The organism is Clostridium sp. DSM 17811 (genome assembly GCF_018861905.1).
In the GTDB taxonomy this organism is placed as follows: Bacteria; Bacillota; Clostridia; order Clostridiales; family Clostridiaceae; genus Clostridium_AD; species Clostridium_AD frigoriphilum.
In genome coordinates this window covers 1-48,147 of record NZ_JAHLDU010000026.1, presented here as the reverse complement: position 1 = coordinate 48,147, position 48,147 = coordinate 1, and the positions used below count along the sequence as shown (strand labels likewise).

At 31.6% G+C, this 48,147-nt stretch carries 41 protein-coding genes and 2 tRNA genes; 5 read left to right on the top strand and 38 right to left on the bottom strand.

Going from position 1 to position 48,147, the window contains the following annotated elements:
* The 14 genes from KPL44_RS20745 to KPL44_RS20680 form a co-directional block, all read right to left on the bottom strand.
* A partial coding sequence (locus KPL44_RS20745) for a DegT/DnrJ/EryC1/StrS family aminotransferase (RefSeq protein WP_216253513.1) occupies window positions 1–180 on the bottom strand: 180 nt, incomplete at its 3' end.
* Between the two features lie 38 nt (window positions 181–218).
* Entirely contained in the window at window positions 219–1,211 is a 993-nt protein-coding gene (locus KPL44_RS20740; protein WP_216254198.1) for an NAD-dependent 4,6-dehydratase LegB, read from the bottom strand.
* 16 nt (window positions 1,212–1,227) lie between these two features.
* Window positions 1,228–2,283, bottom strand: a complete 1,056-nt coding sequence (locus KPL44_RS20735) for a nucleotidyltransferase family protein (RefSeq protein WP_216254190.1) — start codon at window positions 2,281–2,283, stop codon at window positions 1,228–1,230.
* A 4-nt stretch (window positions 2,284–2,287) separates the two neighbouring features.
* Window positions 2,288–2,929, bottom strand: coding sequence for an acetyltransferase (locus KPL44_RS20730; protein ID WP_216254187.1), 642 nt, complete (start codon window positions 2,927–2,929; stop codon window positions 2,288–2,290).
* A 27-nt stretch (window positions 2,930–2,956) separates the two neighbouring features.
* On the bottom strand, window positions 2,957–4,105 hold the full coding sequence (neuC, locus tag KPL44_RS20725) for a UDP-N-acetylglucosamine 2-epimerase (protein WP_216254185.1): 1,149 nt from the start codon (window positions 4,103–4,105) through the stop codon (window positions 2,957–2,959).
* 82 nt (window positions 4,106–4,187) lie between these two features.
* Window positions 4,188–5,231 carry an N-acetylneuraminate synthase gene (gene neuB / locus KPL44_RS20720; RefSeq protein ID WP_216254183.1) on the bottom strand — a complete coding sequence of 348 codons (1,044 nt, stop codon included), beginning with the start codon at window positions 5,229–5,231 and terminating at the stop codon, window positions 4,188–4,190.
* Window positions 5,224–5,928 carry an acylneuraminate cytidylyltransferase family protein gene (locus KPL44_RS20715; RefSeq protein WP_216254181.1) on the bottom strand — a complete coding sequence of 235 codons (705 nt, stop codon included), beginning with the start codon at window positions 5,926–5,928 and terminating at the stop codon, window positions 5,224–5,226. Before KPL44_RS20715 ends, neuB begins: the two co-directional genes overlap by 8 nt.
* 2 nt (window positions 5,929–5,930) lie before the next feature.
* Window positions 5,931–6,923 carry a GNAT family N-acetyltransferase gene (locus tag KPL44_RS20710; RefSeq protein WP_216254178.1) on the bottom strand — a complete coding sequence of 331 codons (993 nt, stop codon included), beginning with the start codon at window positions 6,921–6,923 and terminating at the stop codon, window positions 5,931–5,933.
* An 11-nt stretch (window positions 6,924–6,934) separates the two neighbouring features.
* Window positions 6,935–7,681, bottom strand: a complete 747-nt coding sequence (locus tag KPL44_RS20705) for an acyltransferase (protein ID WP_372451231.1) — start codon at window positions 7,679–7,681, stop codon at window positions 6,935–6,937.
* Between the two features lie 28 nt (window positions 7,682–7,709).
* Window positions 7,710–8,798 carry a Gfo/Idh/MocA family protein gene (locus KPL44_RS20700; protein WP_216254175.1) on the bottom strand — a complete coding sequence of 363 codons (1,089 nt, stop codon included), beginning with the start codon at window positions 8,796–8,798 and terminating at the stop codon, window positions 7,710–7,712.
* A 192-nt stretch (window positions 8,799–8,990) separates the two neighbouring features.
* Window positions 8,991–10,307: a nucleotide sugar dehydrogenase gene (locus KPL44_RS20695; RefSeq protein ID WP_216254173.1), complete on the bottom strand. Its 1,317-nt coding sequence runs from the start codon at window positions 10,305–10,307 to the stop codon at window positions 8,991–8,993.
* Between the two features lie 393 nt (window positions 10,308–10,700).
* Window positions 10,701–11,615 carry a UTP--glucose-1-phosphate uridylyltransferase GalU gene (gene galU / locus KPL44_RS20690; RefSeq protein WP_216254164.1) on the bottom strand — a complete coding sequence of 305 codons (915 nt, stop codon included), beginning with the start codon at window positions 11,613–11,615 and terminating at the stop codon, window positions 10,701–10,703.
* A 107-nt stretch (window positions 11,616–11,722) separates the two neighbouring features.
* A complete protein-coding gene (locus KPL44_RS20685; RefSeq protein ID WP_216254161.1) occupies window positions 11,723–12,793 on the bottom strand; it encodes a tetratricopeptide repeat protein in 1,071 nt (356 codons plus the stop codon).
* A 22-nt stretch (window positions 12,794–12,815) separates the two neighbouring features.
* On the bottom strand, window positions 12,816–14,549 hold the full coding sequence (locus tag KPL44_RS20680; protein WP_216254158.1) for a phospho-sugar mutase: 1,734 nt from the start codon (window positions 14,547–14,549) through the stop codon (window positions 12,816–12,818).
* 318 nt (window positions 14,550–14,867) lie between these two features.
* Here KPL44_RS20680 and KPL44_RS20675 point away from each other — a divergent pair, with 318 nt between their 5' ends.
* Window positions 14,868–16,358 carry an aminotransferase class I/II-fold pyridoxal phosphate-dependent enzyme gene (locus KPL44_RS20675; RefSeq protein ID WP_216254155.1) on the top strand — a complete coding sequence of 497 codons (1,491 nt, stop codon included), beginning with the start codon at window positions 14,868–14,870 and terminating at the stop codon, window positions 16,356–16,358.
* Window positions 16,359–16,400: 42 nt separating this feature from the next.
* Here the strand turns inward: KPL44_RS20675 and KPL44_RS20670 are convergent, their stop codons facing one another.
* Genes KPL44_RS20670 through KPL44_RS20660 form a run of 3 tightly spaced genes read right to left on the bottom strand, consistent with a single transcriptional unit; the run spans window position 16,401 to window position 21,689 of the window.
* Window positions 16,401–16,859, bottom strand: a complete 459-nt coding sequence (locus tag KPL44_RS20670) for a DUF523 domain-containing protein (protein ID WP_216254152.1) — start codon at window positions 16,857–16,859, stop codon at window positions 16,401–16,403.
* Window positions 16,860–16,883: 24 nt separating this feature from the next.
* Complete coding sequence (locus KPL44_RS20665; protein ID WP_216254149.1) at window positions 16,884–19,250, bottom strand: endonuclease MutS2; 2,367 nt, start codon at window positions 19,248–19,250, stop codon at window positions 16,884–16,886.
* Window positions 19,251–19,307: 57 nt separating this feature from the next.
* Entirely contained in the window at window positions 19,308–21,689 is a 2,382-nt protein-coding gene (locus tag KPL44_RS20660; RefSeq protein ID WP_216254146.1) for a DUF3656 domain-containing U32 family peptidase, read from the bottom strand.
* A 220-nt stretch (window positions 21,690–21,909) separates the two neighbouring features.
* On the opposite strand from KPL44_RS20660, the gene KPL44_RS20655 reads away from it, so the two are divergent.
* Window positions 21,910–23,904, top strand: coding sequence for an elongation factor G (locus KPL44_RS20655; RefSeq protein WP_216254144.1), 1,995 nt, complete (start codon window positions 21,910–21,912; stop codon window positions 23,902–23,904).
* 383 nt (window positions 23,905–24,287) lie between these two features.
* Here KPL44_RS20655 and KPL44_RS20650 read toward each other — a convergent pair whose 3' ends face one another.
* From KPL44_RS20650 to KPL44_RS20590, 13 genes are all read right to left on the bottom strand, one after another.
* A complete protein-coding gene (locus KPL44_RS20650) occupies window positions 24,288–25,277 on the bottom strand; it encodes a glycosyltransferase family 4 protein (protein ID WP_216254139.1) in 990 nt (329 codons plus the stop codon).
* A 323-nt stretch (window positions 25,278–25,600) separates the two neighbouring features.
* The gene (locus tag KPL44_RS20645; RefSeq protein WP_216254137.1) at window positions 25,601–27,031 is read right to left on the bottom strand and encodes an anion permease; all 1,431 of its coding nucleotides are present in this window, start codon (window positions 27,029–27,031) and stop codon (window positions 25,601–25,603) included.
* 123 nt (window positions 27,032–27,154) lie between these two features.
* On the bottom strand, window positions 27,155–27,706 hold the full coding sequence (locus KPL44_RS20640) for a Fe-S-containing hydro-lyase (RefSeq protein ID WP_071613079.1): 552 nt from the start codon (window positions 27,704–27,706) through the stop codon (window positions 27,155–27,157).
* 12 nt (window positions 27,707–27,718) lie between these two features.
* A complete protein-coding gene (locus KPL44_RS20635) occupies window positions 27,719–28,561 on the bottom strand; it encodes a fumarate hydratase (RefSeq protein ID WP_171298510.1) in 843 nt (280 codons plus the stop codon).
* Between the two features lie 92 nt (window positions 28,562–28,653).
* Complete coding sequence (locus KPL44_RS20630; RefSeq protein WP_216254134.1) at window positions 28,654–30,264, bottom strand: FAD-dependent oxidoreductase; 1,611 nt, start codon at window positions 30,262–30,264, stop codon at window positions 28,654–28,656.
* A 50-nt stretch (window positions 30,265–30,314) separates the two neighbouring features.
* Entirely contained in the window at window positions 30,315–30,995 is a 681-nt protein-coding gene (locus tag KPL44_RS20625; protein ID WP_216108006.1) for a 4Fe-4S dicluster domain-containing protein, read from the bottom strand.
* Window positions 30,996–31,051: 56 nt separating this feature from the next.
* The gene (locus KPL44_RS20620; protein ID WP_216254131.1) at window positions 31,052–31,903 is read right to left on the bottom strand and encodes an FAD/NAD(P)-binding protein; all 852 of its coding nucleotides are present in this window, start codon (window positions 31,901–31,903) and stop codon (window positions 31,052–31,054) included.
* Window position 31,904: 1 nt separating this feature from the next.
* A complete protein-coding gene (locus tag KPL44_RS20615) occupies window positions 31,905–32,939 on the bottom strand; it encodes a 4Fe-4S dicluster domain-containing protein (RefSeq protein WP_253201877.1) in 1,035 nt (344 codons plus the stop codon).
* Window positions 32,936–33,919 carry a 4Fe-4S dicluster domain-containing protein gene (locus KPL44_RS20610; RefSeq protein ID WP_216254129.1) on the bottom strand — a complete coding sequence of 328 codons (984 nt, stop codon included), beginning with the start codon at window positions 33,917–33,919 and terminating at the stop codon, window positions 32,936–32,938. Before KPL44_RS20610 ends, KPL44_RS20615 begins: the two co-directional genes overlap by 4 nt.
* A complete protein-coding gene (locus KPL44_RS20605; protein WP_071613085.1) occupies window positions 33,907–34,371 on the bottom strand; it encodes a hydrogenase iron-sulfur subunit in 465 nt (154 codons plus the stop codon). The genes KPL44_RS20610 and KPL44_RS20605 overlap by 13 nt, the downstream gene beginning before the upstream one ends.
* Window positions 34,362–36,347 (bottom strand): CoB--CoM heterodisulfide reductase iron-sulfur subunit A family protein, encoded by a 1,986-nt coding sequence (locus KPL44_RS20600; RefSeq protein WP_216254126.1) that lies wholly within the window; start codon window positions 36,345–36,347, stop codon window positions 34,362–34,364. The genes KPL44_RS20605 and KPL44_RS20600 overlap by 10 nt, the downstream gene beginning before the upstream one ends.
* Window positions 36,348–36,395: 48 nt before the next feature.
* A complete protein-coding gene (locus KPL44_RS20595; protein WP_216254123.1) occupies window positions 36,396–36,806 on the bottom strand; it encodes a 4Fe-4S dicluster domain-containing protein in 411 nt (136 codons plus the stop codon).
* A 19-nt stretch (window positions 36,807–36,825) separates the two neighbouring features.
* Window positions 36,826–37,623: a CoB--CoM heterodisulfide reductase iron-sulfur subunit B family protein gene (locus KPL44_RS20590; protein WP_367302962.1), complete on the bottom strand. Its 798-nt coding sequence runs from the start codon at window positions 37,621–37,623 to the stop codon at window positions 36,826–36,828.
* 431 nt (window positions 37,624–38,054) lie between these two features.
* Between KPL44_RS20590 and KPL44_RS20585 the strand changes: the two genes are divergently transcribed.
* On the top strand, window positions 38,055–38,948 hold the full coding sequence (locus KPL44_RS20585) for a LysR family transcriptional regulator (protein WP_216254120.1): 894 nt from the start codon (window positions 38,055–38,057) through the stop codon (window positions 38,946–38,948).
* 126 nt (window positions 38,949–39,074) lie between these two features.
* Here the strand turns inward: KPL44_RS20585 and KPL44_RS20580 are convergent, their stop codons facing one another.
* Both KPL44_RS20580 and KPL44_RS20575 read right to left on the bottom strand, forming a co-directional pair.
* Window positions 39,075–40,088 (bottom strand): WG repeat-containing protein, encoded by a 1,014-nt coding sequence (locus KPL44_RS20580; protein WP_216254118.1) that lies wholly within the window; start codon window positions 40,086–40,088, stop codon window positions 39,075–39,077.
* Between the two features lie 108 nt (window positions 40,089–40,196).
* The gene (locus KPL44_RS20575) at window positions 40,197–40,955 is read right to left on the bottom strand and encodes an exodeoxyribonuclease III (protein ID WP_216254116.1); all 759 of its coding nucleotides are present in this window, start codon (window positions 40,953–40,955) and stop codon (window positions 40,197–40,199) included.
* A 214-nt stretch (window positions 40,956–41,169) separates the two neighbouring features.
* Here KPL44_RS20575 and KPL44_RS20570 point away from each other — a divergent pair, with 214 nt between their 5' ends.
* Complete coding sequence (locus KPL44_RS20570) at window positions 41,170–41,541, top strand: hypothetical protein (RefSeq protein ID WP_216254112.1); 372 nt, start codon at window positions 41,170–41,172, stop codon at window positions 41,539–41,541.
* Here the strand turns inward: KPL44_RS20570 and KPL44_RS20565 are convergent.
* A complete protein-coding gene (locus tag KPL44_RS20565) occupies window positions 41,517–41,672 on the bottom strand; it encodes a hypothetical protein (RefSeq protein WP_216254107.1) in 156 nt (51 codons plus the stop codon). The two genes, KPL44_RS20570 and KPL44_RS20565, sit on opposite strands and share 25 nt — an antisense overlap.
* Window positions 41,673–41,867: 195 nt before the next feature.
* Here KPL44_RS20565 and KPL44_RS20560 point away from each other — a divergent pair, with 195 nt between their 5' ends.
* Window positions 41,868–42,692 carry an MBL fold metallo-hydrolase gene (locus KPL44_RS20560; protein ID WP_216254104.1) on the top strand — a complete coding sequence of 275 codons (825 nt, stop codon included), beginning with the start codon at window positions 41,868–41,870 and terminating at the stop codon, window positions 42,690–42,692.
* Between the two features lie 50 nt (window positions 42,693–42,742).
* Here KPL44_RS20560 and KPL44_RS20555 read toward each other — a convergent pair whose 3' ends face one another.
* From KPL44_RS20555 to KPL44_RS20535, 5 genes are all read right to left on the bottom strand, one after another.
* Window positions 42,743–46,033, bottom strand: coding sequence for an SNF2 helicase associated domain-containing protein (locus tag KPL44_RS20555; RefSeq protein ID WP_253201876.1), 3,291 nt, complete (start codon window positions 46,031–46,033; stop codon window positions 42,743–42,745).
* Window positions 46,034–46,209: 176 nt separating this feature from the next.
* A tRNA-Gln gene (locus KPL44_RS20550) sits at window positions 46,210–46,284 on the bottom strand.
* Window positions 46,285–46,296: 12 nt separating this feature from the next.
* A tRNA-Glu gene (locus KPL44_RS20545) sits at window positions 46,297–46,371 on the bottom strand.
* Between the two features lie 156 nt (window positions 46,372–46,527).
* On the bottom strand, window positions 46,528–47,562 hold the full coding sequence (locus KPL44_RS20540) for a CdaR family transcriptional regulator (RefSeq protein ID WP_216254201.1): 1,035 nt from the start codon (window positions 47,560–47,562) through the stop codon (window positions 46,528–46,530).
* A gap of 182 nt (window positions 47,563–47,744) precedes the next feature.
* Window positions 47,745–48,147 (bottom strand): glycerate kinase (locus KPL44_RS20535; RefSeq protein ID WP_216254101.1); only part of this gene is annotated, 403 nt, incomplete at its 5' end.

The window sequence follows — 48,147 nt, the reverse complement described above, 5'->3', positions numbered from 1 at the left end:
TTGAAGCGCAGCTGTACCATTCATTGTAACTACAGCACTTTTGCTGCCTACGTATTCACTAAATTTTTTCTCAAATAAATTAACATAACTTCCTACTGAAGATACCCAATTAGTATCTATACAGTCTTTAACGTATTTTAATTCATTGCCTCTAATTTCTGGTATACATAAAGGTATCATTATAAAAACCTCCTACTTTTTTAAAAGCTATTCTTTTGTTAAACATTGTATATGTCTGTTTTAAAATACTGCATATTGTTTTTTATCCACTCTATTGTTGCGCAAAGACCCTCGTCTATATTGTAATTAGGCTTCCAGCCTGTTAATTCCTTTATTTTAGTATTATCAGCCCATAGTCTATTAACTTCACTGTTTGTAGGTCTTAATCGTTCATCATCACAAATAATTTTTACGTCCTTACCTATTATTTTTATTATTTTTTTAACTGTCTCTCCTATAGTTATCTCATAGTTTGAACCAGCATTTATAACTTCACCAATAGTCTTTTCACTTTCTGCTATTTTTATGAATGCCTCAGCAGTATCTTTAACAAAGTTAAAGTCTCTAGTTGGAGTTAAACTTCCAAGTTTGATTTCTGTTTTTCCTGCGAGTATCTGTGATATTATTGTTGGAATTACAGCCCTTGCAGATTGTCTTGGTCCATAAGTATTAAATGGCCTTATAGTTGCTATAGGCATATTAAAACTTTTATAGTAACTTTCTGCCATTTTGTCTGCTCCTATTTTTGATGCTGAATATGGAGATTGACCTTGCATTGGATGCTTCTCATCAATTGGTACATAAAGGGCTGTACCATAAGTTTCACTGGTAGATGTATGTACAATTTTTTCTACATCGTATTCCCTGCATGCTTCTAAGACATTAGTAGTACCTTCAACATTTGTTCTTACATAAGCCATAGGTGATAAATAAGAATACGGAATTGCAATAAGTGCCGCAAGATGTAGTACTACTTCTTGACCTTTTATAATTCTTTTCATTCCATCATATTCTCTTATGTCACCAGTAACAACTTTTATGCTGTCTTTAACCTTCTTATCAAAAGTATCAATCCATCCCCAGTTATTGAATGAGTTATATTGAGCGAGTGCCGTAACATCTGCTCCAAGTTCCACTAATCTTTCTGTTAAATGACTTCCTATAAAACCTTCTGCGCCAGTAATTAAAACTTTTTTCCCTTGCCAATTCATTTAATCTACCCCTTTTTTATAGTTTAAAAAATTTGTGAATATCCGTGTTGGCTTTTCTATAGTCTTCTATTTGTCCTATATCCTTCCAATACTCAGTTATTTCATATATACCTGACTTATATTTATTATTAATTGCATCTTCTATTAAGTCTGTCATATTGTAAACTTCATTCTCATGTATATATTTTATAATTTCTGGATTTACTACATATACACCACCATTAATATTAAATTTGTATGTGGGCTTTTCTTCCAAAGACTCTATAAGCATATTATCAGTAACAAGTACTCCATAAGGAATATTAACCTCATAATTTCTAACACCTACAGTTATATTAAACTCGTTTTTAATATGATGATTTAAAAACTTTTCGAAATCTATACCTGTTAGTATATCCCCATTTATAACTATAAATGGTTTTATAAATTTTTCTTTAACTAACGCTATTGATCCTGCTGTACCCAGTTTTTTAGTTTCTCTTATATATTCTATGTTTACTCCAAACTTTTTCCCATCTTCGAAGTAGTCCTCTATTATTTCTCCTTTATAATTAAGAGATATCATAAAGTTATTAAACCCATATTCTTTGAATTGTTCTATTATAAGTTCTAGTATTGGTTTGTCACCAATTAATAGCATAGGTTTTGGTACTGTCTCAGTTAATGGTCTTAACCTAGTTCCCAAACCTCCAGCTAGAATAAAAACATAATTGTCCTTTTTATCATAAGATAATATATCATCAAGAAAATATAAATCAATTAATTTTTTATCTTTATCAATTACAGGAACCTGTCTTATATTATTGCTTAACATATACTCTTTTGCTTTCTTTTTACTATGCTCTTCTGTAACAAATTTAAAATTTTTGAAATATGTATTCTCTATACTATCATTTATACTTAAACCCTTAATCATAGCACGTCTTATATCGCCATCTGTAATAGTTCCCACTAATTCATTATTTTCATTTACAACTAGCGCTCCACCAGTTAAATTTTTATCTATAACTTTCATAGTTTCTTTTATTGTAGAACTAGCTCCTATACAATAATTTTCAATTGGAAATTTCACAATATCACCTGCGCTTTATAATTTTTGATGGAACTCCTACAGCAACTACATTATCTTCTACATTATTAATAACCACAGCTCCTGCTCCTATAATTACATTATTCCCTATATGTAGAGCTTGAATTATACAACTTCCCATCCCTACATGTGTATCATGCCCAACTTTCACCGCACCAGCTATACATGCTTTAGGAGAAATATGGGTGTTCCTTTGTATTTTACACTCATGTTCAATTACTACACCAGTGTTTATTATACAATTTTCTTCTATGGAAACACCTGGATTAATTATAGCCCCTGGCATTACACAAGTTCCAGCAGCAATGCTCGCATAAGATGAAACTATTGCATCTTTATGTATAAGTACTGGTATATTAAATCCTATATCTTTTAATTTATTATATATTTTATCACGAAGCTTAATATTTTGAAGTGCACCAATACATACAAAAGCATTTTTTACACCATCATTATACAATTTTTTCAAAATACTATCATCACCTATTATAGGTATATCTAATACTAATTTTTGACCTCTAAAAGTAGTATCTGTTACACCTATAATATCATATTCACCAACACTTTTTATAATATCTATAATTACCTTGCAGTGTCCACCTGCACCTACAAGTACGATTTTCTCCATAATTCCACCTCAACTTTAATTTCTAAGTTAATAAGTAATTCTCTTTTGTATAAGTTCCCTATCTAATTTTACCTCACTTATAATTTGTGCTATTTTTCCGCTAGCATTGCCATCACCATATGGATTTGTACAATTTTCTAATTGTTTCTTAAAACTTTCATCATATATCGCTTCTTTAATACCTCTTATAACAGATTCTTTTCCATAGGAAACATCTATTATATTACTAGCTCTTAATCTTCCATCTTGCCTTGAACCTATATTTACTACAGGTAACTTGAAACTAGGTGCTTCAATTATACCTGAAGATGAATTTCCTATCATTACCTCTGCTATCTCTAAAAAGCTAAGGTATTCTACTTGACTTAAGTTTCTAAATACCTTTAAGAATGGGTATTTAGCTCTGTATTCTTCAATTACCTTTATAATTTCACGTCCTCCATTATCACTGTTAGGGTATGAAACTATAGTTTGATACCCTAGCTCTACAACTGCATCAAGCGTTTGTCGTATTTGACATTCTACCATGTCACGCTCTGTAGTTACTGGATGCTGTGTTAATAAAAATATCTTATCATCTTTTAATTCAAACTTCTTTAGCATTTCACTTCTTGAAATATATTGTGTTTTTTTAATATAATCAAGGCCTGGTGCCCCCACTACATAAATATTCTTTTCTTTCTCACCTAATTTAATTATTCTTTGCTTACTATCCTCATTAGCAGGAAAATGTATATGTGAAAGTTTAGTTATAGCGTGTCTTACAGACTCATCTACTGTTCCAGTTACTTCTCCCCCATGAATATGAGCCACAGGTATATTCATATGGATAGCTGCCGTTGCTGCAGCAAGCATTTCTCCCCTATCCCCAAGTATTAATAAAAGATCTGGTTTTATGCGATCAAAGCTTTGAGCCATGCTTATAATTGAAAGTCCTATTGATTTAGCCATAGAAGCACCAGTATCCGACGCTAATATAGTTTCAAACTTATCCGCTATATCAAAACCATCTTTTTCTATTTCATTTACAGTCATCCCATATTCAGGACATAAATGCATTCCACATACAATAAGCTTAAGGTCTAAATCTTCATGTTTTTCAATTTCCTTAAGAACATAATAAAATATTCCATAATCGGCTCTCGTACCTGTTATAACTGCTATTTTTCTTTTCATGTTTTTCCTCCTTGCAGGGCTCTTATAGAATAACAATTATTAATTGTTATTCTATATAAAAGTAAACCTAATTAGCTACTTTTCATTCTATAATGTTTAAAGTTATTTGTTCATCCATTTCTATATCTCTATTAGTTTTTTTTCCAACAAGATCTATATAAAATTTAGGTGAAAGTCCCGTGCCTGGCCTTTTGTAATCTAAATCCATTAGCGTTATAATCTGCCCTTTTTTTATATATCTAGATGCAACGATACTTTTTCTTGCAGCCTTAATTGTATCTACTTCACTTAGATTATACCTTTTAATTCCATTTCCAAGTGCCGTTTCCACATCCCTAATTGCTTGAACCATATCTTTTAGTTCCGTAGGATTTAATGAAGCTTTGTGGTCTGGTCCCTGCATATTTTTATCTAGTGTAAAATGCTTCTCGACTATATTAGCTCCAATAGCTGTTGCAGCTATTGGTACTGTTATCCCTTTCGTATGATCAGAATACCCGCCTACAACTTTAAAAGCATTCTTTATAGTATTCATAGCATTCAAGTTAACACTTTGTAATTTAGCTGGATAATTTGAAGTACAATGGAGTACAGCAACCTCACTATTTCCTAAACAATAAATTGCATTTAATGCTTCTTCAATTTCTGAAAGATTTGCCATTCCAGAAGATAATATTATAGGTTTATTAAATTTTGCTATATGTTCTAAAAGAGGAATATTAGTTAAATCTCCTGAACTAATTTTAAAGGCCGACATTCCTATAGATTCTAAAAAATCTGCACTTTCAAAATCAAAAGGAGTAGATAAAAACATAATCCCCTTATATTTACAATATTCTTGAATTTTTATAAAACTTTCTTGTGATAGTTCTAGTTTCTTTAACATACTAAACTGTGAGGAAGTATGCCCAATATTACTTTTTTGATAATCAGCCATATCCGCATATCCAGTAACTAACTTTTCTGTTTTAAATGTCTGAAATTTTATTGCATCAACACCTGAAATTACAGCTTTATCTACCAGTTGTTTTGCTATATCTATGTCTCCATTATGATTAACCCCAGCCTCTGCTATAATAAAAGTTCTGTTTCCATCACCTATAATTTTATTTTCTATCTTAAACATCTATGCTCTCCTTTATTATAAGTTCTACAAGTCTTGCATCGAGCATTGTATCAATATCTATAGAGCTTTCCTTGTCCATTACATAAGGAACTGTATTTTCATCAACAAACTTTCTTTTATTTATTAACATATCATTCGAATTTATATATAATGCACCATTAAATTTATAAAAAGTAGGTAAATCCTGACGCCTTAGATTTGTTCCCTCAAAACTAATAACTTCTTTTAATTTTTCATTTTCTATTCTTCTCATAAGTACAGGATTTTCATCTGCTTCACATACGCTTACAAGTGATGTGCTATTTGATTCAATAAGCTTCTCTATAGCATTATCCAGATGCTCAAATGTCCTTAGAGGTGACGTAGGTTGTAATAATATCACATAATCATAACTAACATCATTTTTTTTATAAAAATTTATAGCATGTATTACTACATCTATAGATTTTGAAGTGTCATTTGATAATTCCTCTGGTCTTAAGAAAGGCACCTTAGCTCCATACTGCTCTGCTATCACCTTAATTACATCACTATCTGTTGATACTATTATTTCATCTATATATTTAGATTTTTTCCCTGCATCAATTGTATAAGCTATAAGTGGTTTACCACATATAGACATAATATTTTTATTGGGTATACTCTTAGAACCACCTCTTGCTGGAATAATGGCTAGAAATTTTTTGTTCTTATACATAATTATCCCCTTCTAAGTATGATTTTTCCGTACTTTCTTATATCTTCTTTCAAATTTAGAATAATTGAATTATTTTTACTTATCCTAAAATATTGCTTTTGAAGCGCTCCGAAGGAGCGAAACATACTCTCTATTTGAGGAGCTACTGAACCTTCAAAATCAAATTTATCAGTAAATTCTGCTGAATATTTTATAGCTTCAAAAATATTTAAATACATAGCTCCACTGCTTCTGAATTTGGGATCAGCACCACCTAATAAGTAATATGCAGAGTTTCTATCATATACAAGATATAATGCTGCATGAAGATTGTTTTGTTCATCCACTGTAAAAAGCATCTTTCTTGATTTATTTTTATTTATTATTTTATCAAAGCTACTAAACCAATTAAAATCGAAAGGTACAGGCATATTCTGCCTTTCATAAGTCTTTTTCAGCATACTATACATATCTGTAAGGGTCAAACTATCAATAACCTTTAAATTAAGACCCATAGATTTCGTAATAACAGACTTCGTGCTATCTGCAAACGCCCCCCGAACTTTTTCAATGTCTTGAATACCTTCTATTACATAGGTATATCTAGTTTGCTCTTTATACCCTTTCCACATAAAAGGCATCCAATTAGTAAAATTATAGTGAAATGCACAATCAAAAAACTTTAATTTAGGAATATTATTTACAAATTCCATAGTTATATCTTTTTCTTTTGTAATTTTTTTCACATATTTCATTTGAGAGAAGTCATTAAAAAGTATACCAAGTGTTTGCGTAAGCTTTGGCATTGATACATGACCCTTATTAGTTTCAGTTATAGGCATACCTGCTACTAGCCTATTCCCCTTATCAAAACACCCTAATATTTTATAATATGATCCTACTGCATCAAGCCAAAATGTTTTAGCAAATATGCTACCTTGCGGAGAGTTATCTACAAACTCATTCCACAGTTCATATTCATTTTTTTCTAGATTTCTAAAATTATAATTTCCCATTTTTACTTCCTTTATTGATTCTTGAGCAATTGATTTTCTGGTACGTCACGCATTACCTTAGCAGGATTACCCACTACAATAACACCTTCTTCAACATCTTTTGTAACTACACTACCTGCTGCTACAAAACCATCTTCATGTATAGTAATACCTGGTAAAATAACAGCTCCTGCTCCTATTCTTCCACCATTTTTAATAGTTACACCTTTAAATTTACCAAATCTTTCTTTAGAACGTGCTGCATAATTATCATTAGATGTTGTAACGCAAGGTGCAATAAATACATAATCTCCAACTAATGAGTATGCTGTTATATATACATTAGTTTGTATTTTGCAATTAGATCCAATCTTGCAGAAATTTTCAATAGTAGTTCCACGACCAATAATAGTCTTTGAACCCACTGTTACATTTTCTCTTATTACAGCAGTATCGGCAATTAGTGTTTTAGTTCCAATTTCGCATCCACAATAAATGATTACACCTGCCCCTATAAGGCATCCTTCATTAATTTTAGCTGGCAGCAATTTTTCTTCACTTTTAAATATGCTGTTTACAGATCTCATAGGTTGCTTGCCTATTACTGTATTATCATCTATTCTAACATTATCTCCTACAATAGTTCCCTCATGGATCACTACATTACTTCCTATAACACAATTGTCACCTATTACTACCTCATTATCTATTACTACAAAATGTCCCATTGTTATATTTTTGCCCAATTTACTTTTATCTGAAACATACTTCATGAAAATAACCCCTTTTCATATAATATCTTTAAAACTATTTTTTCATTTGCATTGTTGAGAATTCTCCCATTGGAAATTTAACTGGAAGTCCTGTTAGTCTTGATTTATAAGCTGCAAGTATTATAGACATACCTTTTTTTCCTTCTACTCCATTTATGAGCGGTTGTCTATTTGTATTTATAGCATCTATCATATCTTTAAACAACGGTGTATGTCCAAAACCATATACTGAATCCGGGTCTCCCTTTTGTTGTTTTAATATTTCTTCCTCAGTATCCTTATTATCAGCAAATCTCCAAGTTTCTATTGCGTTAACTGCAATACCGCCAATAGCTACTGTACCATTTTCACCAAATATACTTAATGTTTCTTCTAAATTTTTAGGATATACACAAGCTGAACCTTCAACTACACCAATAGCTCCATTTTTAAATCTAATAATTATTGCTCCAAAATCTTCAGCTTCTATGTCTCTTAAAAATGTTCCACACTGTGCATAAACAGTATCTATTTCTCCGCCCATCATCCATTGTAATAAATCAATATTATGAATACATTGGTTCATTAAAGTACCACCATCAAGTTCCCAAGTTCCTCTCCATGGTGCTTGAGTATAATATCCCATATTCCTATTCCAAAGGATTCTTGCTGTTCCATTAACTAATTTACCAAATCTATTTTCCTCAACTGCAGCCCTTAGCTTTTGTATTGGCTCATTAAATCTGTTTTGATGACTAACACAAAGCTTAACATTGTTTTTATTTGCGCATTCAATCATTCTGTCAGCATCTTGAGTAGATAAAGCCATTGGTTTTTCTACAAGTGCATGTTTTCCTTTATTCATACAATATATAGCTATTTCTGGATGATATCCACTTTCAGTAGCAATTGAAACCATATCAATATCCACTTTTTCAAGCATTTCTTTGTAATCCTTATAAACTTTAACATCTGCATTGTTACCTATTTTTTTTATATATTCATCTTTTTTAGCGATAGCATTAGCTTCTACCACGTCACAAACCGCTACAAGTTCAATTTCATCCTTATTTTGAATTATTGCCTCTACATGTTTATATGATATTCTTCCGCATCCTATTATTGCCATACGTATTTTTTTCATTTAAAATCCTCCTTATAATATCCATTAAAACATAACCTCTTTTAATCGTTGTTCTAAGGGATTCCTTACTGCTTATATTTATCGGTTAATAAAATAGTGATTTCTATAATTTTGGCATGCAATATTATAAAATAGTTTACAATGCTTGCATGCCATATTTATTATATTAAATAATCACTTACAGTGCTGTCATTAAAGCTTATTTATCTTTTCTCTGTTATTTACAACATGTTTTGTAGCATTTCTAGTATCGTATAACAAAGTAGCTTCTGCCACAATTCTTTCATAATCATAACTGCTGTGATCTGTTGTTATAATCACTATATCTGCACTTTTTATTTCATCTTCCCAATTTACAGTTACATATTCTTTGCCATTATGTGTGAACGCAGGTATAAACGGATCATTTATAATGATGTCAGCACCATTCTTTTCTAACTGTTCTATAACCTTTAATGTTGGTGATTCGCGCATATCATCTATATCTTTCTTATAAGCTGCACCCATAAGAAGCACTTTTGCTCCGTTTAATGCTTTTTTCTGACCATTTAAAAGTTTCATAACATTTTCTAAAACAAATTCTGGCATATAATCATTAATTATACCTGATGCTTCTATTAATTTTGTATGATAATCAAACTCTTTTGCTTTCCATTCAAGGTAGAACGGATCAAGAGGTATACAATGTCCACCAAGTCCTGGACCTGGGTAGAATGGCATAAAACCATAAGGTTTAGTTTTAGCTGCATCTATTACTTCCCATATATCTATATTCATTCTTTTACATAAAATAGCCATTTCATTAGCTAACGCTATATTTACATTTCTAAAAGTATTTTCAAGTATTTTCTCCATTTCAGCTACTGCTGGTGAAGACACTTCTAGTATATCTCCCTCAAGCACACTTCTGTATAACATCCCAGCTACTTCTGTACAATCTTTCGTACATCCTCCGACTACCTTAGGAGTATTTTTTGTGTTAAATTGTTTATTTCCTGGATCAATTCTCTCTGGAGAAAACGCTAAGAAAAAGTCAACTCCACATTTAAGTCCTGATTCTTCAAGTATTGGTTTAAGCACTTCTTCTGTTGTTCCTGGGTATGTAGTACTTTCGAGTACTACAAGCATTCCCCTATGTAAGTACTTAGCTACACTTTTAGTTGATGCAACTACATATGACAAATCTGGTTGTTTGTATAAATCAAGTGGTGTAGGAACTGCTATACATACTGTATCAACATCCTTAACAAAGCTAAAATCTGTAGTAGCTTTAAGTTTTCCTGTCTTTACCAACATTTTTAAATCTTCATCTACAATATCACCAATATAATTACGTCCCTCATTTACCATTTGAACCTTTTTATCTTGTACATCAAACCCTATTACTTCATATCCTACCTTAGCCTTCTCTACAGCTAGTGGCAAGCCCACATAGCCAAGTCCAACTACACCAAGTTTAGCTGTTTTGTTTTTTAATTTTAATAATAATTCATCTTTTAATTGAAACATTTTGTTACCTCCTGCAACCTTAAAGGTCTTATTTAATGTATAAACTTTCTTATACACTCTTTCTTTTATATTTATAAACTTTTACTTTCATTAAAGCTAATAGATTTTTTATCAGTGTAACTCTCCCTAACCATTTTACATCATTTCTAAAATTATTCAACATATTTTTTGTACTTACATAATGGTATATCTCAGCATGTACCATTATATCCTAAATCATTCTATTTGTATAATTTATAAGAGTATATTAACTATTTATTTATAATTCATTAAATTAATACAAATTATGTTCTGCTAAAATCCCTTGATTTACATTCGTAATTCTTTATCTAACTTATTACAACTTCTGCCTAATATAAATAAAAAGCTAGTTTCACTAGCTTTTTATTTACACTATTTGTTTTGATTATTAAAACATTTACTATAAATCTCTTTAAACATATCATTGTCTTTAATAGTTAAAAGATATTTCATAAAAGTTTCTTTAAGCTCATCTCGTTTAAGTGCATATTCCACAGTTGCTTCTAAAAAACCTTCTTTATCTCCCACATCATATCTTCTACCCTCAAAATTATAAGCATACATATCTTCCTCTGATATTAAAGTTTTTAAAGCATCAGTAAGTTGTATTTCCCCACCCTTACCTGGTTTTGTATTTTCTAAAATATCAAATATTCTAGGTGTTATAATATATCTTCCTAGTATAGCAATATTTGATGGGGCTTCACTTGCCTTAGGCTTTTCTATAACATCTTTAACCTTATAAACTCTGTCTTCTACTGATATTCCATCTACAATACCATATTTTGAAACTTCACTTTCAGGAACCTCTTGAACTCCTATAATTGAAGTTTCATATTTTGAGTAGCAATCTATAAGTTGTTTTAGGCAGGGTACTTCACTATCTACCACATCATCACCGAGCATTACCGCAAAAGGTTCATCTCCAACAAAAGTTTTTGCGCAACTTATCGCATGACCTAAACCTTTAGGTTCTTTCTGACGTATATAATAAATATTTGCCAAGTTGGATATATTTTGAACCATCTTTAGAACTTCATCTTTACCATTTTTTTGTAACTGGTATTCAAGTTCAACTGACTTATCAAAATGATCCTCGATAGCTCTTTTATTTCTTCCCGTTATAATTAATATTTCCTCAATTCCGGCTGCAACTGCCTCCTCTATAATATACTGTATTGTTGGTTTATCAACGATTGGCAGCATTTCTTTAGGTTGCGCTTTTGTAGCTGGTAAAAATCTTGTGCCAAGCCCCGCTGCAGGTATTATAGCTTTCTTAACTCTCATAATTCTTCTCCCCTCTAATAAATGTTCTTAATTTTCCTACTTATAATATTATGTCCATTGCCGCCCAAAATATTTATCATACTATATAATTTTTTCTATCTACTCCATTATTTACTTTCAGTAAAAAGTTTTTCTAAATCGATCACAATTTCATCTTTTGCATCTATTTTTTTAGCTATATCTAAATGTATTCTTGCTTGTTCAACATTTTTTACATTTAGATAACACATAACTAGATTTGTGCATATCTCTATAGATTTTGTAACTTCAAATGCTTTCCTAAAATATTGTATTGCCATCTCGTAATTTTCAAGGCAAGCATAATTAATTCCAAATTCATTAATCACCTCAATTAAATCTTTATCAATTGCTACTGCTTCATTTAAATAATATATTGCCTTCTCATAATTTTGTAAATTTCTATAGGCAACAGCGCAATGATAATATATATCTGGTCTATCTCCTAATTGATTTATTAAAGGTATTAAAATTTTAAGTGCCTCTTTAGGATCCACCTGCACTAGCTCTTTTGCTTTTTCAAAACCCGTTATTGTTTCCAATGAATTTTTAAGTTCAACAACATCTAAAGTTTGTTCACCACCATTAATTGTATAATTTCTTAAGGCCATTAATGCTAAATCATGTTTACTTTCACTATTTAATACTAGCGCCTCATATAAATATGGATTACTATAATTAGTAATAGTTTTAGCTTTTTCTACAAGTTTTAGTTCTTCTTCCTTAAACATAATATTGTTAAGCCTTAATTTGTCAACTAAAAGAAAAATTTTATCATAATTATCGATATTTTCTTCTATAACTAATAATCCTTTCAAAATAATATATGCTTCTTCATAATTTTCATCTTTAATTTCTTTAAATACTACACTCTTAATAAATCCTGTCGAATTCGGTACAGTATTAATAATTTTTTTATACTCTTCATTGTATTTAAAGTGCTCATCTGCTCCCAAAACATAAAACATTCCTTCTATAAATAAGTTGACTGGGATATTTTTAAAATCTTCCTTTTTCTTTACCTTTTGAATTATCTCATTAGTTCTCACAGGGAAATAAATATCATTCAAAATGATAAAATCATTAATTTTACTATTCTTTTTTATTTCTAAAAAAAGAAGTGCTGCTAATTTTTCCGAAAAATATGTTTTGCTATCCATGTTTACACCTTCCTAACAATCTTTAATTTGTGCCTGCCTTGTCAATTATCACCATAACGTTCTCTCTTAGATTTATTATCTTTTTAGATGCATTTTCCAAAGAATCTCCCTTAACTGATAGATAAATCTTCATTTTTGGTTCAGTACCTGATGGTCTAACTACAAACCAAGAACCATCCTCTAATACAAATTTTAATACATTTGATTTCGGTAATTTAATCGACTTTTCAGTATTGCTAATTAAATCCATTTCTAAACCCAATTTATAATCCATTTTTTTTACGATTCTGTTATTGTTTATGGATTCTTGTTTTGAATATCTTAAATTCTCCAATATATTACTTATTTTATTTGCACCATCTTTTCCTTTAAGCTCTATTGAAACTAAGCCTTCTTTATAATATCCATGTTCTTTATAAATACCTATTAAAGCATCATACAAACTTAGACCTTTATTTTTGTAGTAAAGTGTCATTTCACAAATTAGCACTGCTGCTATAACTGCATCTTTATCTCTCACAAAATTTCCTGCTAAATAACCAAAACTTTCTTCAAATCCAAATATAAAGTCTTTCTCACATGTCTTTTCAAATTCTTTAATTTTCTCTCCGATATATTTAAAACCTGTAAGCACATCTAACACTTCTACATTATATTTTTTAGAAATAGCATCTACCATATCTGTGGTAACAATAGTTTTTATTACTACACCATCCTTAGGCAATTGATCCGTTTCACTTAGTGCATTTAGTATATAATTACTTAATAATACTCCTGTCTGATTCCCGGACAGTACCTTGTACTTTCCTTCATCACCCTTAACTACTACTCCAATTCTATCACAATCAGGGTCTGTACCAAAAATAATGTCTGGATTAATGTCATTTGCCATTTCTAACGCTAGTTCAAACACCTTTGGTTCTTCTGGATTAGGATATGGCACTGTAGGAAAATCTCCATTTGGCATCTCTTGCTCTTTCACAACAAATACATTATTATAACCTAATTCTTTTAAAACCCTTCTCACAGGTATATTGCCAGATCCATGAATAGGAGTATAAATTATTTTTAAATCGCTGGCATATTTATTAACCAAGCCTTTTCTTATAGTTAGATTTTTAACCTTATCCAAATATGATAAATAAATGTTCTCTCCAATGATTTTTAATGTTCCATTTTGTTTTGCATTATCAAAGCCCATATTTTTAACTTTAGAAAAGTCTTCTACGCTACCTACACAAGTTATTATGTCTTTTGCAACTTCATCAGTAACTTGTCCCCCATCTTCTCCATAAACCTTATACCCGTTATATTCTTTAGGATTATGCGATGCGGTAATAACAATTCCAGCCTTGCTTTTTAATTGACGAACAGCATAAGATAAAATTGGTGTTGGTGTTAATTTTTCAAATAAGTTCACCGAGATACCATTTCCACAAAGCGTTTCTGCAGCAGCTTTTGCAAACTCTATTGACATATTTCTTGAATCATATGCTATAGTAACTGAAATTTTTTCAGTGTATTTTGATTTTAAATAGTCAGATAACCCCTGAGTTGCTTTACCTATTGTATGTATATTCATTCTGTTCGTACCTGCACCAATTATTCCTCTAAGCCCTCCTGTGCCAAACTCTAAATCTTTATAAAATCTATCCTCAATTTCTTTTTCATCTACTAATTGCTCAAGCTCTTTCTTTAATTCTACATCTATAAAATTTGAACTAATCCAGTTTTCATATTTCTCTTTATATGTCATATATATTGTCCTCCTTAAGTTTTTCTATAAAAAAATAGCAATTGATATCTTCTCTATATGTTTTGTATTAACATGCCTTTAGTCTATCATATTATACTATCAACCTATTACAAATAAAAGGTATTGTTAATGTCTTTATTATGAATTATTATTTTCTTAAGGTTTTAAATACGATTATTTTGTTTTATTTTATAATAATAAAGGATTATAATTGCAATTGCATATCTAATCCTCTATAATTATAAATTGGCTGAATGAATATTTTTTAAATAGCAATTTAAATAGTTAATATAAATTCTTTTGAAAGGGGTGTATAAAATGTATAGATTAAATCAAAATGAAACTCCATTATTCGATGCTCTAATGGAATATGTTGACAGAGATACCTTACCTTTTCATGTACCTGGTCATAAAAAAGGCTTAGGAGCTGATGAACAATTTAAAAAATTTATGGGAGAAAACCCTTTTAAGATTGACGTTACAGTTTTTAAACTAGTTGACAGTTTTCACCACCCAACCGGCCCTATTAAAAAAGCGCAGGAATTAGCAGCAGATGCCTATGGTGCTGATGCATCATTTTTCTCAGTTCATGGAACTTCTGGTGCAATTCAAGCTATGATTATGTCTGTAGTTGGATCAGGTGATAAAATCATTGTGCCTAGGAATGTACATAAATCAATAACTGGCGGTATAATTTTATCAGGTGCGGTACCAGTTTATATGCAACCAGAGCTAGATAAGAAAATAGGAGTTGCTCATGGGGTTTCTCCAGAGACAGTTGAAGAAACCTTAAAGAATAATCCTGATGCAAAAGCTGTTCTTATAATTAACCCTACATATTATGGCGTTTCCACTGACATTAAAAAAATTGCAGATATGGTTCATGAATATGACATTCCTCTTATAGTTGATGAAGCTCATGGCCCTCATCTTAATTTTAATAACAGATTACCAATGTCCGCAATGGAAGCTGGTGCAGATATATGTGCTCAAAGTACGCATAAAATTATTGGCTCCTTAACTCAAAGTTCAATGCTTCATGTTAATTCTAAACTTGTGAGCCCTGCTAGAGTTAAACAACTGATAAATCTTATGCACACAACATCACCTTCATATATACTAATGGCATCCCTTGATTGTGCAAGAAGGCAAATTGCATTAAATGGTACGGAACTACTCGAAAAAACCATTGATTTATGTAATTATGTAAGAAGTGAAGTAAATAAAATTCCTGGATTTTATTGTTTCGGTGAAGAAATTTTAAATGGCTTTGGAGCTTATGCTTTTGATCCAACTAAAATCACAATAACTTGTCGTGATTTAGGTATAACAGGTTATGACTTAGATATGATACTTTCTAATAAATATCACATACAAATGGAGTTATCTGATATTTATAATATATTAGCAGTTGGGTCCTTTGGTGATACAAGAGATGGAATGGAACAATTACTAAAGGCTCTAGGAGAAATAAGTTATGAATATTATGGTAAGGGCACAAAAAAAATAGATTTCATTGATATACCTAGTATTCCAGAGCAAGTTCAAATTCCTAGGGAAGCATTCAATAGTGTAAATACCGCTGTTGAAATCAAGAAAAGTGTTGGTATGATAAGCGGTGAATTCTTAATGGCTTATCCACCTGGCATCCCAGTTCTTTGCCCCGGTGAGAGAATAACACAAGAGATTGTAGATTATGTTGAAAAGTTAAAAAATACTGGATTGTATGTTCAAGGAACCGAAGACCCTGAAGTTGAATATATAAAAGTTGTCCTTGAAGAAGATGCGGTGCACATAACTGTTGACTAGAACTAAAAAGAACTCCAATTTTGGAGTTCTTTTTAGTTCTAGTCATAATTTTATATCATCTAAATCTTCCTCAGTAAAAACCTTTATGCCCTTTGATAGCAATAACTCAGCAGTAACTCCATTACCTGGCCTTAGAGTACCGCTAAATGTTCCATCATATATTTTAGAAACTCCACAAGAGGGACTTCTCGCCTTCAAAATAGCCACAGTAGCTCCTATTTCCTCTGCTATTTTAAGAGTTTCGTAGGCACCTTTTAAAAAGCTTGAAGTTGCATCATTATTTTTCGTTCCAATAATTGTTGCTTTGCCATCTATTACATCAAGACCATTACCATTTAAAATTTCACATGGTTCTCGTGGAGTGGCTAGCCCTCCAAGCTGTTCTGGGCAAACAGGAATAACTTTCCCTTCTTTTAGTAGTTTAAGCACTTGCGTATCTAAATTATTACTACCATCATACCTACAATTAATACCGCATAAACAAGAACTTACAATAATCATATATAAACATCCTTTATTAATCTTTTATTTGATTTCGGCAACTGTAACTCCGCTACCGCCTTCCCCGTAATTACCCAATCTATATGCTTTAACATGACCATGCCTCTTTAACATATCTGTAATAGACTTCCTTAAAACTCCTGTTCCCTTACCATGAATAATTGTAACTTCTTTAAGTCCACCTAAACAAGCTTCATCTAAGTACTTATCAACAGTAAAAATAGCCTCCTCGGAATCCATACCTCTTAGATCTACAGAGGTTGATACATTGCTCATATTTAGTTTCATTTCTCTCTTTTTTATCTTAGCTTTTTTCTTATCTTCCTGAGAAAGCTTTGATACACGCAAATCCTCTACTTTAACATTTATCTTCATAATACCAGCCTGAACCTGTACCTCACCTTTTTTATCAGGTTTAGAAATTACAATTACCTTTTGGTTAAGAGATGGCAAATATACCTCTTCCCCTTGTTTTACATTTTTCACTTTTTCTCCTAGAGTCTCATTGTTTTTTTCTACATGGATTTCTATACTATCAAGCTTATTTTTAATTTTTTTTCTTTCCTCTTCAAGCTTTTGCCTTGCCTCAGAGGAATATCCTAGTTTTTCTAGTTCTCTCATGTTTTTAAGAATAACATCTGACTCTTCCTTAGCATTTTTTATAAGTCTCTTTGCTTCTCTTTGAGCTTCATACATTGCATTTTCTCTTATGTTTTCAAGTTTATATAATTTTTCTTGATACTTATCTTTTAACTTGCTAGCCTCTAGTTTCAAAGCCTCAGATTCCCTAGCATCTCTCTCTACCTTTATGCTTTTTTCTTGCAAACTTTGTACTAATTCTTCAAATTCCAATGTCTCTTTAGAAATATTTTCTCTAGCACTTTTTATAATATAATCAGGAAGTCCTAATCTTTTTGAAATTTCAAAAGCATTTGATTTACCTGGTACTCCTATTATTAATCTATAAGTTGGGCTTAACGTGTCAACATTAAATTCTACAGAAGCATTTTCCACCCCTGAAGTTCTTAGCGCATATCCCTTTAATTCACTATAATGAGTAGTTGCAACAACTTTTGTGCCTCTTGCTCTTAAGTTTTCTAAAATTGAAACAGCAAGAGCTGCTCCTTCAGTAGGATCTGTACCAGCACCTAATTCATCAAATAGAGCTAAGGATTTTATATCTGCTTTTGCAATTATATTAACTATACTTGTCATATGAGAAGAAAAAGTAGATAAACTTTGTTCTATACTTTGTTCATCACCTATATCTGCGAATATTTCATCAAAAAAGCTAACCATAGAACCTTCTCTTGCTGGAATTAAAATCCCACTCATAGCCATTAATTGAATTAATCCTACAGTTTTTAATGTTACTGTTTTACCACCTGTATTTGGCCCCGTTATTACAAGTGACGTAAATTCTCCTCCTAAATATATATTACTAGGTACAACAGCCTTTGGATCTATAAGCGGATGCCTTGCCTCAGTTATATCTATTATTCCATCTTCATTAACCTTTGGAATAATGGCATTAATTTCTAGTGCATACCCTGCCTTTGCAAAAATAAAATCCAATTCCCATACTATATTCGCATTGTTTGAAACAATATTTATATTTTCATATATTTTATAGGAAAGTTCTTCTAAAATCCTCTCAACTTCAGCTTTTTCCCTTAGCATTATTTCCTTAATTTCATTATTTAAATTTACTAAACTCATTGGCTCAATAAAGAGTGTAGCTCCTGAAGAACTTTGGTCATGCACAATTCCTGGAACACTCCCTTTATGTTCTATTTTAACAGGAATTACATATCTATCTCCTCTTATAGTGTAAAGACTTTCTTGAAGATATCTTGCATAAGTCCTAACTAATGAAGTTACCTTATCCTTTACAGAAGCATTTTTATCTTTTAGAGATTTTCTTAAACTAAAAAGTAAACTACTAGCCCTATCAGAAATTTCTTCATCACTAATTATAGCCATAAAAATTTCATCTTCTAATTTTTTTATTGGAACAATACCAATACATATATCCTCTAAAACTCTAGAGGACAATTCATCTGTCTTATTACCAACATAATTCTGAAATAATCTAGCACATCGTAGCATTTGAGCTATCCGTAGTAGCTGCATTGGCATAAGTGATGCTTCCTTTGATGCTCTTATTATTGCAGATCGAACATCATATATCCCCTCAAAAGGAGCACTTCCTTTTCTTGATAAAAGAAGTAATGCCTCATTAGTTTCTTCTAAGTGTTCGCGTACTTCATAAACATTTGTGTAAGGCTCCAAATTGTCTATAATATCTTTACCTGCCGTAGTATGCGTATATGCTTTAACTTTTTCTTTAATTTTATAATATTCTAGAACTTTTAATGATTTTGTATTCATGATCCACCGTCTTCCCTTTGTTAAAAAATTTAAATTTATTGACTTGTATATTTTAGATTATTCAACGCCTCTTTTATAATGACCTCTTGTATAATTTTTAAAATCTCCTGGCCACTCTTTGCTAATATAATTTGTAAGAACTTCAATAGTTTCATCATAACTTTCTTCTATAAAATCTAATCTAAATGAAGTAATTTTATTCTTTTTAATTTCCTCAATACTAGGTATCAAGTTAACAGGAACATTATTGTAAATATAACTTCTACAATATTTGTCAGTATTAATACTAAACTCTATACCTTTTCTATCTTTAAGTGTATAAGATCCTTTACTACAATTACCTAGGCAAGTTTTATTTTCGCTCTTGTCACCAAAAACGCTACCAATAGCACAATACTCACTAACCATAAGTTCATATTTCCCATATACCATAATTTGAAGTGGAAGTGAACTTTTATACGCAATTTTTTTTATTTCTGCTGCATTTAATTCAGCGCTAATACAAGTTCCAGCAAGGAACTCTTTATAAAAATCTCCTGCATAACTATTAAAAATATTTAATTTATAATCACCAATAACCATTGTTCTTTTATTAAACCTACTAATTATTCCTAAATTAGCAGTTATAATACCTTTTATATTACTTAGATTATTTTCTATAAACTCACAAACACTTTCAAATTCGCCCTTAATAATATTAGGGACCTTAATGTAAATATTTACATCCTTTATGTTTAGATCCATTGTGCACCCACGCATAAAAGGGTTTATAGCAATATTATTAAATCCCATTTGTGTTGCAGCCTTTAATTGCGAAGTTGTTGAGACTACAATAAGAGTTTCAGGCATGATTTTATCTTTTTCCTGTGTTACTTCTATACATTTATTATCTTCTTGTAGTGCAAGTCCTTTATTATAATTAATTTGCTTATTAGTATTCTCTCGTTTATATTTTTCTATTATAAAATTCTGCACAGACTCCACTAATTCTCGCCTTACTAAATTTAATGATGACATTTTCATAAATCCATCCTCGAAGCTTTCAAAAGTCACCTCATTTATTAAAAAAGGTGTATCCCCTGTTTTAGATAAACTCTTAATTACACGTTCTTTATCTAGTGGCTTATTTATCGCTTCTTGAACAAGTTCTCCTATCATTTCAAAAGTTCTACCAAGATAATTCGTACTAATTCTTAGAGGTTTATTCACACTAAATTCTATTAAAAGATTTATTCCAATTTTCCTTCTATATTTATCACTATAACTTTCTGCGAGCTTATTCATTAATAAAACATCTGTTATTTTATATAAGAAGTCTCCAGACTTAAATTTAGTTGGTTTTAATAAAACCCTATCACCCTTTAATGCTACTTCTACATCTACTCCATCCTTTATAATTTTAGATATTGTAAACCCATCCTCAAGGAACATTACACCATCTTTTAAAGCAACATCTTCTAAAAGTGTTACCATTAAATCACTTCCGGCTATGCCAATTGGAATTCCAGAATTTTTAGGAACTTTGTATGCCATCATATCTTTTCCTTTATTACCATACAAATACGCCTTTGAAAATCCTTCTCTGTTAAATAATTGAGTTAAGACTTTAGTATCCTTATCTAATTTTTGTATCTTGTTATTATTATAAATATTATTAAGCGCACGTCTATATATTTCCACTGTACCTGCAACATATTCTGCTCTTTTCATTCTTCCTTCAATTTTAAGTGAGGATGTACCACTTGCAACTATGTCTTTTAAACTATCTAATGTGCAAGTATCCTTAGGGCTTAAAAGATATGCTTTATGTTCTTTGTTATTAGCCTTATCTATCAGCGTATATGGCAATCTACATGGTTGGGCACATCTGCCTCTATTCCCACTTCTACCGCCAATAATGCTACTCATAAGACACTGCCCTGAATAACATATACATAAAGCTCCATGAACAAAAACTTCTGTTTCCACGTTTAAAGTATTAGATATGTAATCAATTTCTTCTAAACTAAGCTCCCTTGACAGAACTATTCTTTTAAACCCAATCTTCTTTAAAAATAAGGCAGCTTCTCCATTGTGAACAGTCATTTGCGTTGATGCATGCAATTCGAAATCTGGAAAATTGCTTCTTATCAAATATATTAATCCAGTATCTTGGACAAGTAATGCATCAACTCCAATGCTATATAAAAATCCTACATACTCCATAATTTCTTTTAATTCATTATCCTTTGCTAGCGTATTTAAAGTAACATATACGCGTACCCCATAAATATGGCAATAATCTACTGCAAGAGTTATATTTTCTTCATCAAAATTAGAAGCATAAGCTCTTGCCGAGAACTTACTCCCTCCCATATAAATTGCGTCTGCTCCCATTTGCACTGCTGCATATACACTTTCCATACTGCCAGCAGGTGCTAATAATTCAATCTTCTTCATTTGCATCTCTCCTAATAAGTCTTCTATATCCTATTATACAATAAATGTTGCAATAAATTAAGTCATTAAAAAATTTTACATTAATATAACCGTCTATTTTCATGTTTTATGATAATGGACACAACAAAAGTAATGGAATATAATAAAAAATAGACTAGCTTACTTCTTATCTATTATTTGAGAAAGCTTAGTACAAAAAATTGCTAATGGAGATATGAATATGACGATAAAAAATAATATTAGAAATATTGGAATAGTAGCTCATGTAGATGCTGGCAAAACAACTTTAACCGAGCAACTACTTTACCAAAGTGGTTCTAGCAGGATTCTAGGCAGCGTAGATAAGGGTACAACCCATACAGATTCTTTAGCTATGGAAAAGCAAAGAGGTATTTCAGTTAAGGCTGCTGAAACAGATTTTACTTACAAAGGAACTAATGTACATGTTATAGATACACCTGGGCATATTGATTTTAGTTCTGAAGTAGAAAGAAGTATAGGCGTTCTTGATGGAGCTATAGTTGTATTATCATCTGTCGAAGGAGTACAACCTCAAACCGAGGTATATTTTAATGCTTTAAAAGAATTAAATACACCTTCAATATTCTTTATAAACAAACTTGACCGTATAGGGGCATCTCCCTATAAAACTATTAAGGATATGAAAAAGCTTCTAACTAATAAACTTATACCACTACAATTAGTTTATGAAGAAAACAACGAATTTATCGTTAGGAACATATTTGACAATGTAGATTTCGCAAAAAACATATTAGAAATAAAAGATGAATCCTTTAAACAATTACTCGAAGATATAATAGATACACTGGGTAATAATAATGAGGAAATTTTAAATCAATTCTTTGGCGAGACTTTAACCCTAGGAATGTTAAAAAGTGAGATAACATTGCAAGCAAATACTGGCCAAGTTTACCCTGTGCTATATGGTATAGCACTAAGAGGTGAAGGAATTAAAGACTTGCTTCATAGCATAATAGATTATCTCCCAGGACCTGAGAATTTAGATGATTTAGGACTTTCAGCCCTTGTATATAAGATATCCCATAACAAAACTTTAGGTAAAATAGCTCATATAAAGATATTTAGTGGATCAATATCTACTAGAGATGATATTCTAAATGTAACTACAAACAAAAGAGAAAAGATTACTATGATTAAAAAAGTAGTTAATCAAAAATCAATTGATGTATCATCGGCAAGCAGTAGTGATTTGGTAATGGTGAGTGGCTTAAATTGTAGCACCTATGATGTCCTTGGAAGTAAAACTCATATTCCTAATCTTAAAACTATCACAACTCCTCTTCTCACCTTAAGAATTTATTCGAAAGTTCAGGAAGACTATGTAACTTTGGTTGAAGCTTTAACAATACTTCAAGAGGAAGATCCTCTTCTTAACATGGAATGGATAAAAGAAAAAAAAGAAATTCATCTTAGAATTATGGGTAAAATTCAAATTGAATATATTGAAGATATTTTAATGGAAAGATTTAATGTGCAAGTTACTTTTGGTTCGCCCTCTGTTATCTACAGAGAAACTCCTATAGCAAGTGGGTATGGTGAATCGCGTTACACTATGCCTAAACCCTGCTGGGCTATAGTTGAATTTTTAATTGAGCCACTGCCAAAAGGAAGTGGACTTATTTATGAATCAAAGGTTCGAACTGAAAAGGTAAAAATAAAATATCAAAGAGAAATAGAAGATAATCTCGATAAAATTTTAAGTCAAGGCATATATGGATGGCCAGTTACGGATTTAAAAATAACCTTCACCAATGGTGAAGACCATGTTATGCATTCACGTTCAGGAGACTTTGCCGCATCCTCTGCCATGGGGATCATGAGAGGCCTACGCGAGATTGGCACTACCCTACTTGAACCCATAATTAATTTTAGAATTACAGTACCTGAGAATGTAGGTGGAAGAGTTTTAAATGATATCATAAAAATGCGTGGTAGCTTTGAAACACCATTTATACATAACGGTACCTTTACAATAGAAGGTAAAATGCCTGTCTCTACTTCCCTTGAATATCCCAGTGACCTTAGTAAAATCGCTTCCGGAAAAGCAATAATCACAACCAGTTTTTCAGGTTATGAACCCTGCTCCTTAGAAATAGGAGCCACAAGGGAAAGAATTGGTGTTAATCCTTTAGATAGAGCTAAATTTATACTCTCTGTTAGGAATGCACTATAATAGTAATAAATATTAGCATATATTATTTTATTTTAATTACCAACAATCATAAAATGCGAACATTCTCATTATCTTTATTAAACATATCGTATAATTTTGTTAAGTTTTTAAATTGCTTAACCACTCAAAATCTATAAAATTTTAAAAGTAATTTTTCATATATTATGCTAACAAAATTGTATGTTGCGTAAAATGCATTGAATAAGCTCTAGTAATTCTTAATTTATTTTATCTACATATGCGTAAAGAAACACGCATGTTTGAGCGTAAGCGAGTTTGCGTGTTTTAGCAGATGTAGATAAAATAAATTTTAGAATTCCTAAGCGAAATGAGTGCATTAGAGCAATATACAATTCTCGTTATAGCATAACAATAGAAACATTTTAATTAAGAATTTCTAGATAAATTTTGTATAAATCATTTGTTAGTTTCTCATAGTTAAAATTTTTATTAACATAATTTTTAAGAATGTTATCCTTACGCTTTTCAAACCCTTTTTTTACAGCATCGTACATGTTTTTATTATCATATGGATCACAATATAAAGCCATTTCTTTAAAATATTCTTTTGCACAACCCCCTTTAGTTGAAACAATATTGCACCCACTTGCCGCTGCCTCAAGAGATGATAAGCCAGGCATTCCTACAAAACTTGGATTTATGTGCACCTTTGCAAATCTATATGCATTGTATACATTATAATTATCCATAAATCCTAAATAGACTACATTCTTAAAATTAGTACATTCTTTAAGATACTCATTGTCATTTACATTTCCTATTAAAACTAATTGTTTTCCAAGCTCTGCACATATTCTACATAAAGCAAGTTGATTTTTACTTTGGCTTATTCTCCCAACACATAAAACATAATTATTTAAATTATATCTCTCTTTAAAGTCATATAAAGGTATATCATCATTTTCTACTTCTACACCATTGTATATAACTTCGTTATATACACTAACGTGAAATTCACTCTTAATAAGTTCCTTTTCTAATTCACTATTACAAATAATAACCTTACTTTTTTTTAAAATCTCCTCTTTATAAATGCTACACTTTTCATATAACTTCATACTTTCAATCTCATTATTTATCATGTGATATTTTTTCATATCCCAGTGCATAGGAGAAATCACTAAGCTTTTTTTATAGAACTGTGCAATCTTGTAATATCTATATGTTTCCCCTGCGGTGTCAATGTTAAATAAATGTACTATATCATAACTAGAATAATCGTATATTCCACCATCATTTATATCTACAGTTACTCCTAATTTACGTAAATACTCAGCTGTTTTAATCACTTTCATAGAATCCACTGCAAAATTTCTATAATAATCTTGTCTAACGCACAATAGAACTTTCATTAGGTATTTCCCCCTATCTCTTGCTACTTTTACAATATAATTATGCTAAGACATGTTTATTTATCACTTTTTAACAAACATGTTTAATATATTTGATTTATTTTATATACTTTTATTTATATACTATTAGTTTATACTGTAAAAGTTTCTATATAGTTATGAAAGTTTATTATGTTAATATAATTAAATAACAAATCTATGCCTCAGACACAATAAAAACACCTATAATATCTATAGATGTTTTATCATAATATCTAATTCTTACTTTTTCATAAGTTAGTTAAGAATGTCGTTAAATAGCTTTAATGCTTATTGAATTATATTTAATATAATCCAATAATTTTCCACCATACTAAACCTCCACCAATCCATATAACAAAGTATACTATTCCAAGAATAAAGTTTAAACTCCACCATTTATTCTGACTTACATAACCTGAACCAAAAAGAATAGGTGCAGGACCACTACTATAATGAGTTGTTGAAGCAAATAGATTTCCAAATACTCCTAAACTTATAGCTGCAAGCATAGGTGGTACTCCTCCTGCTATTGCAACTCCAAGAAATGCTGAGTACATAGCACTTACATGTGCTGTTGAACTTGCAAAAATATAGTGACTATAGAAATAAGCTAAAAGTAAAACAATTAAAATAATAGGCCAACTAAATCCCTTTACATTTTGTCCAATTGCATTACTAAGCCATGGTATTAGCCCAAGTTTATTAAGCTGAGTTGCCATCATAACAAGTACAGAGAACCACATGAGCGTATCCCAAGCTCCCTTTTCACTCTTTACATCATCCCAAGTTAGAACTTCGGTAGTTAAAAGAAGAGAAAGTCCAATAAATGCTGTAAGTGTTGCATCTATATTAGTTATGGTTCCTGTTACCCATAAAATAAGTACTATAACAAATATTAATGCCATAAATTTTTCACTTCTTTTAAGAGGTCCCATTTCTTTTAGAGCATCATTAGCAAATTTTGGTGCATTAGGTGTACTTTTAATTTCTGGTGCATATAGTTTATAAATTATAAGAGGTATTACTATAAGAGAAATAACACCTGGAACAACAGCCGCTATAAACCACCCAAGCCAAGTAATTTGAACTCCAAAAGTTGCAGCAAGACTCTGAGCTAATGGATTAGCTGCCATTGCTGTCATAAACATTGCAGAAGTTATAATATCTCCATGAAATTCACAGAATATAAGAAAAGATCCTATTTTCCTTTCAGTTCCATCCTCAGGTTTCGAACCAAAAGCTTCCGAAAGAGATTTTATAATAGGATAAATTATTCCACCTGCTCTTGCTGTGTTACTTGGAGTAGCAGGTGCTATTACAAGATCACAGAAAATAATTGAATAACAAAGCCCAAGGGTCTTTTTCCCGAATGATCTTACAAATAGATAAGCGACTCTTGTTCCGAGACCTGTTTTTATGAAACCTCTCGAAATAAAGAATGCCATAACTATAAGCCATATACTGCTATTGCCAAAACCTTCAATTGCAATTTTGGTAGTTACAGTTCCCGTTAGAATTGATACAGTTAATCCTATTATAGACAACGCTCCAATCGGAAACGGTTTTAAAATGCACCCTACTATTGTTGCAACAAAAATTGCAAGCATGTGCCAGGCCTGAGGTTTAACTCCAATAGGTGCTGGTATAAACCATATAATAATACCTACGATAATTGCTATTAAAAACTTAATATACTTTTCAGAATATAACGAATTACTAGAACTTTTTGTCATAATTAAAGCTCCCTTATTTTACTTATTTGTAAATATTTTAGCTACCATACCTTAATTTATAAGGGGGGCTTGTACTTAATTAATACGCCCCCCTATTTAATTTTATTAGGTTATCTTGCTATTCTATTTTTGATATTTTTTTCTTTCTGTCTCATAAAGATTATTACCTTCACTGTCTATTACAACAACGGCCGGGAAATCTACTACCGTAAGTTTCCTAACGGCTTCTGGACCCAAATCTTCAAAAGCAATAATTTCACATTCTTTTATTGATTTAGAAATGAGAGCTCCAGCTCCTCCTATTGCAGCAAAATAAATAGCACCATTTTTCTTCATTGAATCTACTACAGTTTTGCTTCTAAGTCCTTTTCCAATCATTCCAGTAAGACCTAGTTCAAGAAGTGGAACAGTCAAATCATCCATTCTATAACTAGTAGTTGGACCAGCAGACCCTATTACATTTCCAGGTTTAGTTGGAGCAGGTCCTACATAATATATAATGGCATCTTTTGGATCAAAAGGTAATTTTTCACCATTGTTAATTGCATCTACTAACCTTTGATGAGCTGCATCTCTTCCTGTATACATAGTTCCTGATATTAAGACACTATCTCCTGATTTTAAATCCTTTAACTTCTCCTGTGTTAATGGAGTAGTTATATGTTTGATTTCCATTTTTACCCCTCCCTATATTATTGTTATTGCATGTCTTGCAACATGACAATTAATATTTACTGCCACTGGTAATCCAGCAATATGTGTTGCAAAAGCTTCCACATTAACGGCAAGGGCTGTAGTATTACCACCTAGTCCTTGAGGTCCTATTCCTAGTGCATTAATTTTTTCTAGTAAAGTTAACTCAATTTCTTTTAAATGCTCAGTTTTATTATGACTACCAATATCTCTTGTTAAAGCTTTCTTAGCAAGATACATTGCTTTATCTGATGTGCCTCCAATTCCAACACCTACAACAATAGGTGGACATGGATTTGGACCTGCAAGTGAAACCGCTTCTACAACAAAATCAAGTACACCAGCTAACCCATCTGATGGTTTAAGCATTTTTAATCTACTCATATTTTCACTACCAAAACCTTTTGGAGCTAATGTTACTTTGACTTTATCACCTGGCACAATATCATAATAGATTACAGCAGGAGTATTATCTCCTGTGTTTTTTCGTTTTAAAGGATCTTCTACAACGGATTTTCTTAAATATCCTTCTTTATATCCACGTCGTACTCCTTCATTAATTGCCTCTGTAATATTTCCACCTATTAACTCAACTTCTTGACCTACTTCTACAAATACTACAGCCATACCTGTATCCTGACAAATTGGAACTTGATCATTTTTCGCAATTTCAGCATTTTTAAGCAAATTACTTATTATATCTCTTCCTACAGGAGATGTTTCTTCCTTTTCGGCTTTGTGAAAGGCGCATAATACGTCTTCTCCCACATAAAAATTAGTCTTAATACTCATGTCTTTTAAAGCATTTTCAATTTCTTTTACATCAACTTTACGCATGAACCAACAACTCCTTCCATTTTTTTAATTTTCCAAGCAATGGTCTATTTTTTTGTATCATCGCCTTTCAAACTGTATTACATTTAGTTTTATTATTTATTATTTTCTCTTCCATGAGTATAATGTGGTAACAACATAGGAGAGATTTTGTCTGTAATTATACCATTTTCTTCAAGACTCTTATGGTATTTTTTAACATGGTCAAGACTAAGTTCTTTCACATTAACATTTTTGCAATTTTCGCCTGCATGTGACCCTGCTCTACGTCCAAAAACAATAATATCTAATAGTGAATTACCCATTAACCTGTTACTACCGTGGATTCCACCTGAAGCTTCTCCTGCCACATAAAGGTTTTCTACCTTAGTTTGACCATTTTCATCAATTAAAAGTCCTCCATTTTGATAATGAAGTGTTGGATATACGAGAATTGGATCTATTCTCATATCAATACCAAATTTTTGGTACATTCTTAGCATTGCTGGAAGTCTCTTTTCAATTGTTCCTTCACCATTAATTAATTCTATTAAAGGAGTATCTAGCCATATGCCTTTTTCCCCTGCAGCTGTATCAATACCTTTATTTCTTATATGACATTCTCTAATTAATGCAGATGTTTCCACATCTCTGGTTTCAAGATGGTAAGTAAATTGCTCACCATCAATATTTAGAGGTGTCGCCCCTAAACTACGAACCTTCTCCGTAACAAGTGCTCCAAAAATTTGTGGAGGATATGCTACTCCTGTAGGGTGATACTGCACAGCATCTGCGAAAATGAGTTCAGCTCCGGCTCTATATCCAAGTACTAACCCGTCTGCTGTAGCACCGTAATGATTTGTTGTAGGAAAACCTTGATAATGAAGTCGTCCGGCACCTCCTGTGGTTATAATAACAGTTTTAGCTCTTGCTATTAGATATTCCTCTGTTTCTATATTAAATAATACAGCTCCAGCAGCTTTGCCATCCTTGTCTAGGATTATCTCCACAGCAGGTGAGAATTCTACCACTTCGATACCTTTGTTAATAACTTCATCCCTAAGGACACGCATGATTTCAGCTCCTGAATAGTCGGCAGCAGCATGCATTCTTTTTCTTGAAGTTCCACCTCCGTGAGTAGTGACCATTGTACCATCTTTTTCTTTATCAAACATTACCCCAAGTTCATTCAACCATTTTATTGCTCCTGGAGCATCCATTACAAGAGCATTAACAAGTTCTTTTTTATTGGTAAAATGTCCGCCTCCCATTACATCCATGTAATGTTTTGCAGGAGAATCATCTGGCTTATCTGCAGCCTGTATTCCACCTTCAGCCATCATCGTATTGGCATCACCGAAACGTAATTTTGTGGCAATCAATACATTTGCTCCTGTTTTGTGGGCTTCTAGAGCTGCTGATGCTCCAGCTCCTCCTCCGCCTATTATCAAAACATCTACATCATAATCCACTTTAGTTAAATCCATATCTAAATTTTGAAGTCTGCTTTTAGCTTCAATAAGTTCTGCAAGTTGTAATGGAACCTTAGATCCTTTGCTCGGTCCAACACTTAGATTTTTGAACTCTTCTTCCTTATAATCCGGATAATTTTCCTTTAATATATCTTCCTTTTCCTTAGCACTCATCCTCGGAAACTGAACTCCTAGTCTTTGCTCACGGGTGGCCTCTACCTTCTTTATTAGCACCCTCATTTCTGCTGTATACATTAAAATACCTCCCTGGTAAACCTATATTTTATGAGATTTATTGGTGCTCTTTACTTTGTAATATCTCTTGTGTTATATAATTCCTTTAATTCATCTATACTTTTAATCATTAATTCTTTCATTGAATCATCATACGTGCCTTCTTGAATCTCTTTTACCCTTTTTGTCAAATCTTCTGTTTCAGGAGCAATATATTTGCCTGTAAGTCTTCGAGCAAGCATTGCTACTTGATAATGAGTTATACCAGCTGGGCATCTAGAAGCACAGATTCCGCACATTACACAGTCAAAAGATTCATGAGCACATTTCTCAATATCTCCTCTTTGAGCACTGGCAATATACTGCATAACATTAAGCCCTTGTGGACACCCCTTAGTACATGAATTACAACCAATACAGCTATATATTTCAGGATAAAGTTTCATCATTGTATCAGCTGTTGGCTCTAGTTCATTCATATCATAAGTTCTTTTGTCTCCAGGGAAAAATGGCAATTGAGTAAGATACATACCATCTTCAACCTTAGTTTGACATGCTAAACATACCTTTAATTCATTCTTGCCTTTAATTCTATATATTGTGGAACAAGCACCGCAAAAGCCGCCCCTACATCCACATCCTCTTACTAATTTGTACCCTGCATACTCCATCGAATCCATAATTGTAAGACTTGAAGGTACAGAATATTTTTTATTTAATATGTATATTTCCACCATTTCTTTGTTGGACATTTTATATGCCTCCTTTATCCCAAATCTTTAATGGGATGGTTTTAAACGATTTATTATTAATATTCATCAGGAAGTTCATCTATTTCATCGCATCTAAATACTGGACCATCTTTACACACATATTTATCTCCAATATTACAACGTCCACATTTTCCTACGCCGCATTTCATTTTTAATTCTAACGTTGTGTATACCTGATCCTTCTTAAATCCTATTTCCATAAGTGTTTGAAGAGTATATTTAATCATGATAGGTGGCCCACATAACAAGGCTACTTTATTTGTATCAAATCCAATTTCTTTAACATAAGATGGAACAAATCCTACATGTCCTTCCCATCCTTCGGCTTCTCTATCAACAGTTAAATGAACCTCTGTATTAGGCCTCGATGGCCAGTTTTCAAAGATGTCCTTTTGAAAAACAAGATCTTCAGGTGATCTTGATCCATATAGAATATCTACCTTTCCATAATTTTCTCTATTATCCATTACATAGTTTATAACAGAACGAATAGGTGCTAAACCTATTCCACCACCGATGAAAAGAAGGTCTTTTCCTTTTAGTTCATCATTAACAGGAAAATTATTTCCATAGGGTCCTCTTATTCCGATTTCACTGCCTACCTCTAAACCATGTAGATATTCTGTAACCACACCACATCTTTTTACACTAAACTCCATATAATCCTTTTGCGTTGGAGAAGAAGTGATTGAGAAAATAGCTTCTCCAAATGGAGGAACCGAAATCATTGCACATTGACCTGGCATATGTTCAAATGGTTTTCCACCACCAGGTTTTATAACTCTAAAAGTAGTTACATCATGTGTATCCTTTCTAACATCAATTATCTCAGCTATTTCTGGCATTAAAGGGTTCACATGTTCATGTTCATTACAAGTACAGCTCATTTTATTCACCACCCAACTTTTTAATTACTTTAACAATATCCAAGTGAACTGGACATTTTTCAACGCACCTTCCACATCCAACGCAAGCATATACACCCTCATTATTATTGGGATAATAAACAAGCTTATGCATGAAACGCTGCCTGAATCTTTCCTTTTGCGTTTTTCTGATATTCCCATGTGCCATAAGAGTAAAATCCGAGAACATACATGAATCCCAGCAACGGAATCTTTCTCCAGATGTATCCCCTTTAAAATCAGAAACATCATAACAATGACAAGTAGGACATACATAAGTACATGAACCACATCCTAAGCACCGCTGACTAAGTTCTCCCCAAATTTCAGATTCAAATAACTCATTAAGCTCACCTTTTATTTTTTTAGGGTCTAGGTTTGCTAAAGGAAGCTCTTTTAACTTATCATTTGTAGCCTCTTGTAATGCATTTAATTCACTTTTATCCTGCTCAGTAACATCTTCTAAAATATCCTTTAATTGCTTTGTTAAGTTTTCACCCTTTTGAGTTTGTGGATCCCAAAGTATGCTATCCCCAATATCCCATGTGTTAACATCAACTTCCTTCGAAGCTGTTTGTGGCTCAATCCCAAATGAACTACAAAAGCAAGTTTCCGCAGGATTAAAACAGGCCATTGAAACTATAGTTCCTTTTTCTCGCCTTTCCTCATATAAAGCATCTACAGGATCACTGAGAAATACATTGTCAAGTAGCTTAAAGCTCCTTGCATCGCAATGCCTGACTCCAAATAATACATACTCCTCTTTTTTTCCTCCTACATTGTCCAGTTCAAGTTTCTTTCCATCCCTTTTAAACTTTAAGTAAGTTTCACTTTGTGGGAAAATAAAGCTTTTTGGTGAAATATTAGTTTTCAGTTTTTCTACATTCACCATATCTCCTTGTTTCCACATATCAAAGTTAACTTTCCCATCCACTTCAATAGGCAAAAACAGTTCATAAGATTCATCAATTTTACTAAAAAGATCCGAAAACTTATTTTTTAATATTTTCTTCATCATTTTTTCCCACCTCCGTGTGATGTAAATGAATCACTATCATCCAGTTTAAACATTCCGATTGGGGCTTGTTTAGTTGGATCTACTCCCGCATCATATTCACCATAAAGTTCATTTATGTCTTTCATTATTTTACTATTTAATAGGTAAAGTGGTATATTTGCTGGACATACTCTGCTACATTCTCCACAGTCCACGCAACGACCGCCAACGTGATAAGCCCTAATAATATGATAAAACTGCTCTTCACTTTCTACATTTGCTTTACCTGATACCTCTGCCTTATCGTTATCAAAAATACATTTTACGCAACTACATGCAGGACATATATTACGACAAGCATTACACCTTATGCATTTTGAAAATTGAGCAGACCAAAAATCAGATTTTTCTTCATCAGTTAGAGCTTCAAGTTTTTCCACTTCTTTAAATCGTTCTAGTGGATCTACTTCTCTAGTTACCGTATCAGACATCATCTGATCATACACTACAGGGTTAAGCCGTCTACATCTAATGCATTTATCATATTCAAATTCATTTGAGGTAACCTTCTTTTCACCATCATTTCTTACAAATATGATTTCATCCCCAGATCTTTTAACACTTAAAAGGCCTTTATCTAATCCTTCTTTTTTTACTTTTTCTGGATCAATCATACCGGGGCAACCTATTCCATAAACAACAACCTTGCTTCGATCTACTCTGTTATCATTTATAAGTTGGTTAAATCCAAGGGAATCGCATCCTTTTAAAAATATACCTACTTTTTTATTATCTTTTAATTCCTTAAGCAAGTATTTACTTAGGTTATTAACGCAGAAACAATCCCATACTAAAGAATCTACTTTATCGACATCTGTAATAAACACGGGATAAGAATCATCAAATGTATCTCCCTTTTCCCAGCCTATAATCTTTTCTACTTCCCCATTTTCTAGGGCTAATTTTGCAGTTTCTCTTATTTTTTGTGTTATCTTATCCATCTTTCATCCCTCAACTTTCTATTAGGGCCAAGTTTATGAACTTTCTCTAATACGTCATTCATAACGCTTGAAAATTTTTGTCCCTCTGCTGCTGAAATCCAATCCACTCTAAAACGTTCTTTTTCTATCCCCATAAATACAAGCAAATTTGTCAAAATTGAAAAACGACGTCTTGTATGATAATTCCCACTTGTATAATGACAATCCCCTGGATGACAACCGGCAATTACTACACCGTCAGCCCCATGTTGGAATGCACGAAGTATAAAGTTTTCACTTACTCTACATGAGCATGGAACCCTAATAATTTTAACATTGGCAGGATAAGCTAATCTGCTTGTCCCCGCTAAATCCGCTCCTGCATAACTACACCAGTTACAACAAAAAGCTACAATTAAGGGTTCAAATTCACTTTTATCTATCCCCTCGATTTTTTCGGCTTCTATCGACATATTGCATCCACCTCCGCTAAAATCTGTTTATTAGTAAATCCTTTAAGATCAATGGCACCAGGACGACAAGCTACAGTACATCCGCCGCACCCTTGACAAAGTGCTTCATTTACACTTGCAACTATTTTAGTAATGATATTCCCATTCTCTTTAACTTCAATTGTTTTTGATGAAATTGCATCATATGGACATATTTTAGTACACGCAAGACATCCACTACAAATTGATTCATCTACTTCTGAAACACAAGGATTATTAACTAATTTATCCTTACTTAATACACCAATTACCTTTGCTGCTGCAGCACTTGCTTGTGCTACTGTCTCCGGTATATCCTTTGGCCCCTGGCATGCTCCTGCTAGAAATATTCCTGCAGAATGAGTTTCAACAGGACGAAGTTTTGGATGAGCCTCTGTAAAGAAATTATTTGTATCTGTGCTTATGCCTAATATTCTTTTAATTGTAGTTGCATCATCTTTGGCCTTAGTTGCCGCAGCGAGCACTACTATATCCGCATCAATTTGAACTGTCTCTCCAGTCGAAGCATCAATAGCATTAACTTGAAGATTCTCTCCATTTGGAAAAACTTTACCAACCATTCCTTTAATATAATGAACACCATATTCTTCAACAGCTCTTCTCTGGAACTCTTCAAAGTTTTTTCCTGGTGTACGAACATCAATATAGAAAACATAGGCTTCCATATCAGGATAATGATCCTTAAGTAACATTGCATGTTTTGCTGTGTACATACAACAGATTTTTGAACAATAAGGTTTACCCCTTAAGGTCTTGTCCCTTGATCCAACACATTGTATAAACACTACTTTTTTAGGCACTCTTTGATCAGATGGGCATAATAAATGACCTGCTGTTGGACCTGCAGCATTTGTTAATCTCTCAAATTCAAGAGATGTTATTACATCCGGATGCTGACCATACTGGTATTCTCCAAATTTATCTAAACTTATAAGATCATAACCTGTGGATACCACTATAGCACCATATTGTTTTGTTATTTTAGTATCAACCTGTTCAAAATCAATGGCACCCGCTGTACATACTTTTTCACAAATCCCACATTTTCCTGTTTTAAACTTGATACAATGTTCTCTATCTATAACCGGTACGTTTGGAACCGCCTGAGCGAAAGGCATATAAATTGCCCCTCTGTTTCTTAATCCTTCATTAAACTCACTTTTAGCTTTTTTCGAAGGACATTTTTCAGTACAGACACCACAACCAGTACACTTATCCATATTTACACTTCGTGCCTTTTGGTTAATGGTTGCTTCAAAGTTTCCAACGTAGCCCTTAACTGCCTCAAGTTCACTATATGTATATAATGTTATATTTTCATGAGATGCGGCATCTACCATTTTCGGTGTCAAAATACAGGCAGAACAATCGAGTGTTGGAAATGTTTTATCAAGTTGAGACATCTTACCACCAATACTTGGTGACTTCTCAATGATATCAACTTGATAACCAGCCTCAGCAATATCAAGAGCAGTTTGAATTCCTGCTATTCCTCCACCAATAACAAGTGCCCTTTTCGTTACATCTATTTGACCTGGTGTAAGCCCACTATTTAATGTAGCTTTAGCCACTGCAGCCCTAACAAGAGCTATAGCTTTAGGCGTCCCAATCTCTTTATCCTTATGAATCCAAGAACAATGTTCTCGAATATTAGCAACTTCTAATAAATATGGATTTAGACCTGCTGCCTTAGCCGCTTTTCTAAATGTTGCCTCATGCATTCTAGGTGAACATGATGCTACCACAACTCTATCTAATTTTTGATCTTTTATCGCATTTTTGATCAAATTCTGACCTACTTCGGAACACATATATTGATAGTCTTTAGCGTATACAACTCCAGGCATTTTTTGTGCTTCTTTTATTACTTTATCAACGTCTACGGTAGCTGCTATATTACTTCCACACCAACAAACAAAAACTCCAATTTTCTGCAATTTGATTCCTCCTTTAAAAATAACAGTATCATTATTTTAATGTAAAAATTATTTATTGTATTTTCTAAATGCACTTACTATTGCCTGTTGGGGCATTTTATTATCTATTTTTTTAATAACGTCTTCAGCTTTTATTCTATTTTCTCCTGAACGCCTAATAACTATAAGTCTCACTGCCTCTAAAACGTTTGCAATATCTATATCCCTAGGACAACGTTCAGAACATGTAAAACATGAAGCACAAGACCAAATCGTTTTACTCTCTATAACCTTGTCTAGTTCTCCTGTCTGAAGTAATCTTATGACCTGATGAGGTAGAATATCCATACCTTCACTTGCAGGACAACTTGCTGAACATTTTCCACACTGGATGCAATCTTGTATCCTCTGCCCACTAATTTGAAGAATTTGCTCTAACTCTTTTGATCTTTTGCCTGAATATATTTTCACTCTTTTCATTACACTATCTCCTCCTATCTTATTTAACACCTAAAGCTTCTGCTAAAAGTTCTGTGAAATAGGTAATAGATAGTTTATCTTTTGCCCCATCATTACTAATTTCTAGGTTATACTTACAAAGGGGGCATGCAGTAACAATTTCTTCTGCACCATTTTTTACAGCGGATTGTATTATATTATCTGTCATTTTGTTTACAAGATCCTTCTGTTCTAAACAAAGGTACCCTCCACAACACTCCGTTCTATATGGATATATAACTGGAATAGCTCCTATTGCCGTTATAAAATCTTCTATAATAGAAGGATTTTCTGGATCATCAAAATTCATGGTACTACTTGGACGAAGGAGCAAACAACCATAATATGCACCAATTTTACGATTAGTAAGAGGATTCGTAACTTTTTTAGCCAGTTCATCAAATCCTATTTCATCTCTAAGCACTTCTAGATAGTGAAGAACTTGTGTCTCACCCTCGTATTCTTTTGGCAAGTCTAAATAATTGTTAACCTTGGATTTTATATCCTCTTTGCTTTTCATATCTTCATTTACTCTTTTAATCACATGATGACATGCTGCACATAAAGTGACTAGCTTTTCACCTTTATCCCTTGCTGCTGCTAGGCTCCGCACAGCTGATAATTTAGTAGCTATTTCATCAGTGGCCATTGGATATACCGCACCACAACATTGCCACTCTTTTTGCTCTTCTAGCTCAAACCCCAAGACTTTTGCAGAATCTAGTGCATACTTTTCTAATTTCTGAGCTTTCGTCTTTAACGTACAACCTGGATAATAACTATACTTCATATTTTTCATCTAGACTTTTAAACAAATGTATAAGTCTAGATTTGCACCTCCCTTCAATTTATTAATGTTTTAATACTAGTTAATAAAAAATGTTTATATTATCTGTTAACGTTTATCTCTTAAAAATGATGAAGTTTCACTTAACTTCTTGTTAAAATTATAACATGTCTTATTCTAAATTTAAAATACCATTAAACTATGATATAATAGTATTTGCCTATCATAAAGAAACATCTTATAAATTTACTATAACAAAGTATTTCTTTTCTTAATTTTATTGGTATATCTACATTTATCAACAAATAAGTATTTTTTTATATTTTTATATATTGTATAATTTAATTTAATTTTTGTTAAAATTATAACGTTTTTCATTATAATTTAGAAACATTAATCAACTATGGTTTCATAGTTTAAATCTATAATTAGGAGGCTGCGTTATGGAATTAAGACAGTTACAATATTTCCAGATGGTTTGTCAATTAAATAGTATTACACAAGCTGCAAAAAAGCTTTACGTAACCCAACCATCCATTACCAATTCCATTAAGAATTTAGAAAAAGAGCTGTCCTGTGTACTCTTTGACAGATCTAAAAAGCAACTTTTTCCAACAGTTGAAGGAAAAGTTTTTTTAAAGAGAGTAGATGAGATTTTAAAACTAGTAGACAATGCCACTACGGAAATGAAGGATTACGAGGATCTTAAAAAGGGTATACTTACAATAGGCATCCCTCCAATGATCGGTACCTTTATATTTCCTATAGTTTTTATTAAATTTAAACAATTGTATCCAAATATCAAACTAAATATTATAGAATATGGATCTATTGAAACAAGACAAATGATAGAAAATGGAGACTTGGATTTAGGTCTTATTATAGGTGACCCAGGTAATGATCTACTAGCTTCCTTGCCTATTTTAGATAGCGAACTCTTAGTTTGCTTAAAAAAAGAACATCCGTTAAGAAAAAAGTCAACTATTACATTTGAAGATATTAAAAGCGAACCTATTATCCTACTAAAAGAAGGCTTCTACATAAGAGAGAAGGTATTAGATCGTTTTAGAGAAAAAAATGTTCAGCCTAATATTATTTTATCGTCCAACCACTTAGAAACCGTCAAAGGACTTATTACAAACGGGGTTGGTATATCTTTTTTATTAAAAGAAATTGTTGAAGATAATGATAAAATAACAAAAATTCCATTATGTAATACTATTCCTATAAAAATTGCTCTCGTTTGGAGAAAAAATTGTTGTTTATCCACTGTTTCAAAAGTATTTATAGATTTCTTAAATGCAAACCCTCTAACCGTTCATGAGAATTTAGATTAAGTTAATAATTTTCTTATTGAAAATATATATAAAAAGCGTATCCTAAAAATTCACTTTTATATTCGGACAAAAATGCCTCAAAATAGAAATCACTTTCCATTTTGAGGCAACCAATTAATCTAAAATCTAAGCTTGTAATTCCCAAATGTATTCTCCCGATTTATTGATATATCCAATCCTTTTACCTATTTCAACCCTTGCAATTCCCTCAGTAAATTCATAGGCTTCTTCAAAAATTGGTTCTATAATTATTTCACCTAAACAATCTATATAACCCCACAAATCTCCTATTTGAGCAGCGATTAAACCCTCACTTATAATATCTATATCTTCAAAATTTGTTGGTATTGTAATATTACCACTTTTATCAATACAACCATATTTTTCATTTTCACAAATTACAGCTATACCTTCATAAAATTTACCCGCCCACTCAAATTTCGGTTTTATAATAATATCTCCTGTGTTATCTATGTATCCGTATTTTTCTCTTATCTCAACTGCTGCCAATCCTTCATTGAACTGATCGCAAACATTATATCGTAGCGGTATAATTATTTCTCCGCTTTTGTTTATATACCCATACTTTCCCTTAGAACAAACTGATGCTATACCACTGTAAAATTCATTAGCATAATCATAAATTGCATCTATTATAACTTTGCCATCCTTATCTATATATGCTATTTTACCACCTATTTGAACTGCTGCTAATCCCTCACTATAATCGTTAGCATCTAAATATTTTGGTGGCACTATTTCCGTACCTTCACTATCTATGTATCCCCACATATACCCACTCTTTACTGCCGCTCTTCCTTCAATAAAGAAATTAGCTTCCTCATATTTAGGTTCAACTATAAGTTTTCCGTTTAAATTAATATACCCGTTTTTATGGCCTACTTTTATTGCCGCAAGCCCTTCATTAAATGGCATAACTTCATCATACTTAGGCTCAATTACAAACTCTCCAGCCTTATTTATAAAACCATACTTGTTATCTATACCCACTATCGCTAAGTCCCCTTCAAACTCCTGAGCATAATTAAATTTATTTTCTATAATTACATTACCTTCCCTATTTATGTACCCATATCTTTTCTTAAATTTCACAGGATATAAATTATTCTCATTGTTCATAACTAAAACTTCCTTTCACTTTTTGAAAACTAGTTCAAAAATTATAAATTAACTAAATACAATATCATTATACACTGAACTAGTTTAAATAAGTAATTTTAAATATTACTATAAAATAATGCTCACAGGGCAATGATCCGACCCTATAACCTCATTTAAAATAGATGCTTCCTTCAGCTCGCTTAATAAGTCCTTTGTTATAAAAAAGTAGTCAAGACGCCACCCTGCATTTTTTTCCCTAGCCTTAAATCTGTAACTCCACCAAGAATATTTTACTTCTTCTGCATGAAGATATCTAAAAGTATCAACATAACCATGAGATATAAATTTATCCATCCACGCCCGCTCTATAGGTAAGAAACCTGAATATTTTTCATTTGCCTTTGGATTTTTAAGATCAATAACATTATGAGCGGTATTATAATCTCCACAAATAATTAGTTTTTTTCCATTTTTTCTTAACTTTTCACAGTAAGCCAATAATTTATCATAAAATTCCATTTTATAATTTAATCTATCCTCATCCTTTTGACCATTAGGAAAATATATATTAAAAAGTGTGAAGTTTTCAAATTCAGCTATTAATATTCGTCCTTCACTATCAAATTTTTCTATTCCAATCCCTCGCATAACAGATATTGGTTTTTGCTTAGTGTATATAGCTACCCCACTATAACCTTTCTTCTGCGCACAACAAAAATATGAATAATACCCTTCTATATTTTTAAGCTCATCACTTATTTGATCCTCTTGAATTTTTGTTTCTTGTAAACATAAAACATCTGGTTGCTCACCCTCGATCCATTCAATAAATCCTTTATTCTTTATGGCTCTTATACCATTTACATTCCATGAATAAATTTTCATAAAAACACCTTCCTCATAAAATTATTTTATACATGCAAATTGCCTATATATTTATCATTTACTATTTTGAATCTAGTATGTAAACCTCATAATATTAATATAGCATACTCTTAAGCATTATAAAATTATTTATCTTTTTTCTTTAAATATGTCTAATTATTATCACCTTTATGATTAAATCAGAATACTATTATAGTGAAAGGTGGCGTTATTCATGGATTACAATGAAAAATATACTGGAAATAAAGAGAAGTTTTACTTTTTCTTAAAAGATGAAATTATAAGATTATTCAAAGACAAGCTCAAGATAGATGGACATCTTGTTAACATACCAGATGATGAAGAGTTGAATTATCAATTCAACCTTGATAGCAATAGACATTATGGTGATTTTACAATTAAAGTTACATGGGGAAAAAAGACCGAACAAAATTACACTATTAAGGAAGAATCTAATCAATATGAAGAATTTGACGAAAACTCTAAACAAGCTGAAATGTTCAAAGAAACTACTACTACAAATAATGATGGCATGGAAATAAACACCAATGTAAGCTTTGATTATGAACCCTCTACATTTAAATAAACTAAAAGATGATAGAGAAATTCTACAATTAAAATAGCAATGATTTGTACAGAAAAATTCGCCTTTTCTCCTATTAATGGTGGATCTGTACAAATTATTATTGCATCAGAATCTTCTAATAATTCATACATTTCATTACAATAAATATTATAACCAAAAATTAATTAGTTGCGTCAGAACATCTGCAAACTTAATACTATTTAGTATCACTTTTTTATAATTTAAAGTCTATACACGTTATGCTATAATAAAATCAAACAAATTAAATTTCAAATAAAAATATAATCATTTACTATAAAATAAACACACAAACTAAGAGGTATAAAATGAGCTTTGTTAGATTATCTAAAACAGTTGAATATATGTATAAATTGCATCGTAGAAACTTTAAATTGTACTTTAAACCTATAAAAACGCCGTTATATGAGCCTATAGTAAAAAATTCTATTCATTGGGTAGGTCATGCTACTGTAGTTATTAATTTAAACGATAAGATTATAGTAACTGATCCTGTAACTAGTTTAAATCTTGGTGAACTAAAAAGATTAGTTAAACCCTCTATAAATTTAGCATCCATTAATATTGATTACATAGTTCTTTCTCATGGTCATATGGATCATATGAATTATTCAACTCTTAAGAAAATAAACAAAAGTGCTATAGTGATTGCTCCTAAAAATTTAAACATTCCTTTAAAAATTTTAGGTTTTAAAAATATAGTGCTTCTAAACCACACTGAAATATATAGTGATAGACACATAAAAATAAAGGCATTAAAGGCGAATCACGATGGAAGGCGTTACCCTTGGGGAGCTAAAGCTGAGAGCAACTCCTATATAATTGAAAGTAACCTTAAAAAGATCTTTTTTGCTGGTGATACTGCTCTCACTGATGCATATAAAGATTTAGTAGCAGATGTAGCCATCATGCCTGTAGGCTGCTACAAACCTGATGAATTTCAAGAGATGCATTGTTCTCCAGAGCAAAGCTTTAAAATGTTTAAAATGACAAAAGCTAAATTAATGATACCCATTCATTATAAAACCTATATTCTAGCCCAAGATAAGGATGAGGACACTGTTAACACATTAAATAGAATAAATGATGGAAGTATAAAAATTATTGATATAGGCCAAACTGTAAAATTATAAATAACACAAAAGCAGGCAATAGAACCCTAAATTAGGTCTATGCCTGCTTTTTATACAAATAAATCTTCAATATCATTTTGACTCATCTGTGATAGAAACAATTCTGCTCCTGTTTCATCATTAATAACACTATCTGTAACTTCTTTTTTCTTTTGCTGAAGCTTAAATATTTTTTCTTCTATAGTTCCTCTTGCTATTAATTTTATAACCTCTACTGTTTTTTTCTGTCCAATTCTATGAGCTCTATCTGTTGCTTGAGCTTCTACGGCCGGATTCCACCAAGGATCAAAATGTATAACCATATCTGCACCTGTAAGATTTATCCCAGTCCCACCAGCTTTTAGAGATATTAAGAATACCTGTGACTCTCCTTCATTAAAATCCTTCACCATCTTAACTCTTTTTTCTGACTTTGTTGAACCATCAAGATACATATAGTTTATATCTTTAGCTTCTAATCTACTCGCAATATTCTTTAAAACTCTTGTAAATTGAGAAAATATTAATATTCTATGACCTTCCTCTAAACCATTATCTAAAATTTCATCTAAAGCTTCCATTTTGCCACTACCCCCATTATAATTTTCTATAAAAGTAGATGGGTCACAGCATATTTGCCTTAACCTTGTTAATATTGAAAGTACCTTAAACTTGCTTTTATTAAATCCTTTCTCCCTAACATCTTCTTCTAATTCTCCTTTAGCATCCTTTAAATAAGCTAAATAGATTTTCTTCTGCTCCTCAGTCATTTCCACTGAAATCCTATGTTCGATTTTTGGAGGTAAATCTTTTGCAACCTCAACCTTTGTTCGCCTAAGTATAAATGGCTTTACATGATTATTTAATTCCTTTAATGCATTTGCATTTCCATCTTTCACAATTGGTGCTTCATATTTTTTTGAAAAAGCACTATGATTCAACATATAACCTGGCATTATAAAATCAAAAATTGACCAAAGTTCGGTAAGAGAATTTTCAATAGGTGTTCCTGTAAGTGCGAATCTTCCTAAAGCATTCAAACTTTTTACAGCAGCAGAATTTTGAGAATTAAAATTTTTGATAAACTGGGCCTCATCTAAGAAACAATATCTAAATTGAATTTTTTTATACTCCTCAAGATCTCGCCTTATAAGTGCATATGATGTTATAACCACATCATTGTCATTTATATTTTGTTTTTGTTCTTCCCTCTGACGTATATTCCCAGATATTACTATACAATTTAGCGAAGGTGCAAACTTTTCTATTTCATCCTTCCAATTGTATACAACTGATGTCGGGCATACTACTAGTGTTGGTTGTTTGATATCATTTTCCTCCACCTCGGACAAAATAAATGCTATAGCCTGGAGTGTTTTCCCAAGGCCCATTTCATCTGCGAGTATGCCTCCAAATCCACATTTAGCAAGAGTTTTTAACCATTTAAATCCAGTTTTTTGATAATCTCTCATTATACTATCTAAAGAACTTGGAACTGTTGCTTTCAATTCCTTTGTATTTTTTAAATCATAAACTAACTCTTTAAATTTTTTATTTGTATCAACAAAATCCATTTGTTCTCGTTTTAATTTTTCTTCTATATATAGTGTATTATATCTAGAAAGCAGAATTTTATTTTTTGAAATATCTTTATCTTTTATATTTAAATACTCTATCATTTCTGCAACTTTTAGTAAATTATTAGAATCTAGTAATACAAAACTTCCATTTTTGAGCCTATGATATTTTCTTTTTTCTCTTAGTGATGCAAAAATATTTTTAAGTTCAATATTATCTACACCTTCAATACTAAAGTTAAATTCTAAAAGATTATCTTTATTAAGTCTAATATTTGACTTATACCCAGTATTTCCATGAACACTTATTTTTTTAAATTCCTCTGAATAATAAACATCCGCCATCTGCTGAAGTTTTTCGAGTCCTGAAACTAAAAACTCTAAAAGTTTTTCCTCATTTAACATTTCAAACCCATTATCCCTGCGAACAAATCCGAATTCATTAAATTGATTTATGATACTCATTTCCTTATCCATGTCTCTTATAAGTGCTCTTCCCTCTTGTAATTTGTTTTCTTTACTATTAAAAGGGTTTATTTCTATATCTCCATATTTGAAAGTTATAAGAGCCTCAACATTTTCAGATTTTTTTTCAAAATAAACAATTGCCTTAAGCTCTTTTACATAAAATTCGTTTTTAAGAGACATATCTATATCAACTTTACTACTTATTTTATTTAATGTTGGAAGTACAAATGATGCTACATCATCTTTCTCTTCTTCATAAAATTCTATACAACCATTTTTTTCATCTTTAAATCTATTATAAAAGGGCATATAAGTATCCCTTTGTGTAACTGGTGGCTCATATACTTTCCCTTCATAAAAAAAGAATTCACCATCACTAGTTAGCGAAACAGGTATATTATTCTTTTGCTCTAATATAAATTTATTCTCTTCCCTATTTATATTAAACTCTAAAGGCATAGATTCCTTTTCTATATGTACATTAGTAAATGTCTCACCTTTTATAACAACAGATAAATCTCTATTATATAAACACTTTAATAATCTTTTAATCATACTATCAGTAAAATAAGCTTTTTTACCCGACAGAAACTTTACCTGGTTACTCTTATATGTATTCGCAGCCCCCGCTAACGACTGAAGTTCACCTGCTTCTTTAAAAATTTCTATAATATTTAGATCTTCATCCCTAAAAGAGTGCAAACAAGGATTGTATGTAAATTTCTTACCAAATTCCATTGGCTCAAAACTTTTATTATAACAAATTAAGAATTCTTTTATGTTCTTAACTACGTATTGCTTATCCTCACCGATCTTTAGGCTCACAAATGATTTTGTATTTTCGCTGCTAGATCCGTGCTCGTATTTTATATCTATATTTAAATATATTTTTGCTCTTTGAGCCACATTTATATTATTTGTTATTTGTTTAATTAAATTATTTGTTTTAACCATTTTCTTAACTTTAATAATTTGTTCTTTCTCATTAACATACTTTAATAGTGTAGCTACAACATGTTTGCACATATTTCTGCGTCCGTAATAACCAAAACTATATTTATTGCAATCACAGTTATAGTTTACAAACAAATTAATATTATCAAAACTTACATCTACTTTATATAAAGTAAGATTTGAGGACTGTACATTTGAAGTTATCATAGTTCGTGTATAATCTTCCAAATTTTCCAGCTCTTCTATTTCTACATCTATATCCTTAACCTTATCATCTAAATAGTAATTTCTCCCAAATTTATAAGTCTCTTTATCAGTATTTTCTCGTATTATCTCTTCATTAATATCAATATTATTACTCAAAAATTTCACCCCTAAGTTTTCTAGTTGTTGGCTTTTTTCTAAATAACATTTCCAGATAAATTATCATTTTCAATACTTTGATATATAAAAAAATAATCCTAGCAAAATAAATTTATGCTAGGATTACTTATATTCATCATATTAAAAAATCATTATTCTTAATTTGATTAAATCTTTGGCTAGAGTGGCAGGATTCGAACCTGCGAATGCCAGAGTCAGAGTCTAGTGCCTTACCGCTTGGCTACACCCCAATAAAAAATAAATGGTGACTCCTAGGGGAATTGAACCCCTGAATCCACCGTGAGAGGGTGGCGTCTTAACCTCTTGACCAAGGAGCCATATTAGCTATTCGCGTTTCAGCGATTTGCACTACGAGATATAGTATACCTCGTATTTCAGTATAAGTCAAATAAATTTTTAAAATAAATAAATTTATGTCTTTTTTAGTATATTATTAGCATCATAACTAACTTTTATTCCATAAAAGCAAGGTATTATCTCCAAATTATTCCACATAATAATTCAAATAGCTCTAACAAAATTTTTGGATTTTTTCCTGTCAATTGTTTTATTCTTTCCAGCCTGTAATTTAAGGTATTCCTATGTATATTAAGGCTACTAGATACTTTATTAATATCACCATTTTGTTCAACATATGCTTGTATAGTTTTAACAAGTTCTAGTTTGTTCCCAGATTTATCAAGATTTGAAAATAGAGAAATTAATGATTCTTTATTATCATAAGATAAATGAATAAGGAACTTTAAATCATCATAATTGTATATTAAAGATGATGGTTTTATCTTAGTACCAAATTCCATTGCTAGTTCTGCATTTTTTAATGAAACCGAAGCAATATCCTCTTCTCCTCCTAAACATATTTTATTTATGTCTGAGCTCTCTTCAATATAACTTAATATCGTATTATTTTTATAATTACTTGTAGTAAAAAATACTGTTTTATTATCATCTATATCATAATAATGAGGGTACTTATTACATAATATTCTAAATTCACTTGAATTTGAATTTATATACACAAGAATAGCCTGACACTTTTTTGTAAGGTCAAGACCATAACTTTTAGCCCTCGCATGAAAGTCTTCATCATATTCCGTTGTTCTGTGAGCCAAATCCTGATAAAACCTCTGCCTATTTAATCTTTTATTCTGAATTTCCTCATCCAGTTTAGATTGCTCAATTAATAAAGCGGCAGTTACACGAACAAGCTTACTAAACCTTCTCACCTCATCAGGATGTCCTGTAATTCCTATTACTCCTATTATATTTCCATCTATAATAATAGGCTCGTTTACCCCTGGTTTCATACCTCCGTCTTCTTCTTCATATACTTCATTTATTAATTGATTATCTATTGCTTTTTTAGCACCTTCATGAACATTCCCAATACGTTTAATATCTCCACTACCTATAATCACTCCATTTTCATCCATGACATTTATATTGTAAGGAATAACATCCATCATTTGCAAAACAATTCTTTGTGCTATAGTTTTCGATAACTTCATAGTACTCACTTTACTCACACCCTTCTGAAATATCATTAAATGTTTTTTAATAATGCCTTCTTATTAATTCACTTTCTAATCATAAAGTATACTTCAATTTTTCTGTAAATACAAAAGTGGATTCCGAAGAATCCACTTTTGGTGTATAATTTAAATATGATAAATAAAGAAACTATACACAACTATAATACGTTCATAAGTCTTATTATATTTTCAGCTGTCTTTTCAACGTTTTCCGATCCATTCGCTAGAGCTTCCTCTATAGAAGTTACTCCTTGCATGATACCAAATATTGAATCTATTCCGCTTTCATATAATATATCTATGCCTTCACCAACTCTTCCAGCTAATGCAATCACTGGCTTATTGTGCTTACTAGCAACTGCTGCAACACCAAAAGGAGTTTTTCCATATTGAGTTTGGTAATCTATACTTCCTTCTCCAGTCCAAACCATATCTGCATCTTTTACTTTCTCTTCTAGTCCAGTATATTCAATTACCATTTCGATACCTTTTTTCAAAGTACCATTTAAAAATGCCAAAAGTCCAGCCCCAAGTCCTCCTGCTGCTCCAGCACCTGGTACA

What these genes read in the sequence shown, in the direction of transcription:
- KPL44_RS20730 (WP_216254187.1), bottom strand. Translation starts at nt 2,929, where the DNA reads ATGGAGAAAATCGTACTTGTAGGTGCAGGTGGACACTGCAAGGTAATT.
- KPL44_RS20715 (WP_216254181.1), bottom strand. Translation starts at nt 5,928, where the DNA reads ATGTATAAGAACAAAAAATTTCTAGCCATTATTCCAGCAAGAGGTGGT.
- KPL44_RS20585 (WP_216254120.1), top strand. Translation starts at nt 38,055, where the DNA reads ATGGAATTAAGACAGTTACAATATTTCCAGATGGTTTGTCAATTAAAT.
- KPL44_RS20695 (WP_216254173.1), bottom strand. Translation starts at nt 10,307, where the DNA reads ATGTTTCAATTAAAAGATGAATTATTATTAAAATTAAAAAACAAAACA.
- KPL44_RS20570 (WP_216254112.1), top strand. Translation starts at nt 41,170, where the DNA reads ATGGATTACAATGAAAAATATACTGGAAATAAAGAGAAGTTTTACTTT.
- KPL44_RS20680 (WP_216254158.1), bottom strand. Translation starts at nt 14,549, where the DNA reads ATGACATATAAAGAGAAATATGAAAACTGGATTAGTTCAAATTTTATA.
- KPL44_RS20645 (WP_216254137.1), bottom strand. Translation starts at nt 27,031, where the DNA reads ATGACAAAAAGTTCTAGTAATTCGTTATATTCTGAAAAGTATATTAAG.
- KPL44_RS20560 (WP_216254104.1), top strand. Translation starts at nt 41,868, where the DNA reads ATGAGCTTTGTTAGATTATCTAAAACAGTTGAATATATGTATAAATTG.
- KPL44_RS20740 (WP_216254198.1), bottom strand. Translation starts at nt 1,211, where the DNA reads ATGAATTGGCAAGGGAAAAAAGTTTTAATTACTGGCGCAGAAGGTTTT.
- KPL44_RS20590 (WP_367302962.1), bottom strand. Translation starts at nt 37,623, where the DNA reads ATGAAAAATATGAAGTATAGTTATTATCCAGGTTGTACGTTAAAGACG.
- KPL44_RS20655 (WP_216254144.1), top strand. Translation starts at nt 21,910, where the DNA reads ATGACGATAAAAAATAATATTAGAAATATTGGAATAGTAGCTCATGTA.
- KPL44_RS20630 (WP_216254134.1), bottom strand. Translation starts at nt 30,264, where the DNA reads ATGTATACAGCAGAAATGAGGGTGCTAATAAAGAAGGTAGAGGCCACC.
- KPL44_RS20615 (WP_253201877.1), bottom strand. Translation starts at nt 32,939, where the DNA reads ATGATGAAGAAAATATTAAAAAATAAGTTTTCGGATCTTTTTAGTAAA.
- KPL44_RS20625 (WP_216108006.1), bottom strand. Translation starts at nt 30,995, where the DNA reads ATGTCCAACAAAGAAATGGTGGAAATATACATATTAAATAAAAAATAT.
- KPL44_RS20710 (WP_216254178.1), bottom strand. Translation starts at nt 6,923, where the DNA reads ATGGGAAATTATAATTTTAGAAATCTAGAAAAAAATGAATATGAACTG.
- KPL44_RS20650 (WP_216254139.1), bottom strand. Translation starts at nt 25,277, where the DNA reads ATGAAAGTTCTATTGTGCGTTAGACAAGATTATTATAGAAATTTTGCA.
- neuC (WP_216254185.1), bottom strand. Translation starts at nt 4,105, where the DNA reads ATGAAAAGAAAAATAGCAGTTATAACAGGTACGAGAGCCGATTATGGA.
- KPL44_RS20635 (WP_171298510.1), bottom strand. Translation starts at nt 28,561, where the DNA reads ATGCGTAAAGTTGATGTAAAAGAAATTGAAAATGCTTTAAAAGACATG.
- galU (WP_216254164.1), bottom strand. Translation starts at nt 11,615, where the DNA reads ATGAGAGTTAAGAAAGCTATAATACCTGCAGCGGGGCTTGGCACAAGA.
- KPL44_RS20700 (WP_216254175.1), bottom strand. Translation starts at nt 8,798, where the DNA reads ATGAAAAAAATACGTATGGCAATAATAGGATGCGGAAGAATATCATAT.
- KPL44_RS20575 (WP_216254116.1), bottom strand. Translation starts at nt 40,955, where the DNA reads ATGAAAATTTATTCATGGAATGTAAATGGTATAAGAGCCATAAAGAAT.
- neuB (WP_216254183.1), bottom strand. Translation starts at nt 5,231, where the DNA reads ATGTTTAAGATAGAAAATAAAATTATAGGTGATGGAAACAGAACTTTT.
- KPL44_RS20565 (WP_216254107.1), bottom strand. Translation starts at nt 41,672, where the DNA reads ATGTATGAATTATTAGAAGATTCTGATGCAATAATAATTTGTACAGAT.
- KPL44_RS20620 (WP_216254131.1), bottom strand. Translation starts at nt 31,903, where the DNA reads ATGAGCTGTACTTGTAATGAACATGAACATGTGAACCCTTTAATGCCA.
- KPL44_RS20580 (WP_216254118.1), bottom strand. Translation starts at nt 40,088, where the DNA reads ATGAACAATGAGAATAATTTATATCCTGTGAAATTTAAGAAAAGATAT.
- KPL44_RS20640 (WP_071613079.1), bottom strand. Translation starts at nt 27,706, where the DNA reads ATGGAAATCAAACATATAACTACTCCATTAACACAGGAGAAGTTAAAG.
- KPL44_RS20595 (WP_216254123.1), bottom strand. Translation starts at nt 36,806, where the DNA reads ATGAAAAGAGTGAAAATATATTCAGGCAAAAGATCAAAAGAGTTAGAG.
- KPL44_RS20675 (WP_216254155.1), top strand. Translation starts at nt 14,868, where the DNA reads ATGTATAGATTAAATCAAAATGAAACTCCATTATTCGATGCTCTAATG.
- KPL44_RS20685 (WP_216254161.1), bottom strand. Translation starts at nt 12,793, where the DNA reads ATGGATAGCAAAACATATTTTTCGGAAAAATTAGCAGCACTTCTTTTT.
- KPL44_RS20665 (WP_216254149.1), bottom strand. Translation starts at nt 19,250, where the DNA reads ATGAATACAAAATCATTAAAAGTTCTAGAATATTATAAAATTAAAGAA.
- KPL44_RS20605 (WP_071613085.1), bottom strand. Translation starts at nt 34,371, where the DNA reads ATGTCGATAGAAGCCGAAAAAATCGAGGGGATAGATAAAAGTGAATTT.
- KPL44_RS20540 (WP_216254201.1), bottom strand. Translation starts at nt 47,562, where the DNA reads ATGAAGTTATCGAAAACTATAGCACAAAGAATTGTTTTGCAAATGATG.
- KPL44_RS20610 (WP_216254129.1), bottom strand. Translation starts at nt 33,919, where the DNA reads ATGGATAAGATAACACAAAAAATAAGAGAAACTGCAAAATTAGCCCTA.
- KPL44_RS20670 (WP_216254152.1), bottom strand. Translation starts at nt 16,859, where the DNA reads ATGATTATTGTAAGTTCTTGTTTATGCGGTATTAATTGTAGGTATGAT.
- KPL44_RS20660 (WP_216254146.1), bottom strand. Translation starts at nt 21,689, where the DNA reads ATGAAGAAGATTGAATTATTAGCACCTGCTGGCAGTATGGAAAGTGTA.